Source organism: Aquibium carbonis (assembly GCF_003970795.1).
In the GTDB taxonomy this organism is placed as follows: Bacteria; Pseudomonadota; Alphaproteobacteria; order Rhizobiales; family Rhizobiaceae; genus Aquibium; species Aquibium carbonis.
In genome coordinates, this window is sequence record NZ_RWKW01000043.1 from 1 (window position 1) to 56,567 (window position 56,567).

The 56,567-nt window shown below is 66.6% G+C and carries 54 protein-coding genes and 1 pseudogene (1 of these 55 running past the window's edge); 40 read left to right on the plus strand and 15 right to left on the minus strand.

The genetic code is table 11. The features are described from left to right. On the minus strand, positions 1–1,407 hold a 1,407-nt coding region (locus EJC49_RS12515; protein ID WP_148106295.1), incomplete at its 3' end, for a DEAD/DEAH box helicase. 581 nt (positions 1,408–1,988) lie between these two features. On the opposite strand from EJC49_RS12515, the gene EJC49_RS12520 reads away from it, so the two are divergent. From EJC49_RS12520 to EJC49_RS12600, 18 genes are all read left to right on the plus strand, one after another. Next, positions 1,989–2,972 (plus strand): isopenicillin N synthase family dioxygenase, encoded by a 984-nt coding sequence (locus EJC49_RS12520; protein WP_126700272.1) that lies wholly within the window; start codon positions 1,989–1,991, stop codon positions 2,970–2,972. 97 nt (positions 2,973–3,069) lie between these two features. Then, positions 3,070–4,344, plus strand: coding sequence for a phosphopyruvate hydratase (eno, locus tag EJC49_RS12525; RefSeq protein WP_126700273.1), 1,275 nt, complete (start codon positions 3,070–3,072; stop codon positions 4,342–4,344). A 135-nt stretch (positions 4,345–4,479) separates the two neighbouring features. After that, the gene (locus EJC49_RS12530) at positions 4,480–4,806 is read left to right on the plus strand and encodes an FtsB family cell division protein (protein ID WP_126700274.1); all 327 of its coding nucleotides are present in this window, start codon (positions 4,480–4,482) and stop codon (positions 4,804–4,806) included. A gap of 179 nt (positions 4,807–4,985) precedes the next feature. Continuing rightward, positions 4,986–6,029: a pyruvate dehydrogenase (acetyl-transferring) E1 component subunit alpha gene (gene pdhA, locus EJC49_RS12535; protein WP_126700275.1), complete on the plus strand. Its 1,044-nt coding sequence runs from the start codon at positions 4,986–4,988 to the stop codon at positions 6,027–6,029. A gap of 12 nt (positions 6,030–6,041) precedes the next feature. Then, entirely contained in the window at positions 6,042–6,317 is a 276-nt protein-coding gene (locus tag EJC49_RS12540) for a hypothetical protein (protein ID WP_126700276.1), read from the plus strand. Between the two features lie 30 nt (positions 6,318–6,347). Next, entirely contained in the window at positions 6,348–7,787 is a 1,440-nt protein-coding gene (locus EJC49_RS12545; protein WP_126700277.1) for a pyruvate dehydrogenase complex E1 component subunit beta, read from the plus strand. 24 nt (positions 7,788–7,811) lie between these two features. Further along, on the plus strand, positions 7,812–8,435 hold the full coding sequence (locus EJC49_RS12550; RefSeq protein WP_126700278.1) for a Uma2 family endonuclease: 624 nt from the start codon (positions 7,812–7,814) through the stop codon (positions 8,433–8,435). Further along, positions 8,436–9,797 carry a pyruvate dehydrogenase complex dihydrolipoamide acetyltransferase gene (locus tag EJC49_RS12555; RefSeq protein ID WP_126700279.1) on the plus strand — a complete coding sequence of 454 codons (1,362 nt, stop codon included), beginning with the start codon at positions 8,436–8,438 and terminating at the stop codon, positions 9,795–9,797. 43 nt (positions 9,798–9,840) lie between these two features. Further along, positions 9,841–10,479 carry an SGNH/GDSL hydrolase family protein gene (locus EJC49_RS12560; protein ID WP_126700280.1) on the plus strand — a complete coding sequence of 213 codons (639 nt, stop codon included), beginning with the start codon at positions 9,841–9,843 and terminating at the stop codon, positions 10,477–10,479. A 93-nt stretch (positions 10,480–10,572) separates the two neighbouring features. After that, entirely contained in the window at positions 10,573–10,842 is a 270-nt protein-coding gene (locus tag EJC49_RS12565; protein ID WP_126700281.1) for an HP1242/YdcH family protein, read from the plus strand. Between the two features lie 85 nt (positions 10,843–10,927). Next, positions 10,928–12,388, plus strand: a complete 1,461-nt coding sequence (gene lpdA, locus EJC49_RS12570; protein ID WP_126700282.1) for a dihydrolipoyl dehydrogenase — start codon at positions 10,928–10,930, stop codon at positions 12,386–12,388. Positions 12,389–12,546: 158 nt separating this feature from the next. Continuing rightward, entirely contained in the window at positions 12,547–12,798 is a 252-nt protein-coding gene (locus tag EJC49_RS12575) for a type II toxin-antitoxin system Phd/YefM family antitoxin (RefSeq protein WP_126700283.1), read from the plus strand. Continuing rightward, entirely contained in the window at positions 12,782–13,171 is a 390-nt protein-coding gene (locus EJC49_RS12580) for a type II toxin-antitoxin system VapC family toxin (RefSeq protein ID WP_126700284.1), read from the plus strand. The genes EJC49_RS12575 and EJC49_RS12580 overlap by 17 nt, the downstream gene beginning before the upstream one ends. A gap of 72 nt (positions 13,172–13,243) precedes the next feature. Then, positions 13,244–13,402 (plus strand): hypothetical protein, encoded by a 159-nt coding sequence (locus EJC49_RS25660; RefSeq protein WP_170314702.1) that lies wholly within the window; start codon positions 13,244–13,246, stop codon positions 13,400–13,402. A 257-nt stretch (positions 13,403–13,659) separates the two neighbouring features. Beyond that, a complete protein-coding gene (locus EJC49_RS12585) occupies positions 13,660–13,908 on the plus strand; it encodes a GlsB/YeaQ/YmgE family stress response membrane protein (protein WP_425358814.1) in 249 nt (82 codons plus the stop codon). Between the two features lie 141 nt (positions 13,909–14,049). After that, positions 14,050–14,304 carry a GlsB/YeaQ/YmgE family stress response membrane protein gene (locus EJC49_RS12590; protein ID WP_126700286.1) on the plus strand — a complete coding sequence of 85 codons (255 nt, stop codon included), beginning with the start codon at positions 14,050–14,052 and terminating at the stop codon, positions 14,302–14,304. A 230-nt stretch (positions 14,305–14,534) separates the two neighbouring features. After that, positions 14,535–15,497 carry a lipoyl synthase gene (gene lipA, locus EJC49_RS12595; protein WP_126700287.1) on the plus strand — a complete coding sequence of 321 codons (963 nt, stop codon included), beginning with the start codon at positions 14,535–14,537 and terminating at the stop codon, positions 15,495–15,497. A 9-nt stretch (positions 15,498–15,506) separates the two neighbouring features. After that, positions 15,507–15,995, plus strand: a complete 489-nt coding sequence (locus EJC49_RS12600; RefSeq protein ID WP_126700288.1) for a type II toxin-antitoxin system RatA family toxin — start codon at positions 15,507–15,509, stop codon at positions 15,993–15,995. Here the strand turns inward: EJC49_RS12600 and EJC49_RS12605 are convergent. Further along, positions 15,967–16,458 (minus strand): CinA family protein, encoded by a 492-nt coding sequence (locus EJC49_RS12605; RefSeq protein ID WP_126700289.1) that lies wholly within the window; start codon positions 16,456–16,458, stop codon positions 15,967–15,969. The genes EJC49_RS12600 and EJC49_RS12605 overlap by 29 nt on opposite strands. Continuing rightward, positions 16,455–17,660, minus strand: coding sequence for a bifunctional 2-C-methyl-D-erythritol 4-phosphate cytidylyltransferase/2-C-methyl-D-erythritol 2,4-cyclodiphosphate synthase (locus tag EJC49_RS12610; protein ID WP_126700290.1), 1,206 nt, complete (start codon positions 17,658–17,660; stop codon positions 16,455–16,457). The genes EJC49_RS12605 and EJC49_RS12610 overlap by 4 nt, the downstream gene beginning before the upstream one ends. Before the next feature lie 159 nt (positions 17,661–17,819). Here EJC49_RS12610 and dusB point away from each other — a divergent pair, with 159 nt between their 5' ends. The 9 genes from dusB (at position 17,820) to hflX (ending at position 29,399) form a co-directional block, all read left to right on the plus strand. Beyond that, positions 17,820–18,848, plus strand: coding sequence for a tRNA dihydrouridine synthase DusB (gene dusB, locus EJC49_RS12615; protein ID WP_126700291.1), 1,029 nt, complete (start codon positions 17,820–17,822; stop codon positions 18,846–18,848). Then, positions 18,845–19,987, plus strand: a complete 1,143-nt coding sequence (locus tag EJC49_RS12620; RefSeq protein ID WP_126700292.1) for a two-component system sensor histidine kinase NtrB — start codon at positions 18,845–18,847, stop codon at positions 19,985–19,987. Before dusB ends, EJC49_RS12620 begins: the two co-directional genes overlap by 4 nt. Beyond that, positions 19,984–21,441: a nitrogen regulation protein NR(I) gene (ntrC, locus tag EJC49_RS12625; RefSeq protein WP_126700293.1), complete on the plus strand. Its 1,458-nt coding sequence runs from the start codon at positions 19,984–19,986 to the stop codon at positions 21,439–21,441. The genes EJC49_RS12620 and ntrC overlap by 4 nt, the downstream gene beginning before the upstream one ends. 232 nt (positions 21,442–21,673) lie before the next feature. After that, on the plus strand, positions 21,674–23,959 hold the full coding sequence (locus EJC49_RS12630; RefSeq protein ID WP_126700294.1) for a sensor histidine kinase NtrY-like: 2,286 nt from the start codon (positions 21,674–21,676) through the stop codon (positions 23,957–23,959). Beyond that, positions 23,949–25,310 carry a nitrogen assimilation response regulator NtrX gene (ntrX, locus tag EJC49_RS12635; protein WP_126700295.1) on the plus strand — a complete coding sequence of 454 codons (1,362 nt, stop codon included), beginning with the start codon at positions 23,949–23,951 and terminating at the stop codon, positions 25,308–25,310. Before EJC49_RS12630 ends, ntrX begins: the two co-directional genes overlap by 11 nt. A 22-nt stretch (positions 25,311–25,332) precedes the next feature. Next, positions 25,333–26,709: a Trk system potassium transporter TrkA gene (trkA, locus tag EJC49_RS12640; protein ID WP_126700296.1), complete on the plus strand. Its 1,377-nt coding sequence runs from the start codon at positions 25,333–25,335 to the stop codon at positions 26,707–26,709. A 57-nt stretch (positions 26,710–26,766) separates the two neighbouring features. Continuing rightward, positions 26,767–27,627 (plus strand): D-amino-acid transaminase, encoded by an 861-nt coding sequence (locus EJC49_RS12645; protein WP_126700297.1) that lies wholly within the window; start codon positions 26,767–26,769, stop codon positions 27,625–27,627. A gap of 140 nt (positions 27,628–27,767) precedes the next feature. After that, positions 27,768–28,016, plus strand: a complete 249-nt coding sequence (hfq, locus tag EJC49_RS12650; RefSeq protein WP_126700298.1) for an RNA chaperone Hfq — start codon at positions 27,768–27,770, stop codon at positions 28,014–28,016. Further along, positions 28,017–29,399: a GTPase HflX gene (hflX, locus tag EJC49_RS12655; protein WP_425358812.1), complete on the plus strand. Its 1,383-nt coding sequence runs from the start codon at positions 28,017–28,019 to the stop codon at positions 29,397–29,399. 263 nt (positions 29,400–29,662) lie between these two features. On the opposite strand, the gene EJC49_RS12660 is transcribed toward hflX, so the two are convergent. The 5 genes from EJC49_RS12660 to pncA form a co-directional block, all read right to left on the minus strand. Continuing rightward, the gene (locus EJC49_RS12660; RefSeq protein ID WP_126700299.1) at positions 29,663–30,790 is read right to left on the minus strand and encodes a DNA cytosine methyltransferase; all 1,128 of its coding nucleotides are present in this window, start codon (positions 30,788–30,790) and stop codon (positions 29,663–29,665) included. Next, entirely contained in the window at positions 30,787–31,485 is a 699-nt protein-coding gene (locus EJC49_RS12665) for a hypothetical protein (RefSeq protein ID WP_126700300.1), read from the minus strand. Before EJC49_RS12665 ends, EJC49_RS12660 begins: the two co-directional genes overlap by 4 nt. Positions 31,486–32,001: 516 nt before the next feature. Further along, positions 32,002–32,847, minus strand: coding sequence for a nucleoside triphosphate pyrophosphohydrolase (mazG, locus tag EJC49_RS12670; RefSeq protein WP_126700301.1), 846 nt, complete (start codon positions 32,845–32,847; stop codon positions 32,002–32,004). 91 nt (positions 32,848–32,938) lie between these two features. Next, positions 32,939–33,412, minus strand: coding sequence for a MarR family winged helix-turn-helix transcriptional regulator (locus EJC49_RS12675; protein WP_170314703.1), 474 nt, complete (start codon positions 33,410–33,412; stop codon positions 32,939–32,941). 488 nt (positions 33,413–33,900) lie between these two features. Beyond that, positions 33,901–34,500, minus strand: a complete 600-nt coding sequence (gene pncA, locus EJC49_RS12680; protein WP_126700303.1) for a bifunctional nicotinamidase/pyrazinamidase — start codon at positions 34,498–34,500, stop codon at positions 33,901–33,903. 189 nt (positions 34,501–34,689) lie between these two features. Here pncA and EJC49_RS12685 point away from each other — a divergent pair, with 189 nt between their 5' ends. From EJC49_RS12685 to EJC49_RS12710, 6 genes and pseudogenes are all read left to right on the plus strand, one after another. Then, positions 34,690–35,553, plus strand: a complete 864-nt coding sequence (locus tag EJC49_RS12685; protein WP_126700304.1) for an FAD binding domain-containing protein — start codon at positions 34,690–34,692, stop codon at positions 35,551–35,553. Next, the gene (locus EJC49_RS12690) at positions 35,550–38,285 is read left to right on the plus strand and encodes a molybdopterin-dependent oxidoreductase (RefSeq protein WP_126700305.1); all 2,736 of its coding nucleotides are present in this window, start codon (positions 35,550–35,552) and stop codon (positions 38,283–38,285) included. Before EJC49_RS12685 ends, EJC49_RS12690 begins: the two co-directional genes overlap by 4 nt. Before the next feature lie 187 nt (positions 38,286–38,472). Next, positions 38,473–40,002 carry a 6-hydroxynicotinate reductase gene (locus EJC49_RS12695; RefSeq protein ID WP_126700306.1) on the plus strand — a complete coding sequence of 510 codons (1,530 nt, stop codon included), beginning with the start codon at positions 38,473–38,475 and terminating at the stop codon, positions 40,000–40,002. Next, positions 39,999–40,847, plus strand: a pseudogene (locus tag EJC49_RS12700) (UPF0280 family protein); the annotation flags it as partial. The gene EJC49_RS12695 and the pseudogene EJC49_RS12700, both read left to right, overlap by 4 nt. 226 nt (positions 40,848–41,073) lie before the next feature. Beyond that, complete coding sequence (locus EJC49_RS12705; protein ID WP_126700308.1) at positions 41,074–41,658, plus strand: amino acid synthesis family protein; 585 nt, start codon at positions 41,074–41,076, stop codon at positions 41,656–41,658. Further along, the gene (locus tag EJC49_RS12710; RefSeq protein ID WP_126700309.1) at positions 41,655–42,104 is read left to right on the plus strand and encodes a MarR family winged helix-turn-helix transcriptional regulator; all 450 of its coding nucleotides are present in this window, start codon (positions 41,655–41,657) and stop codon (positions 42,102–42,104) included. Before EJC49_RS12705 ends, EJC49_RS12710 begins: the two co-directional genes overlap by 4 nt. A gap of 16 nt (positions 42,105–42,120) precedes the next feature. Here the strand turns inward: EJC49_RS12710 and EJC49_RS12715 are convergent, their stop codons facing one another. Both EJC49_RS12715 and EJC49_RS12720 read right to left on the minus strand, forming a co-directional pair. After that, positions 42,121–43,812 carry a hydantoinase B/oxoprolinase family protein gene (locus tag EJC49_RS12715; RefSeq protein WP_126700310.1) on the minus strand — a complete coding sequence of 564 codons (1,692 nt, stop codon included), beginning with the start codon at positions 43,810–43,812 and terminating at the stop codon, positions 42,121–42,123. Beyond that, the gene (locus EJC49_RS12720; RefSeq protein WP_126700311.1) at positions 43,809–45,887 is read right to left on the minus strand and encodes a hydantoinase/oxoprolinase family protein; all 2,079 of its coding nucleotides are present in this window, start codon (positions 45,885–45,887) and stop codon (positions 43,809–43,811) included. The genes EJC49_RS12715 and EJC49_RS12720 overlap by 4 nt, the downstream gene beginning before the upstream one ends. Positions 45,888–46,094: 207 nt before the next feature. Here EJC49_RS12720 and EJC49_RS12725 point away from each other — a divergent pair, with 207 nt between their 5' ends. Beyond that, complete coding sequence (locus EJC49_RS12725) at positions 46,095–46,916, plus strand: ferredoxin--NADP reductase (RefSeq protein WP_126700312.1); 822 nt, start codon at positions 46,095–46,097, stop codon at positions 46,914–46,916. 73 nt (positions 46,917–46,989) lie between these two features. Here EJC49_RS12725 and EJC49_RS12730 read toward each other — a convergent pair whose 3' ends face one another. Beyond that, on the minus strand, positions 46,990–47,544 hold the full coding sequence (locus EJC49_RS12730; protein ID WP_170314704.1) for an RBBP9/YdeN family alpha/beta hydrolase: 555 nt from the start codon (positions 47,542–47,544) through the stop codon (positions 46,990–46,992). Between the two features lie 141 nt (positions 47,545–47,685). On the opposite strand from EJC49_RS12730, the gene EJC49_RS12735 reads away from it, so the two are divergent. The 5 genes from EJC49_RS12735 (at position 47,686) to EJC49_RS12755 (ending at position 52,364) form a co-directional block, all read left to right on the plus strand. Beyond that, positions 47,686–48,015, plus strand: a complete 330-nt coding sequence (locus tag EJC49_RS12735) for a phasin family protein (protein ID WP_126700314.1) — start codon at positions 47,686–47,688, stop codon at positions 48,013–48,015. Between the two features lie 256 nt (positions 48,016–48,271). Next, positions 48,272–48,622, plus strand: a complete 351-nt coding sequence (gene clpS / locus EJC49_RS12740; protein WP_425358813.1) for an ATP-dependent Clp protease adapter ClpS — start codon at positions 48,272–48,274, stop codon at positions 48,620–48,622. A gap of 8 nt (positions 48,623–48,630) precedes the next feature. Beyond that, positions 48,631–51,105, plus strand: coding sequence for an ATP-dependent Clp protease ATP-binding subunit ClpA (gene clpA / locus EJC49_RS12745; protein ID WP_126700315.1), 2,475 nt, complete (start codon positions 48,631–48,633; stop codon positions 51,103–51,105). A 231-nt stretch (positions 51,106–51,336) separates the two neighbouring features. Then, complete coding sequence (locus EJC49_RS12750; protein WP_342635354.1) at positions 51,337–52,017, plus strand: AzlC family ABC transporter permease; 681 nt, start codon at positions 51,337–51,339, stop codon at positions 52,015–52,017. After that, positions 52,014–52,364, plus strand: a complete 351-nt coding sequence (locus tag EJC49_RS12755; RefSeq protein ID WP_126700317.1) for an AzlD domain-containing protein — start codon at positions 52,014–52,016, stop codon at positions 52,362–52,364. Before EJC49_RS12750 ends, EJC49_RS12755 begins: the two co-directional genes overlap by 4 nt. Before the next feature lie 302 nt (positions 52,365–52,666). Here EJC49_RS12755 and EJC49_RS12760 read toward each other — a convergent pair whose 3' ends face one another. Next, positions 52,667–53,098: an HIT family protein gene (locus tag EJC49_RS12760; protein WP_126700318.1), complete on the minus strand. Its 432-nt coding sequence runs from the start codon at positions 53,096–53,098 to the stop codon at positions 52,667–52,669. 205 nt (positions 53,099–53,303) lie between these two features. Here EJC49_RS12760 and EJC49_RS12765 point away from each other — a divergent pair, with 205 nt between their 5' ends. Then, the gene (locus tag EJC49_RS12765) at positions 53,304–54,302 is read left to right on the plus strand and encodes a sensor histidine kinase (protein WP_126700346.1); all 999 of its coding nucleotides are present in this window, start codon (positions 53,304–53,306) and stop codon (positions 54,300–54,302) included. 40 nt (positions 54,303–54,342) lie between these two features. On the opposite strand, the gene EJC49_RS12770 is transcribed toward EJC49_RS12765, so the two are convergent. The 3 genes from EJC49_RS12770 to EJC49_RS12780 all read right to left on the minus strand — a co-directional run. Then, positions 54,343–55,497, minus strand: a complete 1,155-nt coding sequence (locus EJC49_RS12770) for an extracellular catalytic domain type 1 short-chain-length polyhydroxyalkanoate depolymerase (RefSeq protein WP_126700319.1) — start codon at positions 55,495–55,497, stop codon at positions 54,343–54,345. A 188-nt stretch (positions 55,498–55,685) separates the two neighbouring features. After that, complete coding sequence (locus EJC49_RS12775; RefSeq protein WP_126700347.1) at positions 55,686–55,814, minus strand: DUF2256 domain-containing protein; 129 nt, start codon at positions 55,812–55,814, stop codon at positions 55,686–55,688. A gap of 24 nt (positions 55,815–55,838) precedes the next feature. Continuing rightward, a protein-coding gene (locus tag EJC49_RS12780) for a class I SAM-dependent methyltransferase (protein ID WP_126700320.1) crosses the window boundary here: on the minus strand, positions 55,839–56,567 show its 3' portion. Its footprint extends 27 nt past the window's final position; 729 of the gene's 756 nt are visible here — the last part of the coding sequence; its start codon lies off the right edge, out of view — the gene reads right to left on this strand; its stop codon occupies positions 55,839–55,841.

Consider the following 56,567-nt stretch of genomic DNA (forward strand, 5'->3'; position numbering starts at 1 on the left):
GTCCCCGCGACCGCCATCCTGATGGGGCGCGGCAGGCTTGCCGGCGGCGCGCTGCTGCTGGCCCGAGCGTGCGGGACGACCCTGGGGCTTGCCCTGCGGCCTGCCCTGGGGACGCGACGAGCGCTCGGGGCGCTCCGGACGCGAGCCCGCCGGCAACGGCTTCTGGAACGGATCGGGCGAACCGGTGTGGTCGGCCACGATCGGGATGGCCTTGCGGATCACCTTCTCGACGGCGCGCAGCTTCGACATTTCCTCCGGATCGCACAGCGTGACCGACTTGCCGTCGGCGCCGTTGCGACCGGTGCGGCCGATGCGATGGACGTAGGTCTCCGGCTCGTCGGGCAGGTCGTAGTTGACGACGAGCGAGATGCCGGGCACGTCGATGCCGCGCGCGGCGATGTCGGTGGCGACCAGGATCTTGACCGAGCCGTCGCGGAAGCCGTTCAGCGCGCGCTGGCGGGCGTTCTGCGACTTGTTGCCGTGGATGACGTCGGCCGAGAAGCCGTCCTGCTCGAGCTGGCGCGTCACCTTGTCGGCGCCGTGCTTGGTGCGGGCGAAGATGATCACCGGACCGTCGCCTTCGGCGCGCAGGATGTCGGCCAGAACGTTGCGCTTCTGCTTGGTGCGCGCCTTGACGAGGCCCTGGGTGATTTCCATCACCGTCGTTCCCTGCGGAGCGACTGACACGCGAATCGGATCCTTCATCAGGCCCATGGCGAGCTTTTCGATCTCGTCGGGCATGGTGGCCGAGAACAGCGTCGTCTGGCGGTCGGGATGCGTCGCGCGGGCGAGCTTCTTGACGTCGTTGATGAAGCCCATGTCGAGCATGCGGTCGGCCTCGTCGAGGACGAGCCAGCGCGTCTGGTCGAGCTTGACGTCGCCCTCGCGGACGAGGTCGACGAGGCGGCCCGGCGTGGCGATCAGGATGTCGACGCCGTCCCGCAGGCGACGGACCTGATTGTTGCGCGAGACGCCGCCGAGCACCTGGCAGGTGGTGATGTGCATGCCCTTCGACAGGAGGCGGATGGCCTCGTCGATCTGCACGGCGAGTTCGCGCGTCGGCGCCAGGATCAGCGCGTGCGGGCACTTGGGGCGGCGCTTGGCGCCGAGCGCCATGATGCGGGTGAGGATCGGCAGCGCGAACGCCGCCGTCTTGCCGGAGCCGGTCTGGGCGATGCCGAGCACGTCGCGCCCGGCCAGATAGTGCGGGATCGCCTGCGTCTGGATGGGCTTCGGGGTGGTCAGGCCGGCAGCCAGCGTCGCCTTGAGGAGCGCGCCGGTGATGCCGAGAGCTTCGAAGCCATTGTCGGCTTCGGGGGTGGTGTGAATGGTCAAAATCGTCTCTTTCGGCGGGCAACGCCCGCACTGCGGCCCGGCGGGCGCAACCTGCCGTGGCACTCTTCTCATGTGAACGACGAGGCGGCGCGCCCGAAACGGGCCGTGGCCGGCTGCGCTGTCGTTACCATCGGCCTCATGCCGACGGAGTTGCCTTCACCACCAGACCGGTCGATCTCCGAGGAGACGTGATCCGATCGAGGGGAAGGCCAGACGCAACCAGGTCGATTTCCGACGAACCGGCAATGCCGGCCCAAGCGCCTGTCGCGGCATATGGGCGAGATCGACGGGGAATGCAAGGGATTTCGCCGCGCTGGCGTGAAGCGCCTCCGACGGAGGGCAACCGGCGGCGCAGCCACGCACGCCGCCGGCCGGTGTCATTCGCTCGAGGTCACGATCAGGACGGATCGTTCCGGGGTGACGCCGCTGAACGAGGTCCACAGCGCCGCGGCGATGAAGAGGATACTCACGATACCGGCCAGGTTGGTCATGGCGAAACTCCCTTCCGTTTCGCCCCGCGCAAGGAAAAGAATAGCGCGGCCGGGCCGGCCTGGCGCCCCCGCGACGATAAATTTCTGGTCCAGGCCGTTCCAAAGCGTGAATCCGGCCCGGTTGCGGTTAGGATAGGGGCGTAGTTGCCAGAGGTTCCAGACATGTCCGACTTTCCGATTTTCGATCTCTCCCGCTTTGAAAAGGCAGGCCACGACGAACGCGTGCTGCTCGGCGCCGAGGTCGACGACATCTGCCGCCAGACGGGGTTTCTCGCCATCCGCGGCCACGGCGTGCCGCAAGAGGTCATCGACGGCGCCTGGTTCAAGGCGCGCGCGTTCTTCGATCTGCCCGCCGACGAGAAGCAGAAGGCGAGGGCGCCTTTCGCCGGCTATCCCTACGGGTATCTCGGGCCCGAATCGGAGGCGCTGGCGAAGTCGAAGGGGCAGGACACCCCGCCGGACCTGAAGGAGAGCTTCAATGGCGGGCCTCTCGCGGTGCCCGCGGGGCTGGACGACCGGCAGGCACTCGACTTCTGCTATGCCCCGACCATCTGGCCGACCGCCCCGGACGGCTTTCGTCCGGCCTGGGAGGCCTATTATCGGGCGATGGAAGACCTCGCGGCGCGCATAATGCGCGTCTTCGCGGTGGCGCTGAAGCTCGACGAGGATTTCTTCGCGCCGACGATCGACAAGCCGATCAGCGCCCTGCGCGCGCTCAACTATCCGCAGCAGCCGGTGCCGCCGAAGCCCGGACAGTTGCGTGCCGGCGCCCACACAGACTACGGCAGCCTGACCATCCTCCTGCCCGAGGCGGGCTCCGGCGGCCTGGAGATCTTCACCCCGGAAGGCAACTGGCGGGCCGTGCCGCCGGTGGCGGGCGCCTTCGTCATCAACATCGGCGACCTGATGGCGCTGTGGACCAACGACCGCTGGGTGTCGACGCTGCATCGCGTGGTCAATCCCGCGCCGCGCGCCGACGGCTCCACCCGTCGCCAGTCCTTCGCCTTCTTCCACCAGCCGAACTGGCACCAGGAAATCGCCTGCCTGCCATCCTGTCTTTCGCCGGGCGAGACGCCGACATACGAGCCGGTGCGCTCCGGTCCGTATCTCATGGGCAAGTTCCAGTCGACGGTGAAGGCGGCATAGGGAGAGTTGCGCCGAGCCGCCCGGCTCGCATTGCCTTTTCCGCGCCTTCCGCTAAGAGAAGCCCGACCTTTCCGGACATCTTTCGAGGGAGCCTCCCATGACAGCCATCGTCGACATCATCGGCCGTGAAATCCTTGACAGCCGCGGCAATCCGACCGTCGAGGTCGACGTGGTGCTGGAGGACGGCTCGATGGGCCGCGCCGCCGTGCCGTCCGGCGCGTCGACCGGCGCGCACGAGGCCGTGGAGCTGCGAGACGGTGGCCCGCGCTACCTCGGCAAGGGCGTCGAGCGCGCCGTCGAGGCCGTCAACGGCGAAATCTTCGAGGCGATCGGCGGCATGGAGGCCGAGAACCAGATCCACATCGACCAGACGATGATCGAGCTCGACGGCACCGCCAACAAGAGCCGGCTCGGCGCCAACGCCATCCTGGGCGTGTCGCTGGCGGTGGCCAAGGCCGCTGCCGAAGCCGCCGGCCTGCCGCTCTACCGCTATGTCGGCGGTGCGGCGTCCCACGTGCTGCCGGTGCCGATGATGAACATCATCAATGGCGGCGCCCATGCCGACAATCCGATCGACTTCCAGGAGTTCATGATCATTCCCGTGGGCGCGCCCTCGCTGCGCGAAGCCGTGCGCTGGGGATCGGAAATCTTCCACACACTGAAGAAGGGCCTGAAGGATGCCGGCCACAACACCAATGTGGGCGACGAGGGCGGCTTTGCGCCGAACCTGAAGAGCGCGACCGCCGCGCTCGACTTCATCATGGGGTCGATCGAAAAAGCCGGCTACAAGCCGGGCGAAGAAGTGGCGATCGGCCTCGATTGCGCCGCGACCGAGTTCTTCAAGGACGGCGCCTATGTCTACGAGGGCGAGAGGAAGACCCGCGATCCGAAGGCGCAGGCGAAGTATCTCGCCAAGCTGGCCGGCGACTACCCGATCATCTCGATCGAGGACGGCATGTCGGAAGACGACTGGGAAGGCTGGAAGTACCTGACCGACCTCGTCGGCAAGTCCTGCCAGCTGGTCGGCGACGACCTGTTCGTGACCAGCTCGGCGCGGCTGCGCGACGGCATCCGCATGGGGGTCGCCAATTCGATCCTCGTCAAGGTCAACCAGATCGGCACGCTCACGGAGACGCTGGACGCGGTGGAGACCGCGCACAAGGCGGCCTATACCGTCGTCATGTCGCATCGGTCGGGCGAGACCGAAGACTCGATCATCGCCGACCTCGCGGTCGCGACCAATTGCGGGCAGATCAAGACCGGGTCGCTCGCGCGCTCCGACCGGCTGGCCAAGTACAACCAGCTCCTCCGCATCGAGGAAGAACTCGGCAAGCAGGCGCGCTATGCCGGCCGGGCGATCTTCAAGAGCTGATCCGCTTTCCGGCATGGAGGCTTCGAAGGGTCGCCGGTGGCGGCCCTTTCGCGTTTTCCGCGGGGCCGGTCGACCGCGCCGTAACCGGGCGTTAAGCACGTCGCGCTAGAAGGGAGGCAAAGGAAGAACCTCCCCATGTGGACGCGCCAGCACAAGAAGCGGAACACCGGCCGGTACATCGTGCCAGCCTTCGCGACGCTGTTCCTGAGCTATTTCGGCTTCCATGCCTTCAATGGCGAATACGGCATCTACTCCAAGTACCAGCTTGCCGAACGCAAGGTGGTTCTGCTGGCCGAACTCGACCGCAAGCGCGCGCTCCGCGAGGAGCTCGAGGCGCGGGTGGAGTTGCTGCGCAACGGCACCCTGGAGAAGGACATGCTCGACGAGCAGGCCCGCCGCGCACTCAACCTCTCGGCGCCGGACGAGATCACCATCATGCGGTCTTTCAGCAATTCGAATTAACCGGAAGTCGGTTCATTATCGATAGTTCGAACGATTTCCGCTATTTAGCCGCATGACAGCCATGCAGTTTTCCGCGTGGCCGAATTCGATCCTGCATGCTAGCTTTCCTTCATCCAGGGAGGTGAGAGACAAGCTCGACCTCCCGTGTCCGCGAAGAAGACAGGATCAGGGAGAAGCGAATGAAGGCGGTGGCGAAAAAGACGTCCCCCAGGACGAAGGCCGACGCCGACGGCACGGCGGCGGTGAAAACCCCCAAGCCCGTCGAGTTCGACAAGGAGCAGGAACTGTCCGCCTATCGCAGCATGCTCCTCATCCGCCGTTTCGAGGAGAAGGCCGGCCAGCTCTACGGCATGGGCTTCATCGGCGGCTTCTGCCATCTCTACATCGGCCAGGAGGCGGTCGTGACCGGCCTTCGCATGTCGATGAAGGACGGCGACCAGATGATCACCGCCTATCGAGACCACGGCCACATGCTGGCCATGGAGATGACGCCGCGCGGCGTGATGGCCGAGCTGACCGGGCGCCGGGGCGGCTACTCCCGCGGCAAGGGCGGCTCCATGCACATGTTCTCCAAGGAAAAGAACTTCTATGGCGGTCATGGCATCGTCGGCGCCCAGGTGTCGCTCGGCACCGGGCTGGCCTTCGCCAACCGCTACCGCGAGAATGACTTCGTCTCGCTGACCTTCTTCGGCGACGGCGCCGCCAACCAGGGCCAGGTCTACGAGAGCTTCAACATGGCCTCGCTGTGGAAGCTGCCGGTGATCTACGTCATCGAGAACAACCGCTACGCCATGGGCACGTCGGTGACGCGCTCCTCCGCCGAGACCGATTTCTCGCATCGCGGCATCTCCTTCAAGATCCCGGGCATCCAGGTCGACGGCATGGACGTGCGTGCGGTCAAGGCTGCCGGCGACCTGGCGCTGGACTGGTGCCGGTCGGGCAAGGGACCGATCATCCTGGAGATGCAGACCTATCGCTATCGCGGCCATTCGATGTCCGATCCGGCGAAGTACCGCTCGAAGGACGAGGTCCAGAAGATGCGCTCCGAGCACGATCCGATCGAGCAGGTGAAGGCCCGGCTCGTGGAGAAGGGCTGGGCGAGCGAGGAAGAGCTGAAGGCGATCGACAAGGAGGTTCGCGACATCGTGGCCGATTCGGCCGATTTCGCGCAGACCGATCCTGAGCCGGATGTTTCGGAGCTCTACACCGACATCCTGCGCTGACGACTGCGTCCGATGCGCCCGATTCCGGATCCGACCGTCCTTCTGCTGGCAACCGGCGTGGTGGCGCTGGTCGGATGGTTCTTCTGGTTCGTGCTTGCCGGGACGTTCGGGACGGTTCGCCATATCTCCCGGCAACTCGACGAACGTTCGGCGCGGCAGCGCATCGCGCTCGCCGGATCGGTCACGCGGGCGACGTCGCTCTGGCTCGTCGCGGTTCGCGTCATTCCCATTGGTACGTTGGTCGGCCTTCTGGCCTACCAGTTCGCAGGCAAGTTCCATATCCGCTGAGAGCGGACGAATAAGATAGGTGAGGATACCATGCCCGTCGACATCCTGATGCCGGCCCTCTCGCCCACGATGGAAGAGGGCACTCTGTCGAAATGGCTGAAGAAGGAGGGCGATAGCGTCGCCCCTGGCGACGTGATCGCCGAGATCGAGACCGACAAGGCGACCATGGAAGTGGAAGCCGTCGACGAGGGCACGCTGGGCAAGATCCTGGTCGCCGAGGGCACCGAGAACGTCAAGGTCAACACGCCGATCGCGGTGCTCGTGGCCGAGGGCGAGAGCGCGGACGACAGCCCGAAGCCTGCCGCCTCCGCCACGCCGCAGGCCTCCTCGAAGCCCGACGCCGATACGCCGAAGGCGGCTGCCGACGATGCCGGCGGCAAGGCGCGACCGGCGGCCGAGGAAACGTCCGGCAAGCAGGCGCAGACCGTTCCGGCCGAGCCGAAGGCCACGGTTGCCGCCGATCCCGACATTCCGGCGGGCACGGAGATGGTGCCGACCACGGTTCGCGAGGCGCTGCGCGACGCCATGGCCGAGGAGATGCGCCGCGACGCCGACGTGTTCATCATGGGCGAGGAGGTGGCCGAGTACCAGGGCGCCTACAAGATCACGCAGGGGCTGCTGCAGGAATTCGGTCCCAAGCGCGTGGTCGACACCCCGATCACCGAGCACGGCTTTGCCGGCGTGGGCGTCGGCGCCGCGATGTCCGGGCTGAAGCCGATCGTCGAGTTCATGACCTTCAATTTCGCCATGCAGGCGATCGACCAGATCGTCAATTCGGCGGCCAAGACGCTCTACATGTCGGGCGGCCAGATGGGCGCGCCGATCGTCTTTCGCGGTCCCAACGGCGCGGCCGCGCGCGTCGGCGCCCAGCACAGCCAGGACTATGCCGCCTGGTACGGCCATATCCCCGGCCTCAAGGTGGTGCAGCCCTATACGGCGGCCGATGCCAAGGGCCTGCTGAAGGCGGCGATCCGCGATCCCAACCCGGTGATCTTCCTCGAGAACGAAATCCTCTACGGCCAGACCTTCGACGTGCCGAAGCTGGACGATTTCGTGCTGCCGATCGGCAAGGCGCGCATCCACCGCACCGGCAAGGACGCGACCATCGTGTCCTTCGGCATCGGCATGACCTATGCCGTGAAGGCCGCCGACAAGCTGGCCGAGGAGGGCATCGACGTCGAGATCGTCGACTTGCGGACCATCCGGCCGATGGACCTCGACACGGTGATCGAGAGCGTCAGGAAGACCAACCGCCTCGTCACCGTGGAGGAAGGCTTTCCGCAGTCGTCCGTCGGCGATCACATCGCCAGCCAGGTGATGCAGCGCGCCTTCGACCATCTCGACGCGCCGGTGATCACGATCTGCGGCAAGGACGTGCCGATGCCCTATGCCGCCAATCTCGAAAAGCTCGCGCTGCCGAATGTCGGCGAAGTGGTCGAGGCGGTGAAGGCGGTGTGCTACCGTCGCTGATCGAAGGTCGGGAGGGACCGCGAAGTGAGCGCATCCGCAACGGACGAGAAGAGGCCGGCGACCTACGCCGATCTCGAAGCCGTGCCGGAGCATCTGGTGGCGGAGATCATCGACGGCGTGCTGCGGACGCATCCGCGGCCTTCGCCGCGGCATGGAGCGAGCGCGTTCAGCCTTGGTGGCGTCCTGACGGGACCATTCCAGAAAGGCGCGGGCGGACCTGGTGGCTGGGTGTTTTTCATCGAGCCGGAAGTGAAGTTCGAGGACGACATCCTCGTGCCTGACTTGGTCGGGTGGCGCCGCGAGAGGCTGATGTCCTACCCGGAGAAGAACTATTTCACGATCGCACCGGACTGGGTCTGCGAGGTTCTTTCCGGATCGACCGAACGGCGTGATCGCACGGTCAAGATGCGCATCTACGCCAAGGCCGGCATTCCGCATCTCTGGCTGATCGATCCCCGGCTCCAGATACTGGAAGCGTTCGAGAACAATGGCGGCCGCTGGACAAAGGTCGGCGACTGGAACTCCGCCGACGATGTCCGCGCGCCGCCCTTCGACGCCATTACCTTCCCGCTCGCCGACCTGTGGCCGCTCGACCCGCCGCTCGGCCTGAACGAAGACCCCACGCCCTATTACGCCGGAGACAGATAGATGCCCATCAACATCACCATGCCGGCCCTCTCGCCCACGATGGAGGAGGGCAACCTCGCCAAATGGCTGGTCAAGGAGGGCGACCATGTCGCGCCGGGCGACGTGATCGCCGAGATCGAGACCGACAAGGCGACAATGGAAGTGGAAGCCGTCGACGAGGGCACGGTGGCCAAGCTCGTCGTCCCGGCCGGCACCGAAGGCGTCAAGGTCAACGCGGTGATCGCGATCCTGGCGGGCGTGGGCGAGGATGCCGGCGCTGCGGCCAAGGGCGGCGGCGACGCCGCGCCCGCCAAGGCCGAGGCGAAGCCGGCGGAGAAGGGCGCTACCCCGCCCACCTCTCGGTCCGTCACGCCCCCCTCTGCCCTGCCGGGCATCTCCCCCACAAGGGGGGAGATCAGCCAGTCTCGAACCTTCGCCTCGCCGCTGGCGCGGCGCATCGCGGGCGAGGCCGGGATCGACCTCTCCGCCATCGACGGCTCGGGTCCGCATGGCCGCGTGGTGAAGGCCGACGTGGAGAAGGCGGTCGCAGGGGGCGGGGCCAAGGCGGCGCCGGTCGGAAAGGCGGAGGGCGGCGCGCCCGCGCCCGCCGCTGCCGCGCCCGCAGCCAAGCCGATGTCCGACGACACCGTGCTGAAGCTGTTCGAGGAGGGCTCCTACGATCTCCTGCCGCATGACGGCATGCGCAAGACGATCGCCGCGCGGCTGACCGAATCGCATCAGACCGTGCCGGCCTATTTCGTCTCGATGGACTGCGAGATCGACGCGCTCCTGAAGCTGCGCGCCGAGATCAACGCCGCCGCGCCGATGATGAAGGGCGAAAAGGGCGAGGCGCCGGCCTACAAGCTCTCGGTCAACGACTTCGTCATCAAAGCGATGGCGCTGGCGCTACGCGACGTGCCGATGGCCAACGCCTCGTGGACCTCGACCGCGCGGGTCAGGCACAAGCATTCCGATATCGGCGTGGCGGTGGCGATTCCCGACGGCCTGATCACGCCGATCATCCGCAAGGCGGAGCAAAAGACGCTGTCGGTCATCTCCAACGAGATGAAGGATCTGGCGAAACGCGCCCGCGACAAGAAGCTGAAGCCCGTGGAATACCAGGGCGGCACGACGGCGGTGTCGAACCTCGGCATGTTCGGCGTCTCGAACTTCACCTCGATCATCAACCCGCCGCACGCCTCGATCGTGTCGATCGGCGCGGGCGTCGAGAAGCCGGTGGTGAAGAAGGGCGAGATCGCCATCGCCACCGTCATGACCGCCACCTTCGCCTTCGACCATCGGGTCATCGACGGCGCGCTGGGCGCCGAACTCGCGGCGGCGTTCCAGCGGCACATCGAGAAGCCGATGGGGATGCTGGTGTAGGCGAAACCCTCTCCCTTTCGGGGAGGGGGCAGTGGAGCATCTCATGAGAAACGTCCTCTGCTATGGCGACTCGCTCACCTGGGGCTATTCGGCCGAAGGGCCGTCGCGCCATGACTACGCCGACCGCTGGCCGAGCGTGCTGCAGGCAGCCCTCGGGCACCAGGCGGTGGTGATCGCCGAAGGGCTGAACGGCCGCACGACCGCCTTCGACGACCATCTGGGCGGGGCCGACCGCAACGGGGCGCGGGCGCTGCCGGTGGCGCTGGTCAGCCACGCGCCGCTCGACCTCGTCATCCTGATGCTCGGCACCAACGACATGAAACCGTTCATCTGCGGCCGCGCCATCGGCGCCAAGCAGGGCATGCGACGGCTGATCGACATCGTGCGCGGCACCACCTATCCGCTCGGCGCCGAGCCGCCGGAGATCCTGATCGTGGCGCCGCCGCCACTGAGCGAGACCGCCGATCCGGATTTCGCGGCCATGTTCGAGGGCGGCGTGCCGGAGTCCGAGATGCTGGCGAGCTTCTATTCCGAACTTGCCGACGACACCGGCTGCGGTTTCTTCGACGCCGGCTCGGTCGTGGAGACGACGCCGATCGATGGCGTGCATCTCGACGCGGCCGGCACCCGCGCGCTCGGCAAGGCGATGGAGCCGATCGTGCGCATGATGCTCGGACTGTAGGCCTTCGGCGCGAACAAGAGGACCGTTGATCGAAATCAAGGAGTTCCGGGCGGCCAGGAATAGCCTGACGACATCGAAACGGGAGACCAAGAGATGTCGCACACACCGCACGAACTGGCCGAGGAATTTCCGGAGCACGTCGCGCTGATGCACCACATGCGATCGACGGACGGCCATTTTCATCGGCTGGCCAACGCGTATCATGAGGTGAACCGGACGATCCATCGGGCCGAGACCGACGTCGAGCCGATGGACGACATGCACGTGGCCGAACTGCGCAAGCAGCGCATGCGGCTGAAGGACGAGATCTACACCATGCTGGTGCGGCACGAGCCGGCGCCGGCGCCCGTGACGGAGGGGTGAGGGCAAGGGCCTCCGCTCCTCCCGAGACCGGCGGCAGGCCATCCGAATGGTCCTGCCGCCGACCCGTTCAGGAGTGGAAGCGCACATGTCCGAAACCTATGACGTCATTATCATCGGCGGCGGCCCCGGCGGCTACGTCACCGCGGTGCGGTCGGCCCAGCTCGGGCTGAAGACCGCCGTCGTCGAGCGCGAGCACCTCGGCGGCATCTGTTCCAACTGGGGCTGTATCCCGACCAAGGCGCTGCTGCGATCGGCCGAGGTGCTGCACCTGGCCGAACACGCCAAGGATTACGGGCTGACGCTCGAAGGCCGCATCTCGCCCGACCTGAAGGCGATCGTCGAGCGCTCGCGCGGCGTCGCCGGCCGCATGAACAACGGCGTCGCCTTCCTGATGAAGAAGAACAAGGTCGACGTCATCTGGGGCGAGGCGAAGATCACCAGGGCGGCCAAGGGCAACAAGCCGGCCGAGATCGTCGTGTCGAAGCCGGCGAAGAAGCCGATGCTGCCGCAGCACCCCGCGCCGAAGAACACCAAAGGCGAGGGCAGCTACCAGGCCAGGCACGTCATCATCGCCACCGGCGCCCGGCCGCGCGCGCTGCCGGGGATCGAGCCCGACGGCAGGCTGATCTGGACCTATTTCGAGGCGATGGTGCCCGAAAAAATGCCGAAGTCGCTGCTCGTCATGGGCTCGGGCGCCATCGGCATCGAGTTCGCGTCCTTCTACCGGGCCATGGGCGTCGACGTGACGGTGGTCGAGGTGATGAAGCAGGTGATGCCGGTGGAAGATGCCGAGGTTTCCGAGTTCGCCCGCAAGCGCTTCGAGAAGCAGGGCATGAAGATCCATCTCGAGGCCAAGGTGGTGAAGGTCGAGAAGGGGGCGGACAGCGTCACCGCCCATGTCGAGATGAAGGGCGGGACGGTGGAGAAGATCACCGCCGACCGGATGATCTCGGCCGTCGGCGTGGTCGGCAATGTCGAGGGCTTCGGCCTGGAAGACCTGGGCGTGAAGACCGAGCGCGGCACGATCGTCATCGACGAATGGTGCCGCACGAGCGTGCCGGGCCTTTATGCCATCGGCGACGTCGCCGGGCCGCCGATGCTCGCCCACAAGGCAGAGCATGAGGGCGTCATCTGCATCGAGAAGATCGCGGGCCTCCACCCGCACCCGCTCGACAAGCTCACTATCCCCGGCTGCACCTATTGCAACCCGCAGGTGGCGTCGGTGGGCTTGACCGAGGCGAAGGCCAAGGAAGCCGGCCACGAGGTGCGCGTCGGCCGCTTCCCCTTCGTCGCCAACGGCAAGGCCGTGGCGCTGGGGGAGGACCAGGGACTGGTGAAGACGGTGTTCGACAAGAAGACCGGCCAGCTCCTCGGCGCCCACATGGTCGGCGCGGAAGTGACCGAGCTGATCCAGGGCTTCGTGGTGGCCATGAACCTCGAGACGACCGAGGAAGAACTGATGCATTCGGTGTTCCCGCATCCGACCCTGTCGGAGGCGATGAAGGAAAGCGTGCTCGACGCCTATGGTCGGGCGTTGAACGCCTGAGCGGGGGCGGGACAGGGCGGCGGCACGTTTACGGGCAGGGGGACGGCGTGTCGGCGCGGAACCGCGATTGACAGCAGTGTGGTTCCGGGTTTCGCTGCGCGGCCTCGGAACCACCTCGGGTCGTTGTTTCTAGTCAAGTTTCTAGCTATGTTATCGCCATGGCCACGATCAACATGCACGACGCCAAGACGCAATTGTCCGATCTCGTCGCGCGCGCCGAGGCGGGCGAGGAAATCGTGATCGCGCGGCGCAACAAGCCAGCGGTCCGGCTGGTTCCGGTCGCACCGGAACCGAAGCCTCGCGGCTGGGGCGCCTGGGAGGGGCGTTACAGGCTGCCGGAGTCGTTCTTCGATCCGCTACCGGACGAGGAACTGAGTGCGTGGGACCGTTCGGATGAACCTCCTGCTTGATACGCACACGCTGCTCTGGCTGCTGCTGAGGGACAGGCGCCTGCCGCGCGCAACGGCGCTGATGATGATCGATGGAGCGAACACCGTTTTCGTCAGTTCGATCAGCGGCTTCGAGATCGCAACCAAGGTGAGCCTCGGCAAGCTTCCGGGAGCGAATTGGATTTCGCGCGCTTTCGTCACGCTGTGCGCGGACTTCGACTTCGTCGAACTGCCGGTCAACAATGCCCATGCCGTGATGGCCGGCGAGTTCAGGCTCGTTCACAAGGATCCGTTCGACCGCGTGCTAGCCGCGCAGGCGATCACGGAAGGGTTCGGGTTGGTGACGGACGACCGGGCGATGGAGGTGTTGGGGGCAGAGAGGGTGTGGGCGTAGCGAGTTTCGCGAATTCATGCTTGTTTTCCGTGTATGAGGACGGGATGTGAGCCTAGACGAACGACGAAGTATGTGTCGCCTTCGATACAGGAAACTGCGGCGAGCCTGTTTCGTCTCCTGAACCTGATCGCGGAGAAGATGGTCTCCGAGCCCAAGCACGTTGACGAAGTCTACGCCATGCTCCCGGTGAACGCACTTGCCGCGATAGAGGCGCGAGACAAGAAGGAATAGGCACCCTGCGGCGCATTCACCCTTCGGCGCGCCCTTCTGGCCCCCGCACGGCCCTTCGCTTGCGCTCCGGGCGTTTGGCGCTCGTATAGCCAAATCGTTGGCTTTCCGTCCGCTGCGCGGACCCGCACCTCACCCCCCTCGGGGTGGGGAGATCGGCAGCTTCGGCGGCTCGCCATCTCCCGATTCCTTCTCCCGCCCTTGTCCCCGATGGCCGCCCGTCGCAGGATGGCGCCCTGCAACTTTCGAGGGGATTTCGAATCATGGAAGTGGGTTGGTTCGTGGCGATCGTGGTCGGCGGGTTTGCCGGCTGGCTGGCCGGCAAGGTGATGGACATGCGCTTCGGCGTGTTCATGAACATCATCGTCGGCATCATCGGCGCCGTCGTCGGCAACGCGGTCCTGTCGCGGTTCGGCGTCTTCGTCGAGGGCGACTGGCTGGGCTACCTGATCGTCGGCTTCATCGGCGCCTGCATCCTGCTGTTCGTGGTCAAGCTGGTCCGCCGCTGAGCCTGTCATACAGCCGCTGCAAGCCATCCATCCCGCCTGCCGCGTCGATGGCGAAAAAACGTCGTGTTCGCGGCGGTTTTCCGGAACCGAATGCCCGGTTGTCCATTGTTGCTGCGGAACGGTTCACAATGGAGTGATGGAATGGACTTGAACGGCGTGGGAATTCTGGGCGCGATCATCGTCGGCGGCGTTGCCGGCTGGCTGGCCGAGCAGTTCATGAAGAGCAACATGGGGCTCCTGATGAACATCATCCTCGGCATCGTCGGGGCGGCCTTGCTCAACTTCCTCCTGAGCGCGCTCGGCATCTACACCGGCACGGGCTGGCTGGTCTACCTGATCGTGGGCTTCATCGGCGCCTGCATCCTGATCGCCATCGGGCGAGCCGTCAGGCGATAGCCCACCCAAGCGCCCGCCGACCATGCGTTCGACGGGCATGTGAGCAAAACGGCAAGGCCGCCATGTGATGGCGGTCTACCAACCGGCATCATGACGCGTTATATCGGTGGCTCGGACGCATGCGGCGATCGTCAAGATTCGCGCCGCACGCGTCACGTGTTCGTTTGTGGCATGTCCCCGGCCGATGCCGGGTCTCTTCCGGGAGGCATGCCCGATCCGCCGGAGCAGTCATGGTCACCGTCATCGACACAGTCGCGCGTCCCCGCGCACGCCATCCCGAAAAGGCCCACAGGCCCGATCAGGACGTGTTGCGCAAGCCCGACTGGATCCGGGTTCGCGCGCCCGTGTCGAAGGGTTATTCGGAGACCCGCGAGATCGTTCGTTCGCACAATCTGGTGACGGTGTGCGAAGAAGCCGGCTGTCCCAACATCGGCGAATGCTGGGACAAGAAGCACGCTACCTTCATGATCATGGGCGACATCTGCACCCGCGCCTGCGCCTTCTGCAACGTGTCGACAGGCCGGCCCGAAGCGCTCGACCGTGCGGAGCCCGACAGCGTGGCCAGGGCGGTCGCCAAGATGGGCCTCAACCACGTCGTCATCACCTCGGTCGACCGCGACGATCTCGACGATGGCGGGGCGCAGCACTTCGCCGACGTCATCCATGCCATCCGCGCCCTGTCTCCGGCGACGACGATCGAGATCCTGACGCCCGACTTCCTGAGGAAGGACGGGGCACTGGAGATCGTGGTCGCGGCCCGGCCCGACGTCTTCAACCACAATCTCGAAACGGTGCCGTCGAACTATCTGACGGTGCGGCCCGGCGCGCGCTACTTCCATTCGATCCGGCTCCTGCAGCGGGTGAAGGAGCTCGATCCGGGCATGTTCACCAAGTCTGGCATCATGGTGGGGCTGGGCGAGGAGCGCAACGAGGTGCTGCAGCTGATGGACGATCTGCGCGTCGCCGACGTCGATTTCCTGACCATCGGGCAGTATCTGCAGCCGACGAAGAAGCACCATCCGGTGAAGGCCTTCGTGACGCCCGACGAGTTCAAGTCCTACGAAACGGTGGCCTACACCAAGGGCTTCCTGATGGTGGCGGCGTCGCCTCTGACGCGCTCGTCGCACCACGCTGGCGATGATTTCGCACGCCTGAAGGCGGCGCGCGAGCGCAAGCGCACAGCCCTTGCCTGATCGAAACCCATGCCGAAATACGAAACCGTCCACCCCGTCCGCCATGCGCCGGAACGCATGTATGCGCTGGTGATGGACGTCGAACGCTATCCGCAGTTCGTGCCGATGTGCGAGGCGCTGGTGGTGCGGTCGCGCAAGGAACGCGACGGCGTGGAAGTGCTCGTCGCCGACATGACGGTCGGCTACAAGGCGATCCGCGAGACCTTCACCAGCCAGGTGGTGGCACGCGAGGCCGAGCTTGCGATCGACGTGAAGTATCTCGACGGTCCGTTCCGCTATCTGGAGAACCGCTGGCGCTTCGAGCCGAACGGCAAGGGTGGCACGGACATCCACTTCTTCATCGAATACGAGTTCAAGAGCCGCGTGCTGGGCGCGCTGATGGGGGCGATGTTCGACCGCGCCTTCCGACTGTTTGCCGGCGCCTTCGAGAAGCGCGCCGATGCCGTCTACGGCCAGCCGACGGATGATTTCACGGGCGCGTCAGCCTCGCGAGCATGAGCTCGAGCGCGGTGCGGACGGTCTGCTGGCGGACATGGTCGCGGCTTTTGGGCTCGAACAGGCGCTGAACCGCCACGACCTCGGCGCCGCGCGCGGCCAGGCCGAACCAGACCAGGCCGATGGGCTTTTCCTCCGACCCGCCGCCCGGCCCGGCAATGCCGGTCACCGCGACGGCCATCGTCGCCTTCGAGCGCGACAGCGCGCCGGCCGCCATCTCTCGCGCCGTTTCGGCCGAAACGGCGCCGTGCGCCGACAGCGTGGCCTCGGCGACGCCGAGCATCTCCATCTTCGCCTCGTTGGAATAGGTGACGAAACCTCGATCGACCACGATCGACGAGCCGGCAATGTCGGTCAGCGCGGCCGAAATCAGGCCGCCGGTGCAGGATTCGGCCGTCGACACGGTGATGCCTTCGGCGGCGCAGGCTTCGAGCAGGGCGCGGGCGAGATCGGCGTGCGGGCTCATGCGGGTACCTCTCCGGGATAGACGACGGTGGCGGTGGCGATGGCGGCGATGCCCTCCCGGCGGCCGACGAAGCCGAGCTTCTCGTTGGTGGTGGCCTTGATCGAGACTCGGTCGGGCGCAAGACCGAGCATGGACGCCATGGCCTCGACCATCGCCGGCCGGTGCGGCCCGACCTTCGGCGCCTCGCAGATCAGCGTCACGTCGGCATGGGCGATGCGGCCGCCGCGCGTCCGGACGATGCCGGCCGCGTGCTCGACGAAGAGGCGCGAGGCTGCGCCCTTCCATTGCGGGTCGGAGGGCGGAAAATGGACGCCGATGTCGCCGGCGCCGCAGGTGGCCAGAAGCGCGTCGGTCAGCGCGTGCAGGCCGACATCGGCGTCGGAATGGCCGTTGAGCTTCATCTCGTGCGGGATCGCGACGCCGCACAGCGTGACATGGTCGCCGGGCTCGAAGGAATGCACGTCGTAGCCGTTGCCGGTGCGCACATCCGGAAAGGACGGCGCGCGCGCGAGCTTTTCGTCGGCCATGGCGATCTCCCGGGCATAGGTGAGCTTGACGTTGTCGGGCGAGCCCTCGACCAGCCGGACGCCGATGCCGGCCCATTCGGCGATGGCCGAATCGTCGGTGAAATCCTCGCGGCCCAGTGTGGCGGCCTTGCGATGCGCCTCGAGGATCGGCGCGAAGCGAAAGCCCTGCGGGGTCTGCGCGGCAAACAGGCCGGCGCGCGGCACCGTCGCCTCGACGTGGCCGGCCGCGCCGGACCGCTTCAGCGTGTCGGAGACCGCCAGCGCCGGGAGCACGCCCAGGTCGGCGTCGAGGCCCGACACCACGCGGTCGATCAGCGCCGTGTCCACGAAAGGGCGCACGCCGTCATGGATCAGGATGTCGCGCGGCGGGTTCGGCTCCAGCGCCTCCAGCGCCAGCCGGGTGGAAGCCTGGCGGGTGGCGCCGCCGAAGACGACCCGCAGCCGGGGATCGGAGCCGGGCAGGGCGGCGCTAAAAAGCGCTTCGTCATCGCGATGTATCGCGACGACGATACGGTCGATGGCGGGATGCGCGCGGAAGGCGTCGACGGTGCGGCGGATGACCGGGACGCCGCCGATCCGGCGATACTGCTTCGGTCCGTCCGCCTGGCCGGCGCGCTCGCCGCGACCGGCCGCGACGATCACGACGACGGTCTGGCGGGGTTGGCTCGTGGACATCGCCGGTCACTCTCCTGCATGGGATTCGATCTATCGACGTGGTTTGTCGCTGACCAGCGTTTTTGTGATACCAGACCCGCGAGCCGGAATTTTGCGTTGCAACCGCAACCGGACATGTCTAATGAATAAGCAAGGCAGTTATCTGCGCGGTTTTTGTGCATGTGTGACGTTCCTAGGCTAGCCGACCCGCTGGTGATCGGTGAAGCCACCATCCGCAACAGGGTCTTCCTGGCGCCGCTCTCGGGGATCACCGACAGCGCGTTTCGCAGCCGCGCGTTCGCGCATGGGGCCGGCATGGTCGTGTCCGAGATGGTGGCGAGCGGCGAACTGGCACGGGGGCGGCTCGATTCCGTGCGGCGTATCGAAAAGGCGGGAGACCAGCTCCACGTCGTCCAGCTGGCTGGCCGCGACGCGCGCTGGATGGCCGAGGGCGCGAGGATCGCGGCCGGCGAGGGCGCCGACATCATCGACATCAACATGGGTTGCCCGGCCAAGAAGGTGACCGGCGGCTATTGCGGCTCGGCGCTGATGCGCGACCTCGACCTGGCGCAATCGCTGATCGAGGCGGTGGTCGAGGCCGTCGGCGTGCCGGTGACGGTCAAGATGCGGCTCGGCTGGGACGACACCGCGCTGGTGGCGCCCGAACTCGCAAGGCGGGCCGAGGCGGCCGGCGTCGCCATGGTGACCGTGCACGGCCGCACGCGCTGCCAGTTCTACAAGGGCCGCGCCGACTGGCGCGCGGTTGCCGCGGTGAAGCAGGCGGTGGCGATCCCCGTCGTCGTCAACGGCGACATCCTGAATGCCGCCGATGCCGCCGAGGCACTGGCGCAGTCCGGCGCCGACGCCGTCATGATGGGACGCGCCCATTGCGGCGCACCCTGGATGGCGGGCGTGGTTGCCGCCGAAGCCGGTGGACGGCCGGCGATCGGCGTGCCCGGTGATCCGGAAGCGCTGGCCGACTATGCCGCTGCCCACCACGAGGACATGCTTTCGCTCTACGGCGTCGGCCCGGGCCTGCGCCACGCGCGCAAGCACCTAGGCTGGTACCTGGAGCGCCATGCCCGGAGCGTATCGAACGAGCACCGCCTCGCCGTCATGACCTCCACCGATCCCAAGACAGTCATCAAGCAATTGCGCGCGGCGCTGGTCGAAGGGACCGGTGCCCACGCCATGAGGAACGCCGCATGAGCGCAAGTCCAATGCCCCGACCGCCGGTCTTCGACCCGGCGCAGATCGTGCTGAACACGATCCGCCATCCCGTCATCATGATCGACCATGAAGGCCGGCTGACCTTCGCCAATGCCGATGCGGAGGTGTTCTTCCGGTCGAGCGCCTCGATCCTGGCGCGCAACACCATCAGCCATTTCGTGCCGTTCGGCAGCCCGCTTCTGACCCTGATCGACCAGGTCAGGGAACGGCAGTCGCCGGTCAACGAATATCGCGTCGACATTTCGTCGCCGCGCCTGGGGCCCGACAAGCTGGTCGACATCTACGTCGCGCCGGTGCCGGAACTGCCCGGATCGGTGGTGGTGATGCTCCAGGAACGCTCGATGGCGGACAAGATCGACCGCCAGATGACGCATCGCGGCGCGGCGCGTTCGGTGACCGGACTGGCGGCGATGCTGGCGCACGAGATCAAGAACCCGTTGTCGGGCATCCGCGGCGCCGCGCAGCTGCTGGAAAGCGTCGTCTCCGACGAGGACCGGTCGCTGACGCGGCTGATCACCGACGAGACCGACCGCATCGTCTCCCTGGTCGATCGCATGGAGGTTTTCTCCGACGAGCGGCCGATCGACCGGACGCCGGTCAACATTCATGTCGTGCTCGACCACGTGAAGGCGATCGCACGCAACGGCTTTGCGCAAGGTATCCGCATCATCGAGGATTACGATCCGTCGCTGCCGCCGGTGTTCGGCAACCGCGACCAGCTGGTTCAGGTCTTCCTCAACCTGGTGAAGAACGCCGCCGAGGCCATCGCGGGCGATCCCTCCGGCGAGATCACGCTGTCGACCGCCTACCGTCCCGGGATCCGGCTGTCCGTGCCGGGAACGCAGGACCGCGTGTCCCTGCCGCTGCAATTCATCGTTCACGACAATGGCGGCGGCGTGCCCGAGGACATCAGGCCGATCCTGTTCGATCCGTTCATCACCACCAAGCCGAACGGGTCCGGGCTCGGCCTTGCGCTGGTCGCCAAGATCGTCGGCGAGCATGGCGGGGTGATCGAGTGCGATTCGTCGCCGCGCGGGACCAGCTTTCGCATCCTGATGCCGACGTGGAAGGAAGACCACGCCGCGCCTGCCAGCACGCTGGAAGGAGCTCTGCGATGAACCGGGGCAGCATCCTGGTCGCGGACGACGACGCCGCGATCCGCACCGTGCTCAACCAGGCGCTGTCGCGTGTCGGCCATGACGTGCGCGTGACGTCGAATGCCGCGACGCTGTGGCGCTGGGTGGCGGCGGGCGAGGGCGATCTGGTGATCACCGACGTGGTGATGCCCGACGAGAACGCCTTCGACATGCTGCCGCGCATCAAGAAGGCGCGGCCGCAGCTGCCCGTGATCGTGATGAGCGCGCAGAACACCTTCATGACGGCGATCCGCGCGTCGGAAAAGGGCGCCTACGAATATCTGCCGAAGCCTTTCGATCTCACCGAACTGCTCAACATCGTCAATCGGGCGCTGTCGGAGCCGAAAAAGCCGACCGTCGAGCATCGCACCGAAGAGCAGCTGGAATCGATGCCGCTGGTCGGCCGCTCGGCGGCCATGCAGGACATCTACCGCATGCTGGCGCGCATGATGCAGACCGACCTGACGGTGATGATCTCGGGCGAGTCGGGCACCGGCAAGGAACTGGTCGCGCGCGCGCTCCACGAATATGGCCGGCGCCGCAACGGCCCCTTCGTCGCCATCAACATGGCGGCGATCCCGCGCGACCTGATCGAGTCCGAGCTGTTCGGTCACGAGAAGGGCGCCTTCACCGGCGCGCAGAACCGGTCGAGCGGACGGTTCGAGCAGGCGGAGGGCGGCACGCTGTTCCTCGACGAGATCGGCGACATGCCGATGGAGGCGCAGACGCGGCTGCTGCGCGTGCTTCAGCAGGGCGAATACACCACCGTCGGCGGACGCACGCCGATCAGGACCGACGTGCGCATCGTCGCGGCGACCAACAAGGACCTTCGCACCCTGATCAACCAGGGCCTTTTCCGCGAAGACCTGTTCTACCGGCTGAACGTGGTGCCGCTGCGGCTGCCGGCGCTGCGCGAAAGGTCCGAGGACGTGCCTGACCTGGTGCGCCATTTCTTCAAGCTGGGCGAGGCCGAGGGATTGCAGGTCAAGCGCATCTCGACCGCCGGCCTGGACATGATGAAGCGCTATCCCTGGCCGGGCAACGTGCGCGAACTCGAAAACCTGGTGCGCAGGCTGGCCGCGCTCTATCCGCAGGACGAGATTTCGGCCGAGGTGATCGAGAACGAGCTGCAGACCGCAGGGCGTTCGCCCACCTCGGGCGAAAGCTCGCTGGTGCCGGAGAACCTGACCATCGGGCAGGCCGTGGAGCACTACCTCCAGCGCTACTTCACCTCGTTCGGCGACGATCTGCCGCCGTCCGGCCTCTACCAGCGCATCCTGGCGGAGGTGGAGTATCCGCTCGTGCTGGCCTCGATGACGGCCACCCGGGGCAACCAGATCCGCGCGGCCGAACTGCTCGGCCTGAACCGCAACACGCTGCGCAAGAAGATCCGCGAACTCGGCGTCAACGTCTACCGGACGTCGCGCGGTTCCTAGCCCGGTTCATTCCGCTTAGCGTTCGGGGGGGCCGATCCCCGACAAGGACGGCGCGGGCCGACGTCATGCATCGGCGTCCCGTCGCGTCGAGCGCTTGGGTGGATGGACGAATCGAACCATCTCCGGCGCCGGCTGACGCAACGGCACGGACCATGGGCCGTCGCGTTCTTGTTGCAGAATAGCCACAAAGCGTTGCAAGAGTGCAACTGACGAGGTGGCGAATCGCAGCGCAATGACAGCACGCACCGAAATACTGGACGGCCTCGGCCTGAGCGAACCGGTGACACCCTACGAAGGCCGGCGGCTGGCGGCGCTGCCGGGCATCATCAGCGTCGTCGCGGCGCTGGTCTGCGCGGCGGTCTCCTTCGTCATCCTGGTCGGCATGGGGCCGGTGGCCCCGACCCAGAACGTCATGCTGGGACTGATCGCGATCAACGTCGCGCTGATCCTGCTGCTCTGCTTCCTGATCGGCCGGGAAGTCCATCAGATCTTCCAGGCGCGGCGGCGCGGCAAGGCGGCCTCCCGGCTTCACGTGCGCATCGTCGGCCTGTTCTCGGCCATCGCGGCGGTGCCGGCGATCATCATCGCGGTGGTGGCCTCGATCACGCTCGACATCGGCCTCGACCGCTGGTTCGAGCTGAAGACCAAGACGATCGTCAGCTCCTCGCTGTCGATCGCCGAAGCCTATGTGCAGGAAAACGCCCGCAATCTCCAGGGCACCAGCCTGTCGATGGCGATCGATCTCGACCAGCGCCGGACCCTTTACGGCCTCGACCGGACCGGCTTTCGCCAGCTGTTGACCCAGCAGGCCGTCGGACGGGCGCTGGCCCATGCGGCGCTGGTGCGGATCGACGGAACGGTCATCCTCCAGGCCGACACGCGCGCCGATTTTACCATGCCGCCGCCGCCGCCCGGGGCGCTGCGCGACGCGGCCGGCGGCGCACCGGTGCTGATCGAACCGCGAACGCGCAACATCGTCGGCGCCATCATCCGGCTGCGCGACATCGAGGACGCCTATCTCTACACGCTGCGGCTCGTCGACCCCGAGGTCATCCGCGCGCGCCAGATCGTGCAGGCCAATGCCGAGGACTACACCGACCTCGAGAGCAGCCGCACGACGGTACAGATCGCGTTCGCCGTGATCTATCTCGGCCTGACGCTGATCATCGTGCTGTCGGCGATCTGGACGGGCATCGCGGTCGCCGACCGGCTGGTGCGGCCGATCCGCCGCCTGATCGGCGCGGCCGACGAGGTGGCGACCGGCAATCTCGACGTGGCGGTGCCGGTGCGCAACTCCGACGGCGATGTGGCCTCGCTGTCCGACACGTTCAACAAGATGCTGTTGCAGCTGAAATCGCAGCGCAACGAGATCCTGGCTGCCAAGGACCAGATCGACGAGCGCCGCCGCTTTTCTGAGGCGGTGCTGGCCAGCGTCAGCGCCGGGATCGTCGGCGTCGACGCCGACGGCCTGATCACCATCGTCAACCGCTCGGCCGAGACCATGCTGTCGATCGACGCGGGCCAGTCGGAAGGCCAGAAGCTGTCGTCGGTGCTGCCGCATTTCGGGCGCGTGTTCGAACTCGCCCGTTCGTCGGGAAAGCCCGTCTATCGCGAGCAGGTGGTGTTCACGCGGCGCGGCGTGGAGCGGACCTTCAACGTGCAGGTGACGATCGAGGAGGGCAAGGGCGAATCGGAGCTACCCTCCTTCGTGGTGACGATCGACGACATCACCGACCTCGTGCAGGCGCAGCGCTCGTCCGCCTGGGCCGACGTCGCCCGACGCATCGCCCACGAGATCAAGAACCCGCTGACGCCGATCCAGCTTTCGGCCGAGCGCATCCGTCGCCGTTACGGCAAGGTCATCACCGAGGACCGCGAGGTCTTCGACCAGTGCACGGACACGATCATTCGCCAGGTCGGGGACATCGGCCGCATGGTCGACGAGTTCTCCGCCTTCGCCCGCATGCCGAAGCCGGCGCTGGAGGTGATGGACCTGCGCGAGGCGCTGCGCGAGGCGTCGTTCCTGGTGGAGGTCTCGAAGGCCGACATCGAGTTTCGGCGCGATTTCGGCGCGACGCCGCTCACCGGCCGCTTCGACAGCCGGCTGATGAGCCAGGCCTTCGGCAACCTGATCAAGAACGCCGCCGAGGCGATCGAATCGGCCGAACGCACCGACGACGTCCACGGCGTGATCCAGATCGACGCGCATTGCGACGATGGCTGGATTTCGGTCGACATCAAGGACAATGGCAAGGGGCTGCCGGCGGAGAATCGCCAGCGCCTGCTCGAGCCCTACATGACCACCCGCGCCAAGGGCACCGGCCTAGGCCTGGCGATCGTCAAGAAGATCGTCGAGGAGCATGGCGGTCGCATCGAGCTGCACGACGCGCCGGCGGATTTCTACGGGGGGCGCGGCGCGCTCATCCGCGTGGTGCTGCCCTCGACGTCGGCCGACGAGGCGGCGGTCGCTTCCGGAGATCAAGACAATCAAGACAAGCAGGTGAACAATGGCGTCTGACATTCTCGTCGTCGATGATGAGGAAGACATCCGCGAACTCGTCGCCGGCATCCTGAGCGACGAGGGCCACGAAACCCGGACGGCCTTCGACAGCGACAGTGCGCTGGCTGCCATCGCCGACCGCGTGCCCCGGCTGATCCTGCTCGACATCTGGCTGCAAGGGTCGCGGATGGACGGGCTGGCGCTGCTGGACGAGATCAAGACGATCCACCCGAACGTGCCGGTGGTGATGATCTCGGGCCATGGCACGATCGAGACGGCGGTGTCGGCGCTTCGGCGCGGCGCCTACGACTTCATCGAAAAGCCGTTCAAGGCCGACCGCCTGCTTCTGATCTGCGACCGGGCGCTGGAGACCTCCAAGCTGAGGCGCGAGGTGACGGAGCTGAAGAAGCGCACCGCCGACACCTTCGACCTGATCGGCAATTCCGCGGCGATGAACCACCTGCGCCAGACCATCGAGCGCATCGCCCCGACCAACAGCCGGGTGATGATCATCGGACCGTCGGGCTCCGGCAAGGAGTCGGCGGCGCGCGCCATGCATGCGATCTCGTCGCGCAAGGACGGTCCGTTCGTGTCCGTCAACGCGGCATCCATCACCCCCGACCGCATGGAGATCGAGATGTTCGGCACCGAGCCCAACGGCTCGGAGCGCAAGGTGGGCGCGCTGGAGGAGGCGCATCGCGGCACGCTCTATCTCGACGAGGTGGCCGACATGCCGCGCGAGACGCAAAACAAGATCATGCGCGTGCTCGTCGACCAGCAGTTCGAGCGGGTGGGCGGAGCCAAGCGCGTCAAGGTGGACGTGCGCATCATCTCGTCCACGGCGCAGAACCTCGAGGCGATGATCGCCGAGGGTCGGTTCCGCGAGGACCTCTACCATCGCCTCGCCGTGGTGCCCGTGCTGGTGCCGCCGCTGTCGGAACGGCGCGAGGACATTCCCTACCTGGTCGATCACTTCATGAAGCAGATCGTGCGCCAGTCCGGCATCAAGAACCGGCGCATCGGCGACGACGTGCTGGCCGTGCTCCAGGCCCACAATTGGCCAGGCAACGTGCGCCAGCTGCGCAACAACGTCGAGCGGCTGATGATCCTGTCGCGCGGCGAGAACGTGGACGCGCCGATCACCGCCGATCTGCTGCCGGCCGAGATCGGCGACGTCATGCCGCGCACGCCGAGCCAGTCCGACCAGCACATCATGGCGCTGCCGCTGCGCGAGGCGCGCGAACTGTTCGAGAAGGAATATCTCATCGCCCAGATCAATCGCTTCGGCGGCAACATCTCGCGCACGGCCGAGTTCATTGGTATGGAACGGTCCGCCCTGCACAGGAAGCTGAAGTCGCTCGGCGTTTAGGATCTGCGGTTCGGAGCCAGACATGCGTGTGATCATTTGCGGCGCGGGCCAGGTCGGCTACGGGATCGCCGAGCGGCTCGCGGCCGAACAGAACGACGTCTCGGTCATCGACACGTCACCCGAGCTGATTCGCACCATCCGCGACCAGCTCGACGTGCGCGGCTTCGTCGGCCATGGCGCGCACCCCGACGTGCTCGAGGCGGCCGGCGCACAGCAGGCCGACATGTTCATCGCCGTCACGCTCTACGACGAGGTGAACATGACCGCCTGCCAGGTGGCGCACTCGCTGTTCAACATTCCCACCAAGATCGCGCGCATCCGCGCCCAGTCCTATCTGCAGCCGCACTACCAGAACCTGTTCTCGCGCGAGAACCTGCCGATCGACGTGATCATCTCGCCCGAGATCGAGGTGGGCGAGATGGTGCTGCGCCGCATCGCCATTCCCGGCGCCACCGACGTCGTGCGCTTTGCCGACGACAAGGTCGCGATGGTGGCGATCGAATGCCTGGAGGAATGCCCGGTCATCAACACGCCATTGTCGCAGCTGTCCGACCTGTTTCCGGACCTGCCGTCGACGGTGGTGGGCGTGTGGCGCAACAACCGCCTGTTCATCCCGCATTCGGCCGACCAGCTGGTGGCGGGCGACGTCGCCTATGTGGTGACGTCCAAGGACCAGGTTCGCCGCACGCTCGGGCTGTTCGGCCACGAGGAGGCCGAAGCGCTGCGCATCGTCATCGGCGGCGGCGGCAACATCGGGCTCTACGTCGCCAAGGCGCTGGAGGCCCGCCAGTCGCGTACCAAGGTGAAGATCATCGAGGACACCCGCGAGCGCGCCATCGCGATCGCCGACAAGCTGCGCCGGACGGTGGTCCTGCATGGCAGCGCGCTGGACCAGAAGCTGCTGCTGGAAGCCGACATCCAGGACGCCGACCTGATGGTGGCGCTGACCAACAACGACCAGGTGAACATCCTGGCGAGCGTGATGGCCAAGCGCCTGGGCTGCAAGTCCAACCTGGCGCTGATCAACAACCCGACCTATCACGACTTCACCCGCACGCTGGGCATCGACGCCCACGTGAACCCGCGTTCGGTGACCATCAGCCGCGTGCTGCAGCACGTCCGCCGCGGCCGAATCCGCGCCGTCCACAGCATCCAGCGCGGCACCGCCGAGATCATCGAGGCCGAGGCGCTGGAGACGTCGCCGCTGGTCGGCTCGCCACTGCGGGACCTGAAGCTGCCCGACGGCATGCGGCTCGGCATGATCTATCGCGACGGCACGGCCATCAAGCCCAACGGCTCGACGCTGATCCGCCCGAAGGACCGCGTCATCATCTTCGCCATGGACACCGCCGTGCGCCAGGTGGAGCAGATGTTCCGGGTCAGTCTCGAATTCTTCTGATCAATCCGGCCGGCTTCGCATCGGGCGGAGCAGGCCTACAAGCCTTGCGGGGACACGATGCCGCGGATCGCCTACGTCAATGGTCGCTATGTCCGGCACGCCGATGCCGCGGTGAATGTCGAGGATCGCGGCTACCAGTTCGCCGACGGCGTCTACGAGGTGTGCGAGGTGGCGCGCGGCTACATCGTCGACATGAAGCGGCATCTCGACCGTCTCGACCGCTCGCTGCGCGCGCTTTCGATCGCCTGGCCGATGCACCGCAGGGCGTTCGAACTGGTGCTGCGCGAGGTGGTGAACCGCAACGGCGTGCTCAACGGCCTCGTCTACCTGCAGGTGACGCGCGGCGTGGCGCCGCGCGACTTCCTGTTTCCGGCGCAGGCGGCTCCGGCGGTGGTCATCACCGCCAGGAAGGTGGACCCGGCGATTGCCGCCCGCCGCGCCGAAACCGGCATCAAGGTGATCACCGTGCCGGAAAACCGCTGGGACCGCGTCGACATCAAGTCGGTCGGGCTGCTGCCCAACGTGCTGGCCAAGCAGGCGGCCAAGGAAGCGGGCGCGCAGGAGGCCTGGTTCGTCGACACCGACGGCACGGTGAAGGAGGGCGGATCGTCGAACGCCTGGATCGTCACGGCCGATGGCCGGCTCGTCACCCGTCCGGCCGAGCACGGCATCCTGCGCGGCATCACCCGCACGACCCTGCTGGAGGTCGCCGCCGGGCTCGGCCTCGCCGTGGAGGAGCGCGGCTTCACCGTGGCCGAGGCCAAGGCGGCGCGTGAGGCCTTCATCTCGTCGGCCACGACGATCGCCATGCCGGTGGTGGAGATCGACGGAAGCCCGATCGCCAACGGCCATCCCGGCAGCATGGTCCTTTCCCTGCGGGCGGCTTTTTTTGACGTTGCGGAAAAATGCCAAGCCTGATAACCGCTTGTGCCTAGGGGAATGACGCGCAAGGGTTTGGCGCGCATTTCGGAGGCGGGTCATTTCCGTGTGCTTGGATCGAGCGTCGTCAGCTGGACGCCGTCGTGCACGGGCTAGGGGAACGGCGGAAGATAAGAAAAATGGCGGAACGTTCGCAGAACCTTCAGGACTTGTTTCTCAATTCGGTCCGGAAGAGCAAGAATCCTCTCACGATCTTCCTGATCAACGGCGTCAAGCTCACCGGAGTTGTCACCTCCTTCGACAATTTCTGCGTTCTGCTGCGTCGCGATGGACATTCGCAGCTCGTCTACAAGCACGCCATTTCCACCATCATGCCGAGCCAGCCGGTTCAGATGTTCGATGGTGAGGATGCCGGTCGGGATAGCTGATTGGACGCAAACAGTCCGGGTGGGCGCCAGCAGGGGGCAAAGGAACGGCAGGCCGACGGCCTTCCGGCCAAGGCCACGCGCGCCATCATCATCGTGCCGGTCCTGCCCCGCTATCACCGCGACGACGACGAGCACACCGGCCGGCCGCGGCTGACTCGGTCGCCCGAGGCGCGCCATGACGAGGCCGTGGGCCTTGCCCGCGCCATCGACCTCGAGCCCGTCCATACCGAGATCGTCACGGTCAACGATCCGCGCCCGGCGACGCTGATCGGCACCGGCAAGATCGAAGAACTGGCCGAGACGATCAAGGAAACCGGGGCGACGCTGGTCGTCGTCGACCACCCGCTGACCCCGGTGCAGCAGCGCAATCTCGAAAAGGGGTTGAACGCCAAGGTGCTGGACCGCACCGGCATCATCCTGGAAATCTTCGGCGAGCGCGCGCGCACCAAGGAAGGCACGCTGCAGGTGGAACTCGCGCACCTGAACTACCAGAAGGGCCGGCTGGTGCGCAGCTGGACCCACCTGGAACGCCAGCGCGGCGGCGCGGGATTTCTCGGCGGTCCCGGCGAGACCCAGATCGAGGCCGACCGGCGCATCCTGCAAGACAAGATCACCAAGCTGAAGCGCGAGCTGGAAACGGTGAAGCGCACCCGCGAGCTGCACCGCGCCAAGCGCAAGAAGGTGCCGTTCCCGGTGGTGGCGATCGTCGGCTACACCAATGCCGGCAAGTCGACGCTGTTCAACCGGCTGACCGGCGCGGCCGTGCTGGCCGAAGACATGCTGTTTGCCACGCTCGACCCGACGCTGCGCCGGGTGAAGCTGCCGCATGGCGCGACCGTGATCCTGTCGGACACGGTGGGCTTCATCTCCGACCTGCCGACCCATCTCGTCGCCGCCTTCCGCGCCACGCTGGAAGAGGTGGTGGAGGCCGACCTCGTCATCCATTTGCGCGACATTTCCGACCCCGACACGGCCGCCCAGGCCGAGGACGTGGAGCGGATTCTCGCCGACCTCGGCGTCGAGGTGTCGCCGGACGGCAAGGTGATCGAGGTGTGGAACAAGGTCGACCGCCTGGACGCCGGCACGCGCGAGCGGCTGGTCCTGTCGGGCGGTAGCGACGGCGCCCCGTCGCCCATCGTCGTCTCGGCGATCACCGGAGAGGGCGTCGACCAGCTGATGCGGCAGGTGGAGGCCAGGCTGTCCGGCGAACTGGCCGAGATGACCGTGCACCTGACGCCCGAGCGCATGAACCTGATCGACTGGCTCTACCGCAACGCCGACGTGCTCGCCCGCGAAGACCTCGAGGACGGCGGCATGGAGCTCAGGCTGCGCGTGACGCAGTCGATGCGCGACGAGGTGGAGGAGCGGTTGAGCGGGAGGTGAGGGGGGCGGGGCGTCAGAAGCGAAGCCTGGAGGGGCCGGGCGCGTTCAATTCCGACCGATTGATGACCGTTCGACGTGCTGTCGTTGCTGCCATAAATCTAACGCTCGTTCGCTTCCGCCAAACGGCACACGCGTCCTTTTTTCAGCGGCTCCACTCATACGCCGTCAACGCCGCTCTGCGACTATTTTGTCTGCCAGACACGCGATGCAGATGTACTCGGCTCGCTCACTAGAATCGGATTTCAACCGAACGAGCGACGTCTTTAGCCTCTCGAAAGGGCGACCTTGCCGAGCGAGGCTCCACGCATTCTCACAGCGCGTAGGGCTTTCCTTTCCGCATCACTCAGTACGTTTGCCGGGGCACGCGCAGTGGGATCGCCTGCAAACGCTTCTGGGTCCAGTTGCCAGCCCATTTGGTCGGCTAGGCATTCCGCAAAGGCTTTGGCCATCGGTGGTGGAACGGCATTTCCCACCTGACGGTATTGCTGCAAACGGGGAATCCGATCCGGCCAACGGAAATCGTCTGAAAAGCCTTGAAGTCGCGCGCTCTCGCGCACCGTGACGACTCTATGGTGCTTGTAGTGAACCGGCCGTAGCGGACTGAAATTTCCCGATCCAGCGCGAAGCGTGTACGACGGACGCTCGGGATGCAAACGATCGTGAAACGATCCGCGCTCGCGCTTTCCCGGCTCCAAAGCGCTCAAACGGGCGACCATGTCGGCCGAATGCAAGGTAGGTTCGTGGTTGTAGATGCCGGTTTCACCGAACTCGCCTGCGTCGGGCAAATCGTCTATCGCGTCTGAGGCCGAGAGATAGGGACGGTTGGCCGAGCCATGCGTCGGGCCTGGGAAGCGCACCGGTTTTCTGCCTATCACGCCTAGCACGACAAGGCGCTTTCGGTTCTGCGGTACGCCGAATTCCGCAGCCGACACGACACAATGATCGACGGAATAATCGAGCGCTCGCAGTTCGGCCTTGACCTCGTCGAGAAACTCGCCGCCCGAGATCGCCGCGAGATTGGGCACGTTTTCGAGCATGAAAGCCGACGGCCGAAGCTCGTCCACGAGTCTGATAAAATGACCGATCAGATCTGCTCGAATGTCTCGCTTGCCCTGCCTTTTGCCGGCGATCGAAAACGGCTGACAGGGAGGGCCACCAGCGATGAAATCGACGGTCTTTAAGTTTGCCAGCCGAAGAAGTTCGCATCCGGTTGCGACATTGAGATCGGCGATGAAGCCCGTGCTTCCGCGATAGTCGTGGTTATAATTGTATACGTCCACGGCCCGAGCATCGAGCTCGAATCCGGCGGCCACATTGAGGCCCGCATCCAGAAACCCGGTGGAAAGCCCGCCGCAGCCGGCGAACAGTTCAATCCCGATCGGCTTCGTCATTGTTTCGGCACATTGGTTGCGCGGATCATCGCGATTTGAGCCTCCGACGTGTTGATAGCGTAGCTGGTAGACCGGACGATGCGAAGATCGCCTGGCCGCGATGCAACATTGAATTCCATGATATGAATGGCCGACTGGTAATCAACTTTTACGGCGAGCGGCCGAACCTTCAGGCCGGGGAAATAGTGAGCCGCATACTGAATCATGTTGTAGATTTGGACACGGTTGAGCTCGTCCGACACGGCCTTAGCTTCGATCGGGAATACCACGGGTACGTCGTCATCTCCCGATGCGATGCCGACGTCGATTGCATCGAGTTCGGCTTGACCGATGCCGGGCACGCTCTTCCGCACATGGGAGCGTAGTCGATATATTTTCATACCGGTGAAATGGTCTAGAAGCTGGCAATAGCCGACAACCGACAGCAATGCCTGTTCGTCCATCTCTGCCATCGTTTCGGGCAGCAGCCTTCTCACAGGCATCGGAGTCTGATCGATCGCGGGCGTGAGTTCGCTGACCGGCACTTCCATAATGCCGCTCGATGCCTTTTCGAACTGATATAGCCCGCGCCCGATGGCGCGTAGGACGTGGAAGCCCTTAGACAGGATTTCGTCGGGCAGCACCGTCCGGGAACGCATACGGTAAACCACATCGGCCGCATTGCGTGCGGAGATAGCATCGGGATTGTCGGACACCGCGCGTACTGCCTCGACAGCCGTGCGAACGTCATCGAGTGAGAAGACCACAGTTGCGGCGCCTGGCCGCCAACGGTCCTGAAACAGCTTCTGGATGACCGGAACATAGACCTTCTAATTCTTACCGTGACTCTGCAGGCTCTTGCCCTTTACGGGCGCGACAGCATCTTGCTTGGCCGCGCGGCGGCGCTTTGGCGCAGTGGCATCAAGGTCGGTCTCGTCTGTCATCAGACATCCATAGCAAGAAAAGAACATAAAGGGAACATCTAGATATGCCGTTTTTGTACTCGAATCGAGTTTTTTCCTAGACTATCAATCCTGTTGCGGCGCGTACTCGAATAGCAGCTTTCCGGATGTCACTGTCACGCCTAGACGCCGCAATAGGGGCGGATAGCCGTTGGAGTACGGGAGTAACTTGAACGGCAGGATTCTCGAACGTAGTACCAAGCCCCGTCAGTCCGCATTCCACCCCCAATTCCGCCGCAGCGCGACGAACCTGTTCTCGGGCTTTCACCCTTAACCGTCGTCTTCTCCGGCTCGCTCGGCGATCTTCGCCCGCTGCCACAACTCCTCCATCTCGTCCAGCGTCGCCTCGCCGAGCGTCCTGCCGCTCGCCGCGAGTTCCCGCTCGATGAAGTGGAAGCGGCGGCGGAATTTCGCATTGGTGCCGTGGAGCGCGGTCTCGGCCTCGATGCCGGCGTGGCGGCCGAAATTGACCAGCGCGAACAAGACGTCGCCGAACTCGTCGGCGGTGGCTTTCGCATCGTTTTCGGCCATGGCGCGGCGCAGCTCGCCGATCTCTTCCTCGATCTTGTCGAGGATGGGGGCGGCCTCCTTCCAGTCGAAGCCGACCCTGGCCGCCTTGTCCTGAAGCTTGCGGGCGCGCGCGAGGGCGGGCAGGGCGACCGGCACGCTGTCGAGGAAGCCGTGGCCGTGATCCTCGGCCGGCAGGCCGCGCGAAAGCCTCGCCTCGCGCTTCAGCGCCTTCTCTTCAGCCTTGATCGCGTCCCACATGCCCTTGGCGGAGCCGGCCGCGCGCGCCTGCGCATCGCCGAAGACATGCGGATGGCGCCGGATCATCTTGGCGGTGACCGCCTCGACCACGTCGCCGAAGGCGAATGCGCCGGCCTCCTCGGCCATGCGGGCGTGATAGACGACCTGGAGCAGGAGGTCGCCCAGCTCGTCGCGCAGGTCGTCCATGTCGCCGCGCTCGATCGCGTCGGCGACCTCGTAGGCCTCCTCGAGCGTGTAGGGCGCGATGCTGGAAAAATCCTGCTCGAGATCCCACGGACAGCCGGTGATCGGCGTGCGCAGCGCGGCCATGATCTCGATGAGGCGGGCGATGTCCTTGGCGGGAAGCATGGGGGACCCTATCCTTCCGCGCCGCGCGCGCCAACCGGAGGGCTGGATGGCGGCCGGCTATCCACAGGCTTGCGCGCCAAAGCCCCGAGCATCAGTCGGTGACGCCCAGCCCCTCGCGGACCTTTTCCATCAGGCGGATGAGTTCGGCCAGTTCGCCCTCGCTGAGATGGGCGCGCAAAAGGTCGTCGCCCTTCTGGACGATGGGCACGGCCTTGCGCAGCACCTCGCGGCCGCGTTCGGTGATCCAGATCGCGCGGATGCGCCGGTCGGTGGCGAGCGGACGGCGCTCCAGAAGGTTGTCGCGCTCAAGCCTGTCGATCATCGGAACGAGGGTCGACTTGTCCAGGCCGCGGGCCTTGGCGATGAGGGTCTGGCGCGCGCCAGGGTTGCGGTCGACGATGACCAGAAGTCCGAACTGCTGTGGCGTGATTCCCAGCCCGGTCAGCTGTTCCTCGATGGTGCGGAACACCGCGAGATACGTCACGCGCAGCTGGCGCCCGAGAAGACCATGCAGGATCCCCTGATCCAGGCGTTGGGCAACGGCGCTCTCGGTCTCGTCATTCACGCGCATCACGTCCTCAATACATTTTATATCAACTGGTTAGCCACGAAAGGCCGGCGATGCAAGAGCAAATCAGCAATCGCTTTTCTGAATGGTATGTTCGGCAAGAGCCGGGATTGATGCGCTGCGGCCCCGTGACGAATAAAACTTGAGGCCGGATATCTCCATAAAATCCACAGGCGCGCGGGCGAGGTCTCAAGACTGCCCCGGATACATAAGGCACTGTTCTCACAGGTTGTATGGATCAGACCAAGTGCCATGCAACGATGCGTGCGCCAATCATTCCCGCAACCGGTCGTCCGCTCTATTGCCGAAGGTGAAACGCATCGTCGCGGTGATCTTTGCCGCGGCCCGCCTCTTCCATCCCTTGGCCATCAAACGTCTGGACATGAAATAAGTTGCGTTGGGAAAGGCCGCGCCGAAAAAACGGCGCAACAATGCCCCCGCTGGCTGCGGGAAAGGCGCCGAGTCGCCCGCCGCCAGGGGGCTGGTCAGGCGAGCGTGACGCCCGCGGCCTTCATGCGATCGGTCATCGCGGCCAGCGAGCCGCCAAGGTCGATCGCGCGGCAGGCCTCCATGGCAACGGTGACCGCAAAGCCCTCGCGCACGGCGTCGAGCGCCGAATAGGCGACGCAGTAGTCGGTGGCGAGACCGACGAGGGTCAGTTCGCTCAGGCCCCGTTCGCGCAGGTAGCCGGCAAGGCCGGTCGGCGTCGAATGGTCGTTCTCGTAGAAGGCGGAATAGCTGTCGATGGCTGGCCGGAACCCCTTGCGGATGACGAGTTCGGCCTTCGTCCAGTCGAGCGCGGGGTGGAAGGCGGCGCCGGGTGTTCCCTGGATGCAGTGGTCGGGCCACAGCGTCTGCTCGCCATAGGGCATCGTCACCGTCTCGAAAGGCGCCTTGCCGGCGTGGCTTGAGGCGAAGCTCGAATGGCCGGCGGGGTGCCAGTCCTGCGTCAGGATGACGTGATCGGCTTTTGCGATCATGCGGTTGACGACCGGCAGGATGGCGTTGCCGTCGGCAACCGCGAGCGCGCCGCCCGGGCAGAAATCGGTCTGGACATCGATGACGATGAGCGCGCTCTGCGCCATGGGCAAGCTCCATTGCTTCCGACGACGCCGGCTGCGGCGCGCGGTGTTTGCCCATCGTGGCGCAGGTGAGGCGGCTTTGACAAGCGCCGCCGTCCTGATATCATTTGTATGCGAATGAATTTCGCGACGCTCGACGCGCACCCGGGACGCCCGGATCGGCGCGGTACGGCACCGCGGGGGGACCGACGCATGCCACGCTACGCAAGGCCGACGAAGCCCGACGAAGCCATCGCCCTTCTGGCCGAAGGCGGCTGGACGGTGCTGGCCGGCGGCACGGATTTTTTTCCCGCGCAGGGCGTGCGGCCCATTGCCGAGAACATCCTCGACATCGGCGCGATCGAGATGCTCCGCGGCGTGCGCGAGGAGGACGGCCATATCGTGATGGGCGCCACCACGACCTGGGCCGACATCGTGCGTGAGCGCTTACCAATGGGTTTCGACGCGCTGAAGCTCGCCGCGCGCGAGGTGGGTTCGGTCCAGATCCAGAACACGGGAACGATTGCCGGCAATCTCTGCAATGCCTCTCCGGCCGCAGACGGCGTTCCGGCGTTGATGGTGCTCGATGCGGAGGTGGAAGTGGCGTCGGTGCGCGGGATGCGTCGGTTGCCTTTGTCGAGCTTCGTGCTCGGCAATCGCCAGACGGCGCGCGCGCCGGACGAACTGGTGACCGCGATCCGTGTGCCGAAGGCGTCGACGGCGGGGCGGTCGAGCTTCTTCAAGCTCGGCGCGCGGCGCTATCTGGTGATCTCGATCGCCATGGCGGCGGCTCGGGTGGAGATCGATGCGGACAGGCGGATCGCCGGTTGCGCCATTGCCGTCGGCGCCTGTTCGCCGGTGGCCCGGCGGCTGGCGGTGCTGGAAGAGGACCTGGTCGGCCGCCCGGCGGACACTTCGACGCTTGCGATCATCGGCGATCGCCATTTCGCCGGGCTGTCGCCGATCGCCGACGTGCGCGGCAGCGCGGCGTACCGGTTGGAGGCGGCGCGCGAGATCGTCGGCCGGGCGCTCGCCGGCGCTTTTGCGTCGACGGATGAACGGGGCGTGGCAGCATGAGCTTTCCATCGGTACCGATCACCTTCGAACTCAATGGCGCGCCCGTGACGGTGACGGTCTCGCCGGTTGCCCGCCTCTCGAACGTCCTGCGCGACGATCTTGGCCGCACCGGCACCAAGGTCGGCTGCGACGCGGGCGATTGCGGCGCCTGCACCGTGCTCGTCGACGGTGAACCGGTCTGCGCCTGCCTGATGCCGGTCGCCCAGGTCGGCAACCGGCGGATCACGACCGTGGAAGGACTGGCCAACGGATCGCTGTCGGCGGTGCAGGATTCGTTCCTGCGTCACGGCGCGGCTCAGTGCGGCATCTGCACGCCGGGCTTCCTCATGGCAGCGACGGCGCTGCTGGAGCGAAACCCGACGCCGAGCGAGACCGAGGTGGAGGACGCGCTCGGCGGGGTGCTGTGCCGTTGCACCGGTTACAGGAAGATCGTCGAAGCGGTCATGAACGCACATTTGCCCGACCGGCATCACAACCAGCCGCCGGACGCGGGCCAGGCAGTCGGTGCGGCGATGCTCAGGCTCGACGGGCGACCGAAGGTGACCGGCGAGGAACGCTTCGGCGCCGATGTCAGGCCGGCCGGCGCGCTGTCGGTGGCTGTGATCCGGTCGCCGCACTGGCACGCGTCGTTTTCGTTCGGCGATCTCGACGGCTTCGTTTCGACGCATCCGGGCATCGTCGCGGTCTATACGGCCAAGGACATTCCGGGCGAGAACCGCTTCGGCGTCATTCCGGCCTATGCCGACCAGCCGGCGCTGGCCGACGGCGTCGCCCGCTTTCGCGGCGAGGCGGTGGCGGTGATCGCGGGCGAGAAGGACGCGGTCGATGCGCTCGACTTGTCCGATTTCCCGGTGACCTGGTCCGAGCTGCCGCATGCGCTGGACGTCGCCGCCGCGCTCGCTTCCGAACCCTTTCACGCGAACCGGCCCGGCAACGTCCTGGTGGCGGGTCGGGTGGAGCGCGGCGACGCGGATGCCGCTTTGGCGGCCTCGCAGGTGGTGGTGACCGGCGAAATCGAGACCGCCTATGTCGAGCACGCCTATATCGAGCCGGAGGCCGGCTTCGCGGCGATGGACGGGGACATTCTGGTGATCACCGCCTGCACGCAATCGCCCTTCATGGATCGCGACGACACGGCGAAGGTGCTCGGCCTCGCGCCGGAAAAGGTGCGAATCGTGCCGACGGCCACCGGCGGGGGCTTCGGCTCCAAGCTCGACCTGTCGGTGCAGCCGCTAATCGGGCTGGTCGCGCTGAAGACCGGCCGGCCGGCGGCGCTGACCTACACGCGCGCCGAATCGATGATGTCGACCACCAAGCGCCATCCGGGTTCGATGCGGGCGTCGATCGGTGCGGATGCGGACGGTCGCATCACCGGCATGGTGTTCGAGGGCGATTTCAACACCGGCGCCTATGCGAGTTGGGGACCGACGGTGGCGGTGCGCGTGCCGGTGCATGCATCCGGCCCCTATTTCACGCCGACCTATCGGGCGATCGGCCGGGCGATCCACAGCAACGGGCCGATTTCGGGCGCGTTTCGCGGGTTTGGCGTGCCGCAGGCGGCGATCATGCAGGAGACGCTCTACGACGATCTCGCTGTCAAGCTCGGCATCGACCGGCTCGCGTTTCGCCTGAGGAATGCGCTGCGCAACGGCCAGACGACGGTGGCGGGCCAGACCATGGAGAGCGGCGTCGGCATCGTCGAGTGCCTCGAAGCGCTGAAGCCGGCCTGGGAGCGGGCGCTGGCCGAGGCTGCCCGGATCAACGGGGAGGATCGAGCGGTGCGGCGCGGGGTCGGCGTCGCTTCCTGCTGGTATGGCTGCGGCAACACCGGCATTCCGAACCCGTCGACGATCCGGCTGGGCATCACGCGGGCGGGCGATCTGGTGCTGCACCAGGGCGCGGTCGACATCGGCCAGGGGTCGAACACGGTGATCACGCAGATCTGCGCCGATGCGCTGGGCGTGCCGCTGGCGTCGATCCGCGTCGAGGGCGCCGATACGGCGATCACGCCCGACGCCGGCAAGACGTCCGGTTCGCGCCAGACCTTCATCACCGGCAAGGCGGCGGAGAAGTCGGGCCGGGTGCTGCGTGAGACGATCCTGCGCGCGGCCAACGTCTCGGAGGCCGCGACCATCACGTTGGAGGGTGGCGCGATCCTGGTGGCGGAGGGCGAGGCGCGGCGGCGCATCGAGCTGTCGACGCTCTCCGAGAACGCCCATGGCTATGTGCTGATGGCGGAAGAGAGCTATGATCCGCCTACGGTGCCGCTCGACGCGAAGGGGCAGGGCAAGCCCTATGCGGTCTATGGCTATGGCGCGCAGATCGTCGAGCTCGACGTCGACACGACGCTCGGCACGGTCAAGCTGGTGCGCATCACCGCCGCCCATGACGTCGGCCGCGCCATCAATCCGCTGCTCGCCGAGGGGCAGATCGAGGGCGGCATCGCGCAAGGCATCGGCATGGCGCTGATGGAGGAATACGTCCCGGGACGGACGGAAAACCTGCACGACTATCTGATCCCGACCATCGGCGACGTGCCGCCGATCGACACGATCCTGATCGAGGTGCCGGACCCCGAAGGACCGTTCGGCGCCAAGGGGCTGGGCGAGCACGTGCTGATCCCCACCGCGCCGGCGATCCTCAACGCCATCCGCGACGCCACCGGCGCGCTGGTGACGCAATTGCCGGCGACGCCTTCGCGGGTGCTGGCGGCGATGCGGAGGCGGCGATGAGAAGGTTGATCGTCGGCATTGGCGCGAGACTACCCCCACCCCTTACCCCTCCCCACAAGGGGGAGGGGGACGATCCACGCCGCGCCAGACTTGGCTCGCGCTTGCATGGCACGCCGCCGGTGTCTCCCTCCCCCTTGTGGGGAGGGGTGAGGGGTGGGGGTGATTCGCGCTACCGGAGGGCATCCCCATGAACGAGCTCTCCGAACGGTTCGAGCCGATCGATGCGCCGCGGCCATCAGCCGAGAAGATCCGCTGCGATGCCTGCCCGGTGATGTGCTACATCGCCGAGGGCCGCACCGGGGCCTGCGACCGCTATGGCAATCGCGCGGGCCATATCGTGCGGCTCGACCCGGTGACGATCCTCCACCATGCCGAGGAGGTGGGCGGCAAGGCGATCCCCTTCATGGTGGAAGGAGAGGACTGGGACGGCGGCCTGCTGCAGGGCGCGCGGCCCTTCGTGACGGCGATCGGCGCCGGCACGACCTATCCCGACTACAAGCCGGCGCCCTTCATCGTCGGCCAGGAGGTCGAAGGGGTCGATCTGGTGACCGTGGTGACCGAAGGCATCTTCTCCTATTGCGGGGTGAAGGTGAAGATCGACACCGACCGGCACATCGGCCCCGAGACGGCGATCGTGCGGGCGAAGGGCGAGGCGATCGGCCATGTCACCACCGCCGAGTACGGCTCCCAGATGCTGTCGCTCGGCGGCGTGCATCACCTGACCGGCGGCTCGAAGGCGGAGGGGCGCGCCACCTGCGAGGCGATGCTCGACCTGTGCAACAGGAAGCCGGTGGAACTGACCATCGATGGCGGCGCGACGGTGATCGTCGAGGCCGGCAAGGCGCCCGTGATCGACGGCACGCCGGAGCACCGCATGCGGGTGGGCTGCGGCTCGGCCACCATCGGCATGTTCGCCACCCAATGGCGCGGGCTGGTCGACGAGGTGGTGGTGGTGGACGACCACATCACCGGCGTCGTGTCGGAGCACCAGGCGGGCAAGGTGCTGGGCTGGGAGGACACAGGCATCAAGATCGTCGGCCGGCGCTCGACGCCGGGACGCTATTTCAAGGTGTCGGAGCCGGGGCTCGGCTGGGGCGGGACGACGATCACCGACCCGCTGCAGATCCTGGGCGACTGGAACCCGAAGAAGGGCGCCCGGACGGGCCTGTCGCTCCTGATGGTGTCGACGACGGGGGAGCAGTTCGCCTACTTCGAACTGGACGAGGACCTGAAGCCGGTCGGGAAACCGTTTCCGGATCGGTTGCGGAAATCCGTCGAACTGATTGAAGACAATTGCGAACCGGCGCTGTGCACCGTGCTGTTCATGGCCGGCGCGGGCGGCTCGCTCAGGGCCGGCGTGACGGAGAACCCGGTCAACCTGACGCGGTCGGTGCAAGGCCTGAAGACCTATGTCACCTGCGGCGGCGCGCCGGTCTATGTCTGGCCGGGCGGCGGCATCACGATCATGGTGGACGTGATGCGCACGCCTGAAAACGCTTTCGGTTCCGTCCCGACGCCGGCGCTGGTGGCGCCGATCGAGTTCACGCTGCGGCGCGACGACTATTTGCGGCTCGGCGGCTATGGCGACGAGATCCGGACCGTGGCGGACGTGCTGGAGACGGGCGGCGAGTATCGCAGCCCGCGCCAGGTGAGCGGCGCGCCGGCCGGGAACCCGTGGCCGCCGCTGGCGCAGCTTCGCCGGGCTGGGCCGCGATGACCAGTCCGCAAATCGCCTGGCTGCCCGACGGACGGCGGCTGCACATGAACCACGGGCCGATCGACCTGATCGTCGAGGCCTTCGGGGACGACGACGAGCGGCAGGCGGCCTATGAACAGGCGGCCGCGCGGTTTGCGACCGTGCTCAGCGAACTGGTGGGGGAATTGCCCGACCTGCGACGGCCGGGCGGGGCGGCGGCGCGTGGCTTCGTCGGCGCGACCGCGCGGCGCATGGAGACGGCCGCGCGCCGGTTCAGCGACGACGGCGCGATGTTCGTCACGCCGATGGCGGCGGTGGCGGGCGCGGTGGCCGACGAGGTGCTGGCGGCGATGGTGGCCGGGCGCAGGCTCGACCGCGCCTATGTGAATGACGGCGGCGACATCGCGCTGCATCTGGCGCCTGGACGATCGCTCGGGCTCGCCATCGGCGGCAAGGACGAGACCATGGCCGATCGCGTCACGGTGTGCGCCGAGGACGCCGTGCGCGGCGTGGCGACCTCGGGCTGGCGCGGCCGCAGCCATTCGCTTGGCATCGCCGATGCGGTGACGGTTCTGGCGCGCGATGCGGCGAGCGCCGACGTCGCCGCGACGCTGATCGCCAATGCGGTGGATTTGCCGGGACATCAGGCGATCGGTCGCATGCCGGCTGTCGAGCTTTCGCCGGACAGCGATCTGGGCAAGCGGCTGGTGACGGTTTCGGTCGGCGTGCTGACGGAGGGCGAGGTAGGCGCGGCGCTGGAGCGGGGGCTGGCCGTGGCCGAGGATTTTCGACGGCGCGGGTGGATCGCGGCGGCGGCGCTGTTTCTGGCGGGGGAAGGGCGGGTGTGTCGATCGACAGAGGCTGCGTTCCTTCGCGCCCCCCTCTGCCTGCCGGCATCTCCCCCACGGGTGGGGAGATCGCCTTCACGTCGGGTTTCGCAAATCACCGATGGCGCAGGAAATGCGGCGGCGCCGAAGCTGCCGATCTCCCCCCGTGTGGGGGAGATGGGCGGCAGCCCAGAGGGGGGCGCCGCAAAGCGCTTGTCCGACAGCAAGCGTGATCATCGATCGCGCGTTTTCCGTGAGAGCAAACATGCCTGAATTTCCCATTCGCAAGATCATCGCCACCGTCGAGGATATCTTTCACGACGGCGGGCCGGCGGTGGGCGAGCCGCGGCGACGCGGCGTGGCGATGGCGCTTGTGCGGAACCCGTTCGCCGGCCGCCACGAACCGAACCTGCAGCCGGCGATGAAGGACCTGGAGCCGCTCGGCCTGCTCTTGACGGACAAGCTGATCCGGGCCTTCGGCGACGACGCGGCGCGCATCGATGCCTATGGCAAGGGCGCCATCGTCGGCACCGCCGGCGAGATCGAGCATGGCGCGCTCTGGCACGTGCCCGGCGGCTATGCCATGCGCGGGCGGATCGAGCCGTCGAAGGCGATCGTGCCGTCGGCGATGAAGGTCGGCGCGTTCGGGGCGAGCCTCGACGTGCCGCTCGGCCACGTCAACGCCGCCTATGTACGCAGCCATTTCGATGCGATCACGGTGACGGCGCCGGACGGGCCGCGCGCCGACGAGATCCTGTTTTGCCTGGCGATGAGTTGCGGCGGACGCGTGCATTCGCGCATGGGCGGGCTGGAAGCGTTCCAGGTGACCGGCGAGGACGGTTTGCGATGAGCGCGGTCAAGGCGCTGAAGCTGGTGAAGCCGGAGCCTGCGGACTACAGGCTCCAGGACCAGGTGGGGTTCGTGCTGCGCAAGGCCAACCAGCGGCACCTGGCGATCTTCGCGACCCATATCGGCGACCTGACGCCGCCGCAATTTGCGGCACTGGCCAAGCTGGCCGAGGTGGGCGAGACCTCGCAGAACCAACTCGGCACGCTGGTGGCGATGGATGCCGCGACCATCAAGGGCGTGATCGACCGGTTGAAGGGGCGGGGACTGGTCGAGGTCCGCAACCATGACGAGGACCGGCGCCGGATCGTGGTGTCGCTGACACAGGCCGGCTCCGAGGCTCTGGCGCGCCTTGTTCCGGTGGCCCGCGCCGTGACCGAGGAGACGCTGTCGCCGCTGACCGCGCGCGAGGCGGCGACGCTGATGCGGCTCCTGGCGAAGATGGGGTGAGGGTGGCAATGAGCCGTCAGCCCCCCGCGCCGAACCTCTCCGCCGCTTCCTCCGCCGTATAATACCCCATCTCGACGTCGCGGCGCACCAGCGCCGTGTCGCGCATGGCCGGATCGCCATAGCCTCCGCCGCCCGGGGTGCCGACGCTGACGCGGTCGCCGGGCTTCATCGGGATGTCCTGTTCCTTCGACAGGTGTTCGGGCACGTGCGCGATGCCGCTGCGCCAGACGGTGACGGTGTTGACCGCGCCGTCGCCGCCGCCGAGCGCGCCCTGCGGGCCGAAGCGGCCATGGTCCATGACGAAGGAGGCCCGCGCCTCGCCGCGCAGGAGCTCGATCTCGTAGGAGAGGCCAAACCCGCCGCGATGCTTCCCGGCGCCGCCGGAGCCCTCGCGCAGCGCGTAGTGGCGGTAGAGGATCGGATAGGCCTGTTCCATGACCTCGATCGGCGGCGATTTCGAAATGCCGATGGTGGAACAGCCGTTCGACAACCCGTCATGATCGGCATTGCCGCCATAACCGCCACCGGAGATCTGATACATCACGTAGCCGCGCCCGCGCGCCGGATCGAAACCGCCGAGGGCGAAATTGCCGGACGAGCCCGCGGGCGCCGCCGTCACCTTGTCGGGCACGGCCTGCACCATGGCGGCGAAGACGGCCTCGGCGATGCGCTGCGACACCTCGGCCGCGCAGCCGGAGACCGGACGCGGGTATTGCGCGTCGAGGAAGGTGCCCTCGGGGCGCTTCACGATCAGCGGCTCGAATGCGCCGGCGCTGATCGGCACGTCGGGGAAGATGTGACGGATCGCCAGATAGACCGACGACAAGGTGGTGGCCAGCACCGAGTTCATCGGCCCCGCGCAGGGCGCGCTGGAGCCGGCAAAGTCGAAGGTCAGCGTGTCGCCCGCCTTCTCGATGGCGAGCGCGATGGTCAGCGGCTCGTTCACGACGCCGTCGGAATCGACGAAGGCGGTCGAGCGCCAGGTGCCGTCCGGGATCTCGGCGATGCGGGCGCGCATCTGGTCGGCGGCGCGGCGGCGCAGCTCGGCGATGGCTGCGGTGATGGTGTCGTCGCCATAACGGTCGAGGATGCCGGCGAGCCGCTCGGCGCCGACCATCAGAGCGGCGGCCTGCGCCTTGATGTCGCCGATGCGCTGATCGGCGATGCGGATGTTGGAGGCAATGATGGCGTGGATCTCGGGGTCGAGCTTTCCCCGCTTGAACAGCTTGACCGGCGGCAGGCGCAGGCCCTCCTGCTCCACGGCGGTGGCGGACGCCGAGAAACCGCCCGGCACCGAGCCGCCGATGTCGGGCCAGTGGCCGGTGTTGGAGAGCCAGCAGAAGATCTTTCCGTCGCGCCAGACCGGCATTGCGAAGCGCACGTCCATCAGATGCGTGCCGCCGAGATAGGGGTCGTTGACGATGTAGATGTCGCCTTCCTCCGGCGGCTGGCAGCGGCCGTCGGCGATCATCTCGATGATGGTGCGGGTGGAGTACTGCATGACCCCGACGAAGACCGGCAGGCCACCAATCCCTTGTGCGATCAGCGACCCGTCCTCGGCCGAATAGATGCCGTCGGAGCGGTCGTTGGCCTCGGCGATGACGGGCGAGAAGGCGGCGCGCGAGAAGGTCAGGTCCATCTCGTCGCAGACCTGGGCGAGTGCCGCCTGGATGACGGAGAGCGTGATGGCGTCGAGCGGCTTGGTCATGCGGTTGCGCCTCCGATCGTGATGATCAAATTGCCATCGGCATCGGTTTCGAGCCGGTCGCCGGGCGGCAGCACGGTGGTCGCGTCCATCTGCTCGAGGATCGCCGGGCCATCGAGCGATGCGTCGAGCGGCAGGCGTTCGCGGGCATAGACCGGCGTGTCGATGAAGGCGCCGTCGAACCAGACGGGACGGACCTCGTTCAGGGCGCTGGCGAGATCGGCCGCGCGGCCGGCCGGATCGATCAGCGTCGACAGGTCGAGGGGGGCACGCAGACCAATGACGGACGTGTTGAGGTTGACGAGGCTGGCGCGGATCTCGGGGAGTTCCACCTTGAAGCGGGCGAAATAGGCCTGCTCGAACAGGGCTTGCAGCGTGGCGCGATCGACCGTGCCGGAGGGCAGGGGCACGTTGAGGAGATGGGTCTGGCCGACGAACTGCATGTCGGCCGAATGCAGCACCTGCACGCTTTGCGGCTTGACCACCTCGGCGTCGATCAGCGCCATGCCGTCGGCCGCCTGGGCGGCGAGAATGGCCTGCATGGCCGCCTCGTCGAGGCCGGCGACGGGCTGGTTGACGGTGCGGACGAAATCATGCCGCAGGTCTGCGACGACGCAGCCGAGCGCATTGGTGATGCCGGGGCGCGCCGGGATGAGGACCCTGGGAATGCCGAGTTCGCGGGCAAGCGCCGCCGCGTGCAGCGGTCCCGCACCGCCGAAAGCGAAGAGGGCGAAGTCGCGCGGGTCGTTGCCCTTGGCGATCGAGACCATGCGGATGGCGCCGGCCATCTTCATGTTGGCGATGGTGAGCACGGCGCCGGCCGCCGAGACGGCATCGACGCCGAGCCGCCTGCCCAGCCTGTCGGCGAAGATGACGCCGATGTCCCGGACGCTGGCGGCATTGGCAACCGACAGGAGCTTCTTCGCGTTCAGCCGCCCGAGCAGAAGGTTGGCGTCCGAGATGGTCGGTTCCACGCCGCCGCGCCCGTAGCAGATCGGGCCGGGCGTGGCGCCGGCGCTCTCGGGACCGACCTGGAGCAGGCCGGCATCGTCGACGCGGGCGATCGAGCCGCCGCCGGCCCCGACCGTGTGGACGTCGACCATCGGAACGTGGATCGGCATGGCGTATTCGATCTCGATCTCGTTGGAGACCGCCGGCCGCGCGCCGCGGATCAGCGCCACGTCGGTCGAGGTGCCGCCCATGTCGTAGGTGACGAGGTTGTCGAAGCCGGCGCGTCGCCCGGTGTAGGCGGCGGCCATGACGCCCGATGCCGGGCCCGACATCACGGTCTTCGCGGCCTCGCGGGTGACGCGCGCAGCCGAGATCATGCCGCCATTGCCGTTCATGATCAGGAATTCGCGGCGATAACCGCGCGTCTGCAACTCATGGCGCAGCCGCTCGACATAGCGCTTCAGGATCGGCTGGACCGAGGCGTTGACGGCGGCGGTGACGCCGCGTTCGAACTCGCGCGCCTCCGACAGGAGCGCGTGGCCCATGGTGACGTGGTCGTTCGGCCAGATTTCGGCCGCGATCTCGGCGGCACGCAGTTCGTGCGCGGGGTTGGCATAGGCATGCAGGAAGTGGATGACGAGCGACTCGCAGCCGGCGTCGAGCAGTTGCCGGACGGCGGCGCGGACGCCCTCCTCGTCGAGCGGGGTGCGGACAGTGCCGGTCGCTTCGAGCCGCTCGGAGACTTCAAGCCTGAGATTGCGCTGGATCAAGGGCACGAAGACGCCTGTCATGCCATAAGGCTGGGGGCGCGTACGCCGGCCGAGTTCGAGCACGTCGCGGAAACCGGCTGTGGTGATCATGCCGGTGCGCGCCAGGCGCCGCTCGAGGACCGCGTTGGTGGTGGTGGTCGTGCCATGGACGAGGAGGTCGATGTCGGAGATCGGAAAGCTGGTCGCCTCGATCGCGCGGATGACGCCGAAGGCCTGGTTGTCGAGGGTCGTCGGGGTCTTGGCGAGATGGACCTTGCCGCCGCTGGCGCCGTCGATCAGGATCAGGTCGGTGAAGGTCCCGCCGACATCCACGCCGGCGACGACGCTTTCGGATGATGCGCCGTTTTTCTCGTCCATGCCCGTTTCCCGCAACCACGACCTCAGGGATGGGCGCAGTTTGGAATGGCAGACTACCCGTGCGCCTTGACCCGAAAATCATTTGTATACTAATAATTCCGGGGAGCAAGGGCGCGCCTCGCCGTCGCATTGTCACCCCGTGGGAATCCGGCACCGTTTCGTGCTATGGAACCCCGCTCGAAACACCAGCCCGGGAGAGTTGAGCCGATGACCGCGGTGCCCGCCAACGAGAATGCAGCGCCCCTGCGCTTTCCGATCCCGGCCAACGTCCATGCCGAGACGGTTGTTTCGGTGACGCATTACACCGACAGCCTGTTCTCGTTTCGCATCACCCGGCCGCAGAGCTTTCGCTTCCGCTCCGGCGAGTTCGTGATGATCGGCCTGCCGAATGCCGAAAAGCCGATCTTCCGCGCCTATTCGATCGCCAGCCCCGCCTGGGACGAGGAACTGGAGTTCTATTCGATCAAGGTTCCGGACGGCCCGCTGACCTCGGAACTGCAGAAGATCGCGCCGGGCGATACGATCCTGCTGCGCCAGAAGTCGACCGGCACGCTGGTGCTCGACGCGCTGAAGCCCGGCAAGCGGCTGTGGATGATCGCCACCGGCACAGGCATCGCGCCTTTTGCCAGCCTGATCCGCGATCCCGAGACGTACGACAAGTTCGAACAGGTGGTGCTGACCAACACCTGCCGGGGCGTGGCCGAACTGCAATATGGCGACCAGTTGTTCGCCGCCGTGTCGGAAGACCCGCTGATCGGCGAACTGACGGCAGGCCGGCTGACCTATTACGCCACGACCACGCGCGAGGACTCGCCCCGGACGGGCCGCATCACCGACCTGATCTCGTCGGGCAAGCTGTTTGCGGATCTGGGATTCGACGCGTTCGATCCCGAAACGGACCGGGTGATGATCTGCGGCTCGATCGACATGATCCGCGACGTGTCGAAGCTGGTGGCGGATTTCGGGCTGGTCGAAGGCTCCAACGCCGCGCCCGCCGATTTCGTGGTGGAACGCGCTTTCGTCGGCTGATCGCCGCCGGTTCGAACATGGCGTTTTCAGAGCGGTGGCCCGATCGGCCGCCGCTCTTTCTTTCAAGGCCGACTCAGCCTTCCAGCCGCGTCAGGAAGTGGGCGAACGCCATCGTGCCCTCGGGCCATGGGCCGTAGCCGGCATCGGCGTTGATGTGCCCGGCTTCCCCGGCATCGAGGAACATCGATCCCCAGGCGGCCGCGATGTCCTCGGCGACGGCGAAATCGCAGAACTCGTCGTTCCGGCTGGCGACGAGAATGGAGGGGAAGGGCAACGGATCGCGCGGGTAGGGCCCGAAGGTCATCAGGTGCTTCGGCCGGATCTTCGGGTTGGAAACGTCGGGCGGGGCAACCAGGAAGGCGCCGGCGATCCGGCGGCGGATGGCGGGAAGCGCGTGGATGGCGGTGGGAATGCCCAGCGAATGCGCGACGAGAACCAGCGGCTTCTCGGCGGCGTTGGCGGCCTCGGCCACCGCCGCCGTCCAGTCATCGCGAACGGGCTTCGACCATTCCGCCTGCTCGACGCGGCGCGCCGTCGACAGCTTCGTTTCCCACCGGCTTTGCCAGTGGTCCGGTCCCGAATTGGTGTAGCCGGGAATGATCAGTATGTCGGCGTCCTTGATCTTCATGGCGCCCATGTAGCGAGGCGATGCCGCGCTCGCAAGACGAGGCGGGCAGCCCCCAAACTTGACGGGTTGTGCGGTGCAAACTAATTTTGGTGCATTGCGGTCGACGGATCGCGCAGCACCACCCACCGGAAAGGCACTCGCATGGTCAATTCGTTCCAGGACATGAACACCCTCGGCAAGGAACTCATGGACACCAGCCTGAAGAGCGTCGCGGCCGTCACCAAGGGCGCGCAGGCGATCGCGGCGGAAGCGACCGATTTCACCAGGACGTCGGCGGAGGCCGGCAGCGCCGCGCTGGAGAAGCTCCTTGCCTCGAATTCTCTCGACAAGGTGATCGAGGTCCAGACGGATTTTGCGCGGAGTGCCTACGAATCATGCGTGGCCGAGGCGACCCGCATGAGCGGCCTGTTCGCCGACCTGGCGCGCGATGCGCTCAAGCCCTTCGAATCGGTGATGTCCCGCAGCAAATGAAGCGTCTGCAGGGGAAATGACGGGACAGGCGCGACGCGCCGCGCTAGACAGGTCCGGTCGCGGTTCCGCGGCCGGGCTTTTTCATTTTTCGGTCATGGCGGGATCCGTTGCCGCCGAAAAATCCGGGTCGCCGGAGGCCGCCATATTGTCAGCGCGAAAGAAGGCCTTAAAATCCGTCGATGATCGCCTACATTGAGAACACTCTCCGAATGACCGGGACACGGGAAGGCAGGACTTGAAGACGGGTGGGCAAGCCATGCGAAACCACACAGGGCGAATGCAGGGCAACGACGACAGGTCCAACACCCCGGGGCGTGGCACAGCCGTCATCACCCGGGCGAAGCCGAAGACCAAGAAGCCCAGCCTCTACCGTGTCCTCATCCTCAACGACGACTACACGCCGATGGAGTTCGTGGTCCACATCCTGGAACGATTCTTCCAGAAGGACCGGGAGGCGGCGACCCGGATCATGCTCCACGTCCACAATCACGGCGTGGGCGAATGCGGCATCTATACGTTCGAGGTCGCCGAGACCAAAGTGTCGCAAGTCATGGATTTTGCCCGTCAGCATCAGCATCCCCTGCAATGCGTGATGGAGAAAAAGTGAGGTACTGAATGCCGGCTTTCTCCCAAGGCCTGGAACGCGCCCTTCACCAGGCGCTGACCTTCGCGAACGAGCGCCATCACGAATATGCGACGCTCGAACATCTGCTCCTGTCCCTGATCGACGATGTCGATGCGGCAGCCGTCATGCGCGCCTGCAACGTCGACCTGGACGACCTGAAGAAGACGGTGGTCAACTACATCGACACCGAACTCGACAACCTCGTCACCGGCTACGACGAAGATTCGAAGCCCACGGCCGGCTTCCAGCGCGTGATCCAGCGCGCGGTGATCCACGTCCAGTCGTCGGGCCGCGAGGAAGTGTCGGGCGCCAACGTGCTGGTGGCGATCTTCGCCGAGCGCGAGAGCCACGCCGCCTATTTCCTGCAGGAACAGCAGATGACCCGCTACGACGCGGTCAACTACATCTCGCACGGCATCGCCAAGCGTCCCGGTGCGACCGAGACGCGCGCGCCGCGGGGTGCCGAAGAGGACCAGCCCGGACAATCCGGCGCGGAGCCGGAGGATGGCGTGAAGAAGAAGCAGCAGGACGCCTTGACGGCCTATTGCGTCAATCTCAACGCCAAGGCCAAGACCGGCAAGATCGATCCGCTGATCGGGCGGGCGAGCGAGATCAACCGCACCATCCAGGTGCTGTGCCGCCGTTCGAAGAACAACCCGCTCTATGTCGGCGATCCCGGCGTCGGCAAGACGGCGATCGCCGAAGGCCTGGCCAAGCGCATCGTCGAGGGCGACGTGCCGGGCGTGCTTCTGAACGCCACCATCTTCGCGCTCGACATGGGCACGCTGCTGGCCGGCACCCGCTATCGCGGCGACTTCGAGGAACGGCTGAAGCAGGTCGTCAAGGAGCTCGAGGACTATCCGGGCGCGGTGCTGTTCATCGACGAGATCCACACCGTCATCGGTGCGGGCGCGACCTCGGGCGGCGCGATGGACGCGTCGAACCTCCTGAAGCCGGCGCTGTCGTCGGGCGCGATCCGCTGCATCGGCTCCACCACCTACAAGGAGTTCCGCCAGTTCTTCGAGAAGGACCGCGCGCTGGTGCGGCGCTTCCAGAAGATCGACGTCAACGAGCCGTCGCTCGACGACGCGATCGAGATCATGAAGGGGCTGAAGCCGTACTACGAGGACTTCCACAAGGTGAAATTCACCAACGACGCCATCAAGGCGGCGGTGGAACTGTCGTCGCGCTACATCAACGACCGCAAGCTGCCGGACAAGGCGATCGACGTGATCGACGAGACCGGCGCCTCGCAGATGCTGCTGCCCGAGAACAAGCGCAAGAAGACGATCGGCGTGAAGGAGATCGAGGCCACCATCGCCACGATGGCCCGCATCCCGCCCAAGACCGTTTCCGCCGACGACGAGAAGGTGCTCGCCACGCTGGAACAGGAACTGCGCAGCGTCGTCTACGGCCAGGACACCGCGATCACGGCGCTCGCCTCGGCGATCAAGCTTGCCCGTGCCGGGCTGCGCGAACCGGAGAAGCCGATCGGCTCCTACTTGTTCTCCGGCCCGACCGGCGTCGGCAAGACGGAAGTGGCCAAGCAGCTGGCCGCCTCGCTCGGCGTCGAACTGCTGCGCTTCGACATGTCGGAGTACATGGAGCGGCACACGGTGTCGCGCCTGATCGGCGCGCCTCCCGGCTATGTCGGCTTCGACCAGGGCGGGCTGCTGACCGACGGGGTCGACCAGCATCCGCACTGCGTGCTCCTGCTCGACGAGGTGGAGAAGGCGCATCCCGACCTGTTCAACATCCTGTTGCAGGTGATGGACCATGGCAAGCTGACCGACCACAACGGCAAGCAGATCGACTTCCGCAACGTCATCCTGATCATGACGACCAATGCGGGCGCCGCCGAAGCGCAGAAGGCGGCGATCGGCTTCGGCTCGTCGAAGCGCGAGGGCGACGACGTGGAGGCGATCAACCGCCTGTTCACGCCGGAGTTCCGCAACCGTCTCGACGCGATCATCCCGTTCGGCTCGCTGCCGGTGCCGGTGGTGCATCAGGTGGTGCAGAAGTTCGTCATGCAGCTCGAGGCGCAGCTTTCCGAGCGCGGCGTCACCTTCGACCTGTCGCCGGAAGCGATCGCCTGGCTGGCCGATCGCGGCTATGACGAGCGCATGGGCGCGCGTCCGCTCGGCCGCGTCATCCAGGAGCACATCAAGAAGCCGCTGGCCGAGGAAGTGCTGTTTGGAAAGCTGAAGAAGGGCGGCACGGTGCGCGTGACGGTCGAGGAGAAGGAGGGCGGCGCGACCGGTCTCAAGCTCGACACGATCGCCGACGAGACCCCGGTCAAGCCCAAGAAGGAAGACCCCGAAGGCGGGCCCGTGCGCAAGCCGAAGGCCAAGCGCGCCAGGCCGGCCAAGGCAGCGGCGGCCGCCAAGCCGAAGCCGAAGCCGGCCGCGAAGGGCAAGGAGCCGCCCAAGCGCAGCCTCGTGCCGCAGCTGCCGCGCAAGAGCTGACGGCGCGCGCCCGTCGAGAGCCTTCGAAGCCCGGGATCGCGAGATTCCGGGCTTCGTGCTTCGGCGGAAGGGCCTTGATCGCGGCCTGTCCGCGGCCACTGGCGCAACGGCTTCGGGCCGGCTGGCGTCGTCATGGCGGGCCGGTTGTGCTAAGCGCCGGGCATGGCCCCAGAGACTCCCCAGACAGTGCCGGGTGAGGCAGGCGTTCCGTGGCGGTGGTTTTTGCGCGGCGTGGCCGCCGCCTATTCCGTCCCGGGACTGATTCTCGTCTCCGCCTTCGTCGGCTTTGCCGGTCTTGCCAAGGAAACCGGCCTGACCGTGATTGAGACCGTGTTCATGGTGGCCGTCGTCTGGGCGCTGCCGGCCAAGGTGGTGCTGATCGGCGCGATCCTGTCGAACGCCTCGATTTTCGCGGCGGCTTTCGCGGTGGCGCTGTCGTCGATCCGGCTGATGCCGATGGTGGTGGCGCTGGTGCCCGAGATGCGCACGCCCACGACGCGCCCGTGGGTCCTCTACCTGCTGTCGCATTTCGTGGCGGTGACGAGCTGGGTGCTGGCGCTGGAGCGCTTTCGCCACGTGCCGCCGGACATGCGCACCACCTTCTATGCAGGGCTGGGCGGCATGCTGGTCCTGAACAACATGATCGTGGTGGCGGTCGTCTACATGGTGGCCGAACAGCTGCCGCCGGTGGCGTCGGCTGCACTGTTCCTGCTCACCCCGATGTATTTCCTGACTTCGCTGTGGGGATCGGCGCGCGAGCGGGCCGCCCATGTCGCCATGGTGCTCGGCCTGGGCCTCGGGCCTGTGTTCCATGTGCTTCTGCCGGGTTTCGACCTGCTGGCGGCCGGGCTGATCGGCGGGCTGGCCGCCTATGGCTGGCACCGCTACGCCAGGCGGAGGGCAGCACCTTGAGCTTCGACGCGATCGACGCCTGGTGGTGGCCGTTCCTGTTCATCCTCGTCGCCGGATGGCTGGCCACGGACACCTGGCGCTACCTCGGCGTCTATTTCGGCGGACGGATATCGGAGGATTCGGACGTTCTCGTTCTCGTCCGCTCGGTCGCCACCGCGCTGGTGGCAGCGGTGATCGCCAACCTGATCTTCTTTCCGGGCGGAGCGCTGGCCGAATCGCCGCTGGCGCTCCGGCTCGCGGCGTCGATCGCCGGCTTTGCCGCCTATATCTTCGGCGGTCGGCGGGTGCTGGTCGGCATCGTCGTGGCCGAGGCGGTGTTCGTCGGCGGGTGGTTCGCGCTGGGGTGAGGTCGTGCGTCCTTCGAGGCTCGCCCGCCGGGGATTGTCCCTGCGCCGCCGGGCGGCGTGCGGGCTCGCACCTCAGGATGAGGACCGTTTCTGGTGCGCCGGTCCAAATCGAGCAGTGTGTGCCTCAGGATGAGGGGCGTCTGAGCGATGCCGGCCATATCGCGCGGTTTACCTACGAGCCACCAACGGTCCTCATCCTGAGGTGCGAGCCCGCACGGCTTTCATCGCTCGATCGCCGACCGGCTGGGGCGAGCCTCGAAGGACGCACGGCGCCCGCCGCGCCGTTCGCACAGCCGCAAGGCTCAGCCCCCCAGCGCTTCCCTGATCTTCTGCGCATTGGCTTCCAGCACGGCCTTGTCGGCCATTGCGCCGGTGTGCGGCCTGAGCGACACGCCCGTGTGGCGCGGCAGCACATGGACATGGAGGTGGAACACCACCTGGCCGCCCACACTCTCGTTGAACTGCTGGATGGTCACGCCCTCGGCGGCAAAGGCCGTCATCACCGCATGCGACAGTTTCTGCACGGTGCGCATCACCGCCGCCATGCTGTCGGCGTCTACGTCGAGGATGTTGCGGGCGGGCTTCTTCGGGATCACCAGGCAATGGCCGTCGGCGCGCGGCATGATGTCCATGAAGGCCAACGTGTCTTCGTCCTCGTACAGCCTGAAGCAGGGCATCTCGCCGCGCAGGATCTTGGCGAAGACGTTCTGGTCGTCGTAGGCGGGCAGGCTCATCATGTCCCTCGTGCGGCTTGGCATTGCTGGCGGGATGTTTCGTCGCTCGCGGCGGCGGCGTCAACCGCCTCGCGGCGGAACACTCACCCCTGGTTCGCTGTCGGTTCGCAGGTTGCCTCGTCCGAGCGATGCGGTACAACGACGAGCGTCGCAGGAAGGCGCGGCCCCCGGCAATCGGCGCGGACAGCCATCGAGAAAGAGCGAGATGCCATTCAGCGACCAGAACCATCCTCTCCGGGAAGTGTCGCACCTGAAGCGTGCCCTCCATGCGGCCGGCGTCGCGCTATGGACGTGGACGGTCGAAACCGACGATTTCGCGATGGACGATCAGGCCTTTACGCTGTGGGGACTGCCGCGATCCGACAAGGTAACGTTCGAGGACCTGTCGTCGCGCATCCATCCGGCCGACAGGGACCGGGTGCGCGCCGCCTTCACCGCGACGCGGGCCCTGGTGGGCGCCTACGAAATCGACTTCCGAATCCTGATCGACCAGGAAATCCGTTGGATCTCCGCGCGTGGCCTCGGCAATGACGAAGGTCTGCACCAAGGCCAGATGGCGGGCGTCTTTCTGGACGTTACCGGCCGCAAGCAGGCAGAAGAGAGCCATGAACTGCTGGCAGGCGAGATGAGCCACCGGGTGAAGAACCTGCTGGCGATCGCGGCCGGGCTGACCAACATGACCTCCCGGTCGGCCGCTTCCGTGGAGGAGATGACGCGGGAGCTGATCCAGCGGCTGACCGCGCTCGGAAGGGCTCACGACCTGGTTCGGCCGCTCGCGGACGATCAGGGCAGGGCGGCGTTGCTCGGCGACCTGATCGCGGTTCTGCTCGCTCCCTATGACGATTCGGGTGCGTTTGCCGGGCGTGTCCGCGTCGGCGTTCCCCGCATGGGCATCGGCGAACAGTCCGCGACGACGCTGGCCCTGATCATCCACGAACTGGCGACGAACTCTCTCAAATACGGCGCCCTGTCAACGCAGTCGGGGCTCCTGGATATCTCTGGAACCACCACCGACGAGGAGGTCGAACTGGTATGGACGGAACGAGGCGGACCGCCCGTGGCGTCCAACGGTGAAGAAGGGTACGGGAGCAAGCTCCTCAACCGCAGCGTCTCCCGCCAGCTTGAAGGAACGATCAAGACCGACTGGTCCGACGACGGCATCATCGTGACCATTACCATGAAGGCCGCGAAACTGGCGGATTGAGCGGGCAGCCGAGCGCTCTCGCCGATGTCGCCGGTCAGCCTCAGCGCATCAGTCCGGCGGCGCGAAGGGCGTCCTCGATGGTCTTCTGGATGCCCGACACAGCGGCGCCGGACGCGGCCGCCGCACCATCCGCCGGGGCTTCGGGACGCGCCGCGTTCGGGTGGTCGCGGGCGTCCGACGGGCCGCCATGGAGCACGACGGCCCGGCTGTCCGAAGGCGTCGATATCCGCTCGTCCGCCGCGTCGGCGATGCCCCAGAATCGGGCGATCTCACGGGTGGACGACACGCCGACGTCGAGCATGTAGGGCCCCGGCGCGCCGAGGCCCGAGGCCAGCGGCGTGCCGTGGCCCATGCCGGCGACCATGTTCATTTCCAGCACGGCATCGCCGGCCGGATCGTGCCAGACCTGTGTGGTGACCACGCCCGAGGTGCGGAAATGGCTCGACGCTTCGTCGAGGCCGTGGGCCCCGCGCCACTGCGCCGCGATGGCCTCGGCATTGGACGCGGCGACGGTCTGGTCGGCGGTTCCCTGCCAGATCGAGATGCGGGGCCAGGGGCCGCGATGGTCGGAGCCGTCGCGAAGCAGCCGCTGCAGGGTGCGCTCCGGCGGAAGGCCCTGGCCGCGCATGCGGTCGAAGGCTTCCGGCACGGTACGCGCGATGCCGTGGGCAAGCCCCGCGATGATGGCGCCGCCGGCAAAGACTTCCGGGTGGGTGGCCAGAAGGGACGCCGCCATGGCGCCCCCGGCCGACAGCCCGGTGACGAAGATGCGGTCGCGGTCGATGCCATGCATCTCGACCATCGTGTCGATCATCTGGCGGATCGACAGCACCTCGCCGGCCAGGCGCTGGGTGTCGCCGGGCAGGAACCAGTTGAAGCACAGGTTGGGATTGTTGCCGCGCTGCTGCTCGGGATAGAGCAGCGCGAAGCCCGCGTCGTGGGCCAGTTGCGACCAGCCGGAGTGATGGTCGTAGGCGAGCGCATTCTGCGTGCAGCCATGAAGGACGACCACCAGCGGCCGGCCTTGCCGGTGGCCCGAGGGCACGCGGTGCCGGGCTGTCAGCGCGCCCGGGTTGGAGCCGAAATCGGACAGCAGGGGCAGGTTCTCCGCAGAGGTCTCCCGACCCGCCGGACGGGTGGCGTGCATCGCCTTGAGCGCGGCGAGCCGCGCGATGGTGTCCGAGATCTTGCGCAATGGGGGCATCCTTGTTGACGCCGGCCGGAGAGGACGGCAGCACCTCAAACGTCGTGCCGCGAATATGGTTGCTGCACTGCACAATGACCAGAGGGAAGGGCGATACAGCGGGGTGGCGTCTGCTCGTTCAGTCGGTACGGCAGTTTTGGCGAACGCCGGTGCCGCCGCCGCAGGCCATCTGCTGCTCGCTACCGCTTGCGACGGCACGCATCCGAACAGTACTTCACCTGATCCCAGTCCTTGCGCCACTTCTTGCGCCAGGCGAACGGGCGGCCGCATGCGGCGCAGATCTTGGTGGGCAGGTCGGCCTTGGCGATCTTCTTCGCGGTCACGTCGGCGCCTCACGCACCGCGCTTCTGCGCGACGTAGAAGCCGTAGCTGAAAAAGCCGGCGAAGCGCTCGTACAGGTCGATCTCGGCCTTGGCGGATGCGACGGCGGCGCGGGCGGCGGCCGACTGGTCGTGGCGCGCCAGGAAATCGGCGAAGGAGGCCTGAAGCGGCCCGTAATAATGGTCCCGCCAGCACTGTTCCGGCAGCACGAAATAGCCAAGCGGCGCGTAGCCCGCGTCCTCCAGTTGCGCCATCTTGGCGGCGGCCGTGTCGACCTGCGGGTATTCGTGCATCCAGTGCGCGGTCAGTTCGTCCGGCCGCTCCAGCGTGAGCCAGGTGAGTTCGGAAACCGCGAGGATTCCCCCCGGCTTGAGGAAGCGGCGCCAGGCGCGGATGCCTTCGACGAAGCCCATGGCGTAGATCGCGCCTTCCGACCAGATCGCGTCGAGCGACGCGTCGGCGAAGGGCAGGGCCTCCATCGGGGCGCAAACCGGGGAAATGCGGTCGCCAAGCCCTTCGCGTTCGGCGGCGGCGGCCAGCTTGTCGAGAAAGGTCGCGAACAGGTCGACGGCAGTGATCCCCGCGTCGAGATCGCGTGCGAGCACCAATGTCGACGCGCCGGTGCCGCAGCCGATATCGGCGATGGAGAGGTTCCGCCCGGCGGCGAGCCCGGACAAAGCGATGGCCAACCGCGTCTGTTCGTCGCCGCCCGGCCCCTGTCGGGGGGTATCGCGGTGCAG

Excerpts from the sequence above, each read along its gene's own strand:
- clpA (WP_126700315.1), top strand. The coding sequence starts at position 48,631 with ATGCCGGCTTTCTCCCAAGGCCTGGAACGCGCCCTTCACCAGGCGCTG.
- EJC49_RS12630 (WP_126700294.1), top strand. The coding sequence starts at position 21,674 with ATGACAGCACGCACCGAAATACTGGACGGCCTCGGCCTGAGCGAACCG.
- EJC49_RS12725 (WP_126700312.1), top strand. The coding sequence starts at position 46,095 with ATGACCGCGGTGCCCGCCAACGAGAATGCAGCGCCCCTGCGCTTTCCG.
- lipA (WP_126700287.1), top strand. The coding sequence starts at position 14,535 with ATGGTCACCGTCATCGACACAGTCGCGCGTCCCCGCGCACGCCATCCC.
- EJC49_RS12605 (WP_126700289.1), bottom strand. The coding sequence starts at position 16,458 with ATGAGCCCGCACGCCGATCTCGCCCGCGCCCTGCTCGAAGCCTGCGCC.
- EJC49_RS12545 (WP_126700277.1), top strand. The coding sequence starts at position 6,348 with ATGCCCGTCGACATCCTGATGCCGGCCCTCTCGCCCACGATGGAAGAG.
- ntrX (WP_126700295.1), top strand. The coding sequence starts at position 23,949 with ATGGCGTCTGACATTCTCGTCGTCGATGATGAGGAAGACATCCGCGAA.
- EJC49_RS12530 (WP_126700274.1), top strand. The coding sequence starts at position 4,480 with ATGTGGACGCGCCAGCACAAGAAGCGGAACACCGGCCGGTACATCGTG.
- hfq (WP_126700298.1), top strand. The coding sequence starts at position 27,768 with ATGGCGGAACGTTCGCAGAACCTTCAGGACTTGTTTCTCAATTCGGTC.
- ntrC (WP_126700293.1), top strand. The coding sequence starts at position 19,984 with ATGAACCGGGGCAGCATCCTGGTCGCGGACGACGACGCCGCGATCCGC.
- mazG (WP_126700301.1), bottom strand. The coding sequence starts at position 32,847 with ATGCTTCCCGCCAAGGACATCGCCCGCCTCATCGAGATCATGGCCGCG.
- EJC49_RS12560 (WP_126700280.1), top strand. The coding sequence starts at position 9,841 with ATGAGAAACGTCCTCTGCTATGGCGACTCGCTCACCTGGGGCTATTCG.
- EJC49_RS12580 (WP_126700284.1), top strand. The coding sequence starts at position 12,782 with ATGAACCTCCTGCTTGATACGCACACGCTGCTCTGGCTGCTGCTGAGG.
- EJC49_RS12720 (WP_126700311.1), bottom strand. The coding sequence starts at position 45,887 with ATGGACGAGAAAAACGGCGCATCATCCGAAAGCGTCGTCGCCGGCGTG.
- lpdA (WP_126700282.1), top strand. The coding sequence starts at position 10,928 with ATGTCCGAAACCTATGACGTCATTATCATCGGCGGCGGCCCCGGCGGC.
- EJC49_RS12735 (WP_126700314.1), top strand. The coding sequence starts at position 47,686 with ATGGTCAATTCGTTCCAGGACATGAACACCCTCGGCAAGGAACTCATG.
- EJC49_RS12660 (WP_126700299.1), bottom strand. The coding sequence starts at position 30,790 with ATGACGAAGCCGATCGGGATTGAACTGTTCGCCGGCTGCGGCGGGCTT.
- EJC49_RS12760 (WP_126700318.1), bottom strand. The coding sequence starts at position 53,098 with ATGAGCCTGCCCGCCTACGACGACCAGAACGTCTTCGCCAAGATCCTG.
- EJC49_RS12690 (WP_126700305.1), top strand. The coding sequence starts at position 35,550 with ATGAGCTTTCCATCGGTACCGATCACCTTCGAACTCAATGGCGCGCCC.
- EJC49_RS12540 (WP_126700276.1), top strand. The coding sequence starts at position 6,042 with ATGCGCCCGATTCCGGATCCGACCGTCCTTCTGCTGGCAACCGGCGTG.
- clpS (WP_425358813.1), top strand. The coding sequence starts at position 48,272 with ATGCGAAACCACACAGGGCGAATGCAGGGCAACGACGACAGGTCCAAC.
- dusB (WP_126700291.1), top strand. The coding sequence starts at position 17,820 with ATGTGTGACGTTCCTAGGCTAGCCGACCCGCTGGTGATCGGTGAAGCC.
- eno (WP_126700273.1), top strand. The coding sequence starts at position 3,070 with ATGACAGCCATCGTCGACATCATCGGCCGTGAAATCCTTGACAGCCGC.
- EJC49_RS12695 (WP_126700306.1), top strand. The coding sequence starts at position 38,473 with ATGAACGAGCTCTCCGAACGGTTCGAGCCGATCGATGCGCCGCGGCCA.
- EJC49_RS12710 (WP_126700309.1), top strand. The coding sequence starts at position 41,655 with ATGAGCGCGGTCAAGGCGCTGAAGCTGGTGAAGCCGGAGCCTGCGGAC.
- pncA (WP_126700303.1), bottom strand. The coding sequence starts at position 34,500 with ATGGCGCAGAGCGCGCTCATCGTCATCGATGTCCAGACCGATTTCTGC.
- EJC49_RS12620 (WP_126700292.1), top strand. The coding sequence starts at position 18,845 with ATGAGCGCAAGTCCAATGCCCCGACCGCCGGTCTTCGACCCGGCGCAG.
- EJC49_RS12765 (WP_126700346.1), top strand. The coding sequence starts at position 53,304 with ATGCCATTCAGCGACCAGAACCATCCTCTCCGGGAAGTGTCGCACCTG.
- EJC49_RS12685 (WP_126700304.1), top strand. The coding sequence starts at position 34,690 with ATGCCACGCTACGCAAGGCCGACGAAGCCCGACGAAGCCATCGCCCTT.
- EJC49_RS12520 (WP_126700272.1), top strand. The coding sequence starts at position 1,989 with ATGTCCGACTTTCCGATTTTCGATCTCTCCCGCTTTGAAAAGGCAGGC.
- EJC49_RS12610 (WP_126700290.1), bottom strand. The coding sequence starts at position 17,660 with ATGTCCACGAGCCAACCCCGCCAGACCGTCGTCGTGATCGTCGCGGCC.
- pdhA (WP_126700275.1), top strand. The coding sequence starts at position 4,986 with ATGAAGGCGGTGGCGAAAAAGACGTCCCCCAGGACGAAGGCCGACGCC.
- EJC49_RS12645 (WP_126700297.1), top strand. The coding sequence starts at position 26,767 with ATGCCGCGGATCGCCTACGTCAATGGTCGCTATGTCCGGCACGCCGAT.
- EJC49_RS12705 (WP_126700308.1), top strand. The coding sequence starts at position 41,074 with ATGCCTGAATTTCCCATTCGCAAGATCATCGCCACCGTCGAGGATATC.
- EJC49_RS12575 (WP_126700283.1), top strand. The coding sequence starts at position 12,547 with ATGGCCACGATCAACATGCACGACGCCAAGACGCAATTGTCCGATCTC.
- EJC49_RS12590 (WP_126700286.1), top strand. The coding sequence starts at position 14,050 with ATGGACTTGAACGGCGTGGGAATTCTGGGCGCGATCATCGTCGGCGGC.
- trkA (WP_126700296.1), top strand. The coding sequence starts at position 25,333 with ATGCGTGTGATCATTTGCGGCGCGGGCCAGGTCGGCTACGGGATCGCC.
- EJC49_RS12565 (WP_126700281.1), top strand. The coding sequence starts at position 10,573 with ATGTCGCACACACCGCACGAACTGGCCGAGGAATTTCCGGAGCACGTC.
- EJC49_RS12715 (WP_126700310.1), bottom strand. The coding sequence starts at position 43,812 with ATGACCAAGCCGCTCGACGCCATCACGCTCTCCGTCATCCAGGCGGCA.
- EJC49_RS12730 (WP_170314704.1), bottom strand. The coding sequence starts at position 47,544 with ATGAAGATCAAGGACGCCGACATACTGATCATTCCCGGCTACACCAAT.
- EJC49_RS12555 (WP_126700279.1), top strand. The coding sequence starts at position 8,436 with ATGCCCATCAACATCACCATGCCGGCCCTCTCGCCCACGATGGAGGAG.
- EJC49_RS12600 (WP_126700288.1), top strand. The coding sequence starts at position 15,507 with ATGCCGAAATACGAAACCGTCCACCCCGTCCGCCATGCGCCGGAACGC.